Source organism: Rhizobium phaseoli, from assembly GCF_003985125.1.
In the GTDB taxonomy this organism is placed as follows: domain Bacteria; phylum Pseudomonadota; class Alphaproteobacteria; order Rhizobiales; family Rhizobiaceae; genus Rhizobium; species Rhizobium phaseoli.
In genome coordinates, this window is sequence record NZ_ML133569.1 from 334,718 (window position 1) to 389,301 (window position 54,584).

Consider the following 54,584-nt stretch of genomic DNA (forward strand, 5'->3'; position numbering starts at 1 on the left):
GTTCAGGTAATTCTCGAAGGTCTCGTAGCCGCCGATCTCGGCGATGCCGATAGAAATCGTGACGCCGAGCTCCTCGTCGTCGGCGGTGACCTTCAACCGCGAAATATCCGAGCGGATCTCGTCGCAAAGCTTGGTCGCGGCAGCCGAATCCATCTGCGGAAAGAGGATGGCGAATTCTTCGCCGCCAAGCCGGGAGAGAAGATTGTCGCTGCCCTCGAAGATCGTAAACAGCCGGTTTGCGACCGCCTTCAGCACCTTGTCACCGATCTCGTGACCGTAGGTATCGTTCAGGCGCTTGAAATGGTCGATATCGAGGATGGCGACCGAACTCGGCACCTTCAGCCGCAGACATTCATTCACCAGCTTCGGGCCATTGTCATAGAAATAGCGACGGTTATAGAGACCGGTCAGGTAGTCGCACGCCGCCGCCGCCCTCAGCTGCCGCATCTGCGCCAGCGTCTCGGCATTGTTGGCAATGCGGCATTGCAGCTCCTCGGCGACAAAGGGCCGGTAGAGGAAGTCGCTGGCGCCGGCTTTGAGGAAACTGGCGGAAAGCATGCGGTCGTTGGACGAAGACACGCCGATGACACGCAGCCTGTCCGAGCCGAAGCGATGTCGGATGCGCCGCGTCAGCTCGTAACCGCTCATATCGGGCATATGGTGATCGGTGACGACGAGCTCGATGTCGCCATAGGCTTCGAGAGCGGCTAGCGCCTCAAGTCCCGAGCTTGCCTCGACGACGAGATATTGCTGTGCCTTGAGAAGGTCGACGAGAACCTGGCGCGCCGAGATGACATCGTCGACGACGAGCACCCGCGTCTTGCGGTTGGAGATCGCCCGGCGGACGGTAGCGACCAGATTGTCGAGCGCGAACTCATTGTCCTTCAGCACGTAGTCGATGACATTGCGCTCCATGATCCTGTTGCGCGTGTTGAGATCGAATGTGGCGGTAAAGACGATTGCCGGAATATCGTGCTCGATCGTACAGTCGAGCGCCTCGCCATAGGGCGAATCCGGCAGGTTGAGATCGACGACGGCCATGGTGTAGCCGTGACCATCTTCGGCAAGCTCCCTGCGAAGCGCTTTCAGCGACGAGCAGGATTTGACGGCAAGCCCAAGTTCCGTCTGGAACCGGTGACAGAGCACGGCGGAAAACATTCGGGAATCTTCAACCAGAAGTATCTTCAGCCCGCCGGAGCGCAGCCCGATTCCATCCCGCTGAAAATCCGCTTGAAAAGCCACAGCCGCTATTCTCCCCTGCGCCCCACGGGCTCGACTCGGCCCTTCCCCCGGCGGGGCGGACGATAACCGAGCGGCCTGTGCTCGTGAAGGGGACAAATGATGCTGTTACTTGTAATTGCAAAAATTCGATGCCGGTCCCCGACCGGCATCCCCGCCTCGCTGGCAATGCTCAAGCTGGGAGAGCCGTCAGGCAACCGCCCGCTCCTTGCGCATCGACTGGATTTGCAAAAGCGTATCGAGATTCTGATTGACGCGGCAGTAGAACTCCTCGTCGATGAAGGGGCGCAGCATGAAATCGTTGCCGCCGGCTTTGAGGAACCGCGCCGAAAGCAACCGGTTCGATGAGGAGGAAACGCCGATGATGCGCAACTCATGCGAGCCGATATTGGCGCGGATGCGCCGTGTCAGCTCGAAGCCGTCAATGTCGGGCATGTTGTAGTCGGTGATCATCAGGCCGATATCCCGGTTGGCTTTCAGGATCTCCAACGCCTTGCCGCCGCTCTCGGCGACGCTGACGCGGAAATTATAGCGTTTCAGCCGGCTCGACAGCAGGGCGCGCGCCGTGGCGCTATCGTCAACGATCAGCACATGGTGGCGATGATTGGTCAGGAACCGGCAGATCGACTCCGCCAGCAGATCGACAGCGAAGATATTGTCCTTGAGGATATAGTCGACGATATCCTTGGCCATCAGCTTGTCGCGCATGCTTTCATGGAAGGTGCCGGTAAAGACGATGGTCGGAATGGAGAGATCGACCAGATATTCCAGCGCCTCGCCGTTTTCGGCGCCGGGCAGATTGATGTTCGAGATCGCCAGCGTGATCGGATCGGGAGATTTATCGTAGGAAAATTGCAAATCCTCGAAGTTGCGGCAGATCTCGACATTAATGTCGAACAACTCCTTGAGGCGTTTGCTGATCATCGAGGTGAATACGTTTGAATCTTCGGCGACAATAATACGCGCGCCGGCAAACATCTCTCCGGAATATTGCATCCCCGAAATACCCAAAAACGCCATGGTAAACCTTTAATGTAAAATCCATCCCCGGCTCAAACTGATACATCAATTGATTTGACTAATCATTAATCGGCGAGGGACGACGAAGCATCCAGATAGACCCACCGTGGAATTCTTGCAGATATGATTAAGAAATCAGGCGTGGAGCGTTCTCTGCCTCGAACGGGCTCGCCGACAATTGTCGCATTAAACCGCTGGCGCTACGATCCTATCGCCGCCCTGAACCCCGGGTCTTTACAGGCAGCAAACGCTCCCCGCGGCTGACGGACCGCAGCAGGCAGCAGCCTTTTTGGTCTCCTCGGCCAACCAGCGGTCGCGCGGCTTGCAGCTTGCCGGCCGCGGCAAAAGCTCGACATGCACGGCCCCGCCACGCAAAATCGGCCTTGCCGCGCAATAAAGCTGCATCGGCCGCACACCGTCGCTGACTTCGAAAGTAAGTTTGGCGGATCCGTCGAGCTGCACATGCTCCGTCACCTTGCGAATGATCGCATGGAATTTGCCGGCCGGCAGATGCGTGCGCTCACCCTGCTCGATATCCCAGAGCTGGATGAAGATTTCCGTCCAAGCCTCGGGATTGCCGCCGCAATCAAGGGCGGAGAATTGGCCCGCCTTGACCTCGGTGATATGATAGCCCGGCTTCATCGGCCGACCGTCATAATCGAAAACCAGCGGCGCGTTCTTGTTGCCGGAGAGCGCATCAAGCAGCAGGCCGAGGCTGATCTCCTCCGCCTGAATTTTATTGTTGTCGATGGCATTCATCTGCGCTAATCCTCGTTTCAACGATTCAAGGATTATTGAAATATGGATCAACGTCAAGCCCTCGCCGCATTCGGCGCGCTTTCACAGGAAACGCGCCTCCACATCATTCGCATGCTTGTCGTCTCTGGTCCTGACGGAATGGCGGCAGGCTCCATCGCCGAAAAGGCGGAGGTGTCGCCGTCGAACGTGTCTTTCCATCTGAAGGAGCTGGAACGGGCCGGGCTGATCACCCAGCAGCGTGAATCCCGCTCGATCATCTATACCGCCAATTACGATGCGCTTGGCGGACTGATCCGCTTCCTGACGGAGGATTGCTGCGGAGGGAACGCCGAGATCTGCGCGCCCGCCGCCGCCGTTGCCGCATGCTGCGCACCTGCAACCAAGGAGGAACTGCAATGACGACAGATCGCGTTTACAATGTGCTCTTTCTCTGCACTGCCAATTCATCGCGCTCGATCCTGGCGGAGTCGATCCTTGAGACGGAGGGCAAGGGCCGGTTCAAGGCCTATTCCGCCGGCAGCCAGCCGAGAGGCGAAGTGAACCCGCTGGCGCTGAAGGAGCTGCAGGCGCTAGGTTATCCCGCAACCGGCTTTCGCTCGAAGAGCTGGGACGAGTTTGCCGAGCCCGATGCACCGGAGATGGATTTCATCTTCACCGTCTGCGACACCGCCCACGGCGAAGCCTGCCCTGTCTGGATCGGCCACCCGATGACCGCTCATTGGGGCGTCGAGGATCCGGCCACCGTCGAGGGCAGCGACGTCGCGAAGGGCCGCGCCTTCGCGCAGGCCGCCCGTTTCCTGAAAAACAGGATCATGGCCTTCCTCAGCTTGCCCTTGGCCTCGATCGACAAGCTGGCGCTGGAATCGCATCTGCGCCAGATCGGCGCGATGGAAGGCACGACGGCAAAACCGGTAGGAACCGGCTGATGGCCTCATACGATCTATCGCGGCGACTGGTCTCGGAGGCGCTCGGCACCGTCATGCTGGTTGCAACCGTGGTCGGCTCGGGCATCATGGCGACATCGCTGACTGCGGATGTCGGCGTCGCCCTGCTCGGCAATACGCTGGCGACCGGCGCGATCCTGGTCGTGCTGATCACCGTGCTGGGGCCGATTTCAGGCGCCCATTTCAACCCGGCCGTCTCGTTGATTTTCACCATGTCGGGCTCGCTGCCGAAACGCGACCTTGGCTTCTATGTGCTGGCGCAGTTTGCCGGCGGCGTGGCCGGGACGATCTCAGCCCATCTGATGTTCAACCTGCCGCTGCTGGAATTGTCGAGCAAGATCCGCACCGGCGGCGCACAATGGTTTTCCGAGGCGATTGCGACCTTCGGCCTCGTCGCTGTCATTCTCGCCGGCATCCGCTTCGAGCAGAGGGCCGTTCCATGGCTGGTGGGACTCTACATCACTGCCGCCTACTGGTTCACTGCCTCGACCTCGTTTGCCAATCCGGCCGTGGCCTTCGCCCGCTCCCTGAGCGACACTTTCTCCGGCATCCGCCCGGTCGACCTTCCGGGCTTCTGGATTGCCGAAATATCTGGCGCGGTCGCAGCCCTCGTGCTGTTCAATTGGCTGCTGCAGCCAGCCGAGACATCGTCAATCTTACCCTCCGAGGCGAAGCTATGAACGTCACCATCTACCACAATCCCGCTTGCGGCACGTCGCGCAACACGCTGGCGATGATCCGCAATGCCGGCATCGAGCCTGATATCATCGAATACGTCAACACGCCCCCGTCACGGGCGGAGCTGATCAAAATGATCGCCGATGCCGGCCTGACCGTGCGCCAGGCCCTGCGCGAGAAGGACACACCCTACGCCGAACTCGGGCTCGGCAATCCCGGTCTGAGCGACGACCAGTTGATCGACGCCATGCTCGCCCAACCGATCCTGATCAACCGGCCCTTCGTCATCACTCCGCTCGGCACACGGCTGTCACGGCCCTCCGAACTGGTCCTGGAAATTCTGCCGGAGACGCACAAGGGCGCCTTCACCAAGGAAGATGGCGAGAAGGTGCTCGATGCCGAGGGCAAGCGCATCGGCTGATCCCCATCTATTTGACGACGGCCGAGCCCTTGATGATGTCGATCGTCTCGCCGCCATCGAGACCGATGCGGTCGCCGTCGGGCGTCGTCATGAAGCAGCCGGAGGGGCAGAGATTTTCCGAAGCCCCGGCATCGACCACGACCTCGACGCGCTGGCCGCCCTCGGTGATGACGAGCACCACGGCGGCAGGATCGGTGTTGGTGACGGATGCCGCATGGACCGCCGGCGCGGCAAGCAGCGGGACAAGCAGAACAGCGGCAAATCTTGCCATCATGTGCGGCGGCGCGGGTGCGCCCTCCCCTCGAACGATCGGTGCTGCCCTCGGCAGCGATCCCGATGCAAGGGATCATGCACATAGACCTGTGAATGATGGCTGAATGAGCCGTTCAGCTCTTCAGACTGGCCTCGGCGGTGCGGCCGCGCAGCTGTCTCACCCGATGCTCCTCCTCGCCGGCAGCCGCGTCCGCGGAACTGGGCCTGACGTCCCGAGTTTCGTTCGCAATGGCGGCGGGCGCTTCGCGGTGGATGGTAAGATCGCTCTGCGGCAGCGGAATCTCGATGCCTTCGGCCTTGAACCGCCGGAGGATCTCGATCCTGAGATTGTTGCGCACCGTCATGCCGTCGCCCATGTCGGCGAGAAAGAAGCGCAACTCGAAATCCAGCGAATACGGGCCGAAACGCAGGAACTCGACATGCGGCTCGGGATTGCGCATGACGAGCGGGATCTTGGCTGTCAGTTCGAGCAGGATATCCATGACCTGCTGCGGATCGGCGTCGTAGCTGACCGAAACGGGAATTTCGGAGCGGCCGATCTTGTTGCGATGCGTCCAGTTGCCGACGAGGCCGTTGATCAGCTCCGAATTCGGCACGATGATCGACTGTTTGCGGAAGGTCTCAATCTCGGTGGCGCGCACCGAGATGCGCTTGACGATGCCTTCGGCCGTGCCCGACACGACATGGTCGCCGACCTTGAACGGCCGCTCCACCAGCAGGATCAGGCCGGAGACGAAGTTGGAGACGATGTTCTGCAGGCCGAAACCAATACCGACCGAAAGCGCAGAAGCGACGAGTGCCAGGCTCGACAGATCGATGCCGGCCGACGAAACGCCGATGATTGCCGCCAGGCCGACGCCGAGATAGCCGATGCCCGTCTTGACCGAATTGCGCACGCCGAGATCGACATGGCTGCGTGCCATCACGTTGCTGTCGAGCCAGCGCTGCAGCCAGCGCGACAGAAGATAGACGCCGGCAAACAGCAGGATGCCGGTGCAGATGCCGAGCAGCGAGATGCTGATGCCGCCGAGCTTGACCTCGGTAAACAGCCGGTAGGCGAGCAGCTGCAGGTCCTGCACATGGAAGCCCCAGAGCAGCAGGATCAGCGGCACGCCGACGACGAGCGCCACCGCATAGATGGCAAGGCCGACGAGCAGGCCGACCTGGTCGATCGCCACCGGCCCGAGATTGAAGCGGCGCGTCAGGAAGCGTGCGAAGAAGGTATCGCCGAAGCTCTCCTGCCGCGAGATCGCCTTGCCGGAGAGTAGGCCGACATACATGGTGGCGACCACTGCGCCGGTGATGATGAGCTGCGTCGCGACGAAGCGCGCCAGCCCGACATAGCCTGAGAGGGCCGTGACGATGAGGCCGGCGCCGACGACGCGCAGGATGATCGCCATGCCGCGGGGCCAATGCCGGCCCGGCGCATCCGGATCGCCGCTTCTTGCCAGCATCGGCTTGCCGAAGGAGGCAGCGATCAGGATGATACCGATAATCAGCGCGGCGATCAGGCTGCGGACCACCGTCAGCACCAGCGGCGAACCCATCGCCTCGCTGACCGTACCGAACAGATAGTCGAGCCCGTTGACAACAGCCATCGCCAGCAGGCAGTAGCCGATCGAGCGGGCGCCGAGATTGGAAAGCTTCACCAGCCGCCAATGCGGTTCACGCGGCGCAAAGATGGCGTTGACGAACCGGCCGACAAAATAGACGAGCCCGATCGTGCCGAACAGCGCGCCGATGACGGGCGCGATATCGGGCCTGAGCACGTTGAAACTGTTGAGGAAGAAGAACGATGTGACGAGCAGCACCGCCAGCGCCAGCGTGCGGATCAATGTCGACCAGAAGGCGATCGACAACCGGCCGATATAGGATGGGTTCTCGACCGCCTCATCACGGAGCAGATAGGCGCCGAACAGCCGATAGCTGCCGGAGAGCAGGATGAGCGCCGAGGCGAGCGACAGGAAGATCGCTGCAAACAACGGGAAGCGCTTGAACTTCCAGACGAAGGCAGCCCAGCTGGACAGGGCCTGCGAGAATTCGCTAACCTCGTGCACGAAAGCGCCGGCGGCATCGTCGAGAACCGAGACGGAGATTTCGGTGCGTCTGAAGAGTGTGTCGGCGAAAAGCCGCCGCCGCATCTCGATAATCTCGTTGACAAGCTTCGTCACCGCGATCGAAAGGTTTTCGGCGTCGCCTGTCACCGCATTGATCTGCGCACGCTCGGCGGCAAGTGCATTACGTTCCTGAGTGACGATCTCAGCCTCGGGCGGCTGCCCATCCTTCGGCGGATCGCCGATCTCGCCAAGGCGGTTTTTGATCTGATCGAAACGCGGCCTGAGATTGACCGAGATAGTGATGACGGCGCGGCTGAGTTCGTCGGCCTTGGTCGCAATCCCGACCAGCGCATCGTCATTATCAGCGTTTTGCTTGACGCTGTCCTGGAGCGAACCCAGCTGGACCTTCGCCTTTTCGAGTTCCTTCGCCGCCTGAGCGGATGGCGTATCGACAAGCGGCGTCTCGGCTGTCGCCTGCGTCTGCTGTTCCTGCGCCAAGGCTGCAGCACTCTCGAAATGCACCCCGGCAGACACCAGCGTCATCAGAAGAATTGTGCGAAGCAGGATCGTTCTCAGCCGCAAAAGCGCCTCCGGGAAGGTTGTCGTCAGGATAGAATGTCAGCTTTTCATTGCAAACAAAGGCGACAGAAAGGCGGAGGACGCCTAAAGCGCTTGGCTGCGAAATCCAACCAAGACGTCGAACACTCAAAAACCGGCGTCGGGCCGGGAGAGATAGCCAAGCTCCACCGCCGTCGATTCGCGGCCAACTATGGCATTGCGATGGGGAAAGCGGCCATAGGCGGCGATCACGTCGCGGTGTCGAATCGCATAATCGAGATATTCCTCGTCGCCGAGGGCCGTGAACAAGGCCACCGAACGTTCCTGTTCTTCGAGGCTTTCGGCATGTTCGAACGTCAGGTAGAAGAAGGTCCGGCACGCAGGCTCCACCGCCTGATCGGCGCCGGCTGCAAGAGCGAGTTTCGCTTCCCGAAGCGCGAGCCCGTCGGTGGCGAAGGCAAGCGGCGTGCCGCGATAGATGTTGCGGGGGAACTGATCGAGCACGATGACGGCAGCGAGCCGGCATAGCGCATTGGCGTGCCATTCGTCACCGACGCCTGCGGCGAGCGCAAGATGGGTGTCGCGGAAGGCCTCGCGGATCTCCACGTCGAGTTCCGGCGGCGGCTGGAACCACAGCTCCCGGCCGCATCGTACGAACCAGAAATCATAGACTTCACGCGGCGTGCGGATCGTCGTCATGTCTGCCCTCCCCTTGCGTTATGTTCGATGATGCGGTGTCAGTAAGCTATTGCGGAAAAGGTAATGATGTGCCGTGTACCACACGTCCTACTTCCCTTCGCCCAGCGAAAACACCAGCGTCGCCCTCGTCCCATTATGATCGGGATCATAGGCGAAATCCGACTTCAGGCTCGCGGCCATCCCCGTCAAAATACGCGTACCGAGCCCCGTTCCCCTTGCCGGGCCTTCAGGATCAAACCCCGCGCCGTCATCCTCGACGATGACCTTCAGCATCTCTTCGGTCTGGTCGACGCTGACGCGGATCTCGCCCGTCACGCTGTCCGGATAAGCATATTTGAATGCATTGGTGACGAGCTCGCTAACGATCAGCCCGAGCGTGATTACCTTGTCGGTTGCCAGATTGACCGGTGCGGCAGTCAACATGATACGGTGCGGCCGCTTGTCGTCGCGCATCGACGCTTCGAGTTCGGTCAGCAGGCTGTTCAGATATTCATCGAGTTGCACCGATCCGACCTGCCGGTTTGTGTAGAGCCGTCGGTGCACGCTGGCGATGGCATTGATGCGCATCTGCGTTTCGTGCAGCGCGTCGATCGCCACCTGGTCCTTTGTCATCGCGGATTGCATGCGGATCAGCGCGCCGACCAGCCCAAGGCTGTTGGCAATGCGGTGATTGACCTCGGAAAGCAGCATCTCGGCAAGATCGCGCTGCTGGCGGATCACCTCCTGCGCTTGCGCCGTCTCGCGGCGAAAACGCGCCCGTTCCAGCGCCTGTTCCAGAGCAGCGGCGAGCAGATCGAAATAATCGGCCGAAATCCCTTTTAGCATGTAGTCGTCGGCGCCCGCCTTCAGCGCCGCGACTGCGATGCTGGTGTCGTCCGAACCTGTCGCATAGACGACCGGCGGATGATCCGGCATCGCCGTGATGCAGGGCAGAATGTCGAAGCCGGTCTCGTTACCCAGAACGTGATCGAGCACGACGGCATCGATTCCACCTTCCTTAAGCCTTGCAAGTCCGGCAGCACCATTCTTCGCCCACTCGACCGAAAAGCCGCGCCGAAGCAGATTCTCCTGCATCAGCGATGCCAGCCCTTCATCATCGTCGATATAGAGGATGTGAATTAGGACATCCGCATCGCCGCTAGAATTGCTCATTCCGTCTCCCGGCGTTCTCCCACAGCGACGACCGACAGCAAGCGTCCGAGTCGTCCGCATGGCAATGTCGTATTGCATTGACCGCCCGAGGTAAACAGCCGTTGTCCCCCGCTCTTGTCGCAGGCGGCGCGCAAGGACGATATCGGAAAAACCGGCATCGCAGAGCGGCTTGGTTGGCTTCGTCGGCCGGCTAACTTTTCTGAAATCTCCGATGACCCGAAACTTCCGCTCCGGCCTCCGCCGGCAATTGCAGGAAGCGCAGCGACGAGATCACCCCGATCGCCCCGACCAAGACGAACGCCCAGCGAAAATCAGCCAGAATGGGGGTCTCGGCCCCTCTGAGCGCCGAGGCAATGTTGAGCACGGCCGCCGCCACGGCGACGCCGAGCAGCATCGACACCTGCTGCAGCATGCTCGACAACGTCGAGGCTGAGCTTCGTTGCGACGGGTTGATATCGGCGAAAGCCAGCGTATTCAGTGCGGTAAATTCCATCGACCGCGACAGGCCCGCGAGAAAGAGCAGCGCGTGGATGAGGAACGGCGGCGTCTCGGGCGAGAGGAACCCGCAAGCGACGATCGAAAGGGCCGCGATCAATCCGTTGAGACCAAGCACGGTGCGAAAGCCGAAAAAGCGCAGAAGCGGCGTCGTCACCGCCTTCATGCTGAAATTGCCAAGGAAATAGACGAGCAGATAGGTGCCGGCCGCAATCGAACTCAGCCCGAAGCCGAGCTGGAACAAGAGCGGCAGCAGGAACGGCGTCGCATTGATCGCCATCCGGCAGGCCGTGCCCGCCGACAGCGTCGACATCGAGAAGGTCTGGACACGGAAGGCCGAAAGATCGAGCAACGGATTGTCGACGGCGAGGAAATGCCGCGTCGCCATGACGGAGAGGACGAGACCGGCTGCGAGCATTGCCAAAACAGGCAAGAGCCCGCCGTCCCCTTTGACCGAGAGCTCCAGGGCCGCAAGCAGGAAGGTAAGCCCTGCCGCACTAAGGATGAAACCCATGAGATCGAGCGGGCTGGGATCGGCATCGCGCTGCTCCGGTACGAAGCGCAGCACCAGCGCCATGCCGAGAACGCCGATCGGGATGTTGATCAGGAAGTTCCAGTGCCAGCTGGCATAGGTGGTGATGAAACCGCCGAGAACCGGGCCGATCACCGGCGCGGTCAGCGCCGGCCAGGTGATTAGCGCGATCGCCTGGACCAATTCGGACTTCCGAGCGTTCTTCAGCACGATGATGCGCCCGACCGGCGTCATCAGCGCGCTGCCCGCCCCTTGGACGGCGCGCCACAGCACGAATTCCGCCAGGCCGCCGGAGAGCCCGCAGAAGAGCGATGCGCCCGTGAAGACACCGATCGACATGAGGAAAACGCGGCGTGCGCCGAAGCGGTCGCCGAGCCAGCCAGACAGCGGAATGAAGGCCGCCATCGTCAGCATATAGACCGTTATGCCGATGCTCATCGATACCGGCTGCACACCGAAGCTCGCCGCCATCTGCGGCAGCGAGGTGGTGACGATCGTGCCGTCGAGGATCTGCATGAAGAAGGAAACGGCGACGACCAGCGCCACGATCTTCGCCTGGCGGCCGCCTGCCGCCTCCTGCCCTTGCTCGCTCGTCTCTGCCGCGGTCATCGATCTCACAATGCGAATGGTCGGCGCGGCAGGGAAACGGGAAGAAGCCGATCGGAGGGCCTGCCGCGGGAAGCGCGCGAACGACGCCGCGCATTGGCTGAATACGCCCGTTGCATCAGGCCGGAAAGGCCAAATCTTGCGGTCGGACGGAATATTCCCGATACGACCGGCTGTCGGCGCACAAGAAAAAGCCCCGCCGAAGCGAGGCCAAGTTTGAACCCTCCCGGGAAAACAGGAGCGGCGTCGAGGTCCATATCCTGCGGCCCAGATCGCAGCGAGGCCAGATTTCGTCCGATTGGTACGCCTGCGGCAGATATTTCCCGGATTTTCCGAAAAAGATTGGGCCGGACCCGCTGCCACCGATCGACGCGGCGCGTGCGCTGCAGCAACGATTGCCGCTTGTAATGTTTATAAAAAGGTCTATCACTAAACATATTGCTAAACATGATGATTGAGGAGTTCATGTGAGCATTCTCTAAAATGGGTGAACATGCGACGCCGGCAGGGAGCCGGCATTGGTTCTGGGAGGAACTTATGCAGAAAACATCGAAAGCCCTTTTGGGGCTGGCCGCGGCATTCGTCATGTCGTCGGCATTGCCCAATCTCGCCAAAGCCGATGAACTGACGCTGTGCTGGGCCGCCTGGGACCCCGCCAATGCGCTGGTCGAGTTGTCGAAGGACTTCACCGCCAAGACTGGCACTCAGATGAAGTTCGAATTCGTTCCCTGGACGAGTTATGCCGACCGCTTCCTCAACGAGCTGAATTCCCACGGCAAGCTCTGCGATCTCATCATCGGCGACAGCCAGTGGATCGGCGGCTCGGCCGAGAACGGCCACTATGTCAAGCTCAATGACTTCTTCGACAAAGAAGGCATCAAGATGGATGACTTCGTGCCGGCGACGGTCGTCGGCTACTCGGAATGGCCGAAGAACACGCCGAACTATTGGGCGCTGCCTGCCATGGGCGATGTCGTCGGCTGGACCTACCGCAAGGACTGGTTCGAGAAGCCGGAACTGCAGAAGGAATTCAAAGCGAAATACGGCCACGATCTCGCAGCCCCGAAGACCTACGACGAACTGAAGCAGATCGCAGAATTCTTCCAGAAGCGAGAGATTGACGGCAAGACCGTCTACGGCGCCTCGATCTATACAGAGCGCGGTTCCGAAGGCATTACCATGGGCGTGACCAACGTCCTCTACGACTGGGGCTTCCAGTACGAGAACCCGAAGAAGCCCTACGACATGGAAGGCTTCGTCAACTCGGCCGACGCGGTCAAGGGGCTGGAATTCTACAAGTCCCTTTATGACTGCTGCACACCGCCCGGCAGCTCGAACGTCTACATGGTCGAATCCGCCGATGCCTTCAAATCCGGCCAGGTCGCCATGCAGATGAACTTCGCCTTCACCTGGCCCGGCCTCTACAAGGACGAGAAGGTCGGCGGCGACAAGATCGGCTTCTTCCCCAATCCTGCTGAAAAGGCGCATTTCGCCCAACTCGGCGGCCAGGGCATCTCAGTGGTTTCCTACTCCGACAAGCGCGACGCCGCCCTGCAATACATCAAGTGGTTCGCACAGCCCGATGTGCAGGCCAAATGGTGGGAGCTCGGCGGGTTCTCCTGCCTGAACTCCGTCGTCAACGCGCCGGATTTTGCCAAGAGCCAGCCCTATGCCCAGGCCTTCCTGGACTCGATGGCGATCGTCAAGGACTTCTGGGCAGAGCCGAGCTACGCCTCGCTGCTGCAGGCCATGCAGAAGCGGGTCCATAATTACGTGGTCGCCGGCAACGGCACCGCCAAGGAAGCGCTCGACGGCCTGGTGAAGGACTGGAGCGACGTCTTCAAGGACGACGGCAAGATCTAGTGCCGGACGACGGGACAGGCGGCATCCCTCTGCGCGCCATCCTCACCAGGATGGCGGCCCGGATCGGCAGACGAGCCGGGCCGCCAGATCTTCCATATCGCAATAGACTGGATGAAAAATTGACCATTTCCCATTCCTCCATTGTCGAGAAGGCGGCCAACGCGACAGCAAGGGCAACGCCGGTCTCGGTCGCCCGGCGCGTCCGCGGCCTCTCCGACAGGGCGATCGCCTGGCTGTTCATTGCGCCGGCCATCACCTTGCTGCTGGCGATCAACATCTTCCCGCTGCTTTGGGCGGTCTATCTCTCCTTTACCAATTACCGCGCCAACCGGCCGAATGCGCCGGTCCAGGGCGTCGGCCTTGGAAACTACGAACGCGTCCTCAATGATCCCGATATCTGGCAGGCGATGCAGACCACCGCGCATTTCGTCTTCTGGACGATCGTGCTGCAGACGGTGATCGGCTTCACTCTCGCATATCTCATCGACCGCAAGTTCCGCGGCCATGCCTTCTGGACGACGATCATTCTGATCCCGATGATGCTGTCGCCCGCCGTGGTCGGCAATTTCTGGCGCTTTCTCTACGAGCCGCAGATCGGCCTCTTCGCCTACGCCGTCTCGCTGGTATCAGGCATTCCGACCTCGGATATCCAGATGCTCGGCAACGTCACATTGGCGCCCTGGGCGATCATCATCGTCGATACCTGGATGTGGACGCCCTATGTGATGCTGATCTGCCTCGCCGGCCTGCGCTCGATCCCCGACTATATCTACGAGGCGGCAGAGGTCGACCGTGCCTCGCCATGGCGCCAATTCTGGTCGATCACCGTGCCGATGGCCCTGCCCTTCATCATGCTCGCCGTGCTCTTCCGCGGCATCGAAAATTTCAAGATGTTCGACATGGTGACGCTGCTCACCGGCGGCGGGCCGGGTTCGGTCACCGAAGTCGCCTCGATCACGCTGAAGCGCGCCGCCTTCGAAAGCTGGGCGACCGGCCGGGCCTCGGCCTTCGCCATCGTCCTCTTCGTCGCGGTGTTCGGCCTCGCCAACATCTATGTCAAGGCTCTGAACAAGGTGAAGCAACGATGAGCGCCGCCAATTCAGCCCATTCGGTCGTCGTACCGAGCCCGTCCAGCAAGCGCATCGCCGGGACGATCGTCGTGCTCTACGCGCTGATCACCCTCATCCCGCTCGTCTGGATCTTCCTGACCAGTATCAAGTCGCCGCCGGATTCGATCAGCTATCCCCCGAAGATCGTCTTCACGCCGTCTCTCGAAGGCTATTGCAACCTGTTCACGACCCGCACCCGGCAGACCCCTGACTATATCGCTTCGCTGCCGGCGCCGGTCGGCGCCTGCGATGAGGTGACGCGCAAGCGCAACATGGTGATCGCCGGTCCGTCGAATTTCGTGCCCCGCTTCGTCAATTCGCTGGTGATCGCCTTCGGCTCCACCTTCCTCGCAGTCTTCCTCGGCACGCTGGCCGCCTATGGCTTCTCGCGCTTCAAGGTGCCGCTTGCCGACGACCTGCTGTTCTTCATCCTGTCGACGCGCATGATGCCGCCGATCGCCGTCGCCATCCCGATCTACCTGATGTATCGCGAACTCGGCCTGTCGGACACGGCGCTCGGCATGATCCTGCTCTACACTGCCGTCAACGTCTCGCTCGCCGTCTGGCTGCTCAAAGGCTTCATCGACGAGATCCCGCGCGAATACGAGGAAGCGGCGATGATCGACGGCTATACGAGGCTGCAGGCCTTCCGCAAGGTCGTGCTGCCGCAGGCAACCACCGGCATCGCCGCAACGGCGATCTTCTGCCTGATCTTTGCCTGGAACGAATATGCCTTCGCCGCCCTGCTGACCTCGGGCGAGGCCCAGACCGCACCGCCATTCATCCCGACGATCATTGGCGAAGGCGGGCAGGACTGGCCGGCTGTTGCCGCCGGCACGACGATCTTCCTGATCCCGATCCTCGTCTTCACCATCCTATTGCGCAAGCAGCTGCTGCGCGGCATCACCTTCGGAGCCGTCCGCAAATGACCCACTTGATCGAAACACGCACCCCTGCCCGCCCGAAACGGCCGTTCTTCCTACGCCGCGGCCCGATGGAGGCCATCGCCACCGCGCTGATCGGGCTCGGCTTCCTGATGCTGTTCCAGCCCTTCCTGCTGGTGCTCTACACCTATTCGCTGGCCACCCTGCTTGCAGGCACCGTCATGTTCATCATCGTCTCGAAATTCCCGGAGTGAACCATGGCGGACATCCGGATCGAAAATCTCCGCAAGGAGTTCGGCAGCTTCGTCGCCGTCCAGGATTCAAACTTCACTGTTCATGACGGCGAGTTCCTGGCGCTGCTCGGGCCTTCGGGCTGCGGCAAGACCACCACGCTTCGCATGATCGCCGGCCTGGAGCTGCCCAGCAGCGGCAAGATCTATCTCGACGGCGAGGATGTCACCTTCAACCGCGCCAGCGCCCGCGACATCGCCTTCGTCTTCCAGCTCTTCGCGCTCTATCCGCATATGAATGTGCGCCGGAATATCGGCTTCCCGCTGCTGTCGCAGGGCATGCCCAAAGCCGAAATCCGCGCTTGTGTCGAGGAGACGGCCAGGCTCTTGCAGATCGACCATATTCTCGACCGCTCGGTCTCCGGCCTTGCCGGCGGCGACCGCCAGCGCGTGGCGCTCGGCCGCGCCATCGTCCGGCGCCCGAAATGTTTCCTGATGGACGAGCCGCTCGGCACGCTGGACGCCGAGTTCCGCGAGATCATGGTCCATGAGCTGCGCGAATTGCACAACCGCATCCATGCCACGACCGTCTACGTCACCCACGACCAGCACGAGGCGATGGCGATGGCCGACAAGATCGCCGTCATGAACCATGGCATCATCGAGCAGTTCGGCACGCCGCAGGAAATCTACGCCAAGCCGGCGACCATGTATGTCGCCGATTTCATCGGTTCGCCGCCGATGAACTTCATGCGCTTCACCTCGGGCCTGAAAAGCGGTGACCGCTCCATCCTGCTCGACGGCGTCGATGTCGCCGTTCCCGAGATCCATCAGGACATGGCCGAAAGCGCGCTGGCGCTCGGCGTGCGGCCGGAGCATATCCGCTTCAGCAACGTCTCGCGGCTGCGCGGCGCCATCTATGGCAGCGAATATCTCGGCACCAACCAGGTCGTGGCCGTGGAAACCCGGGGCGGCCTGATCAAGGCCCGCGTTCCCGCCAATCGCAGCTTCCGGATCGGCGAGACCGTCGGCCTCGAATTCAATCCGGAAAAACTCGCGCTCTTCGACTGTACGTCGGGCCGCGCGGTCCCATCCCAGCTTTATCAGGAGACCCGGCATGGCTGATGTCGTCCTCAGAAACCTCAACAAGCGCTTCGGCGATACCCAGGCTCTCTCCGATCTCGATCTGTCGATCCGCGACGGCGAATTCGTCGTGCTGCTCGGTCCCACAGGCGCGGGCAAGACCACGACGCTGCGGCTGATCGCCGGCCTCGAAAAGCCGGATGGCGGCCGCATCGAGATCGGCGGCCACAATGTCGCGGCCGAAGCGCCCGCCGAGCGCGACGTCGCCTTCGTCTTCCAGCAATATTCGCTCTATCCGCACATGACGGTTTACGAGAACCTCGCCTTCCCGCTGAAGGCGCCGGTCCGCAAGCTGGGCGCGGAGGAGATCGACCGGCGCGTGCGCGAAGTCGCGCGCATGGTCCGGATCGACCACAAGCTGGAGAACCGCTCGACCAGGCTTTCCGGCGGCGAGATGCAGCGTGTCGCCATCGGCCGGGCGCTGGTGCGCCGGCCGGCGATTTACCTGATGGACGAGCCGCTCTCCTCGCTCGACGCCAAACTGCGCGCCGAACTGCGCCTGGAGCTGAAACGCATCCAGAAGGAGCTGGGCTCCACGCTGCTCTATGTCACCCACGACCAGGTGGAAGCCATGACCATGGCCGACCGCATCGGCATCGTCGCCGAGGGCCGGCTGATGCAAGTGGGAACGCCGCGTGAAATCTACGGCAATCCTGCCAACCTGCATGTCGCCGCCCGCCTCGGCCAACCGCATATCAACCTTCTGCCGGCCGACCTGCTGCCCGGCGGCCAGCCGCCGGCCGGCACGAAGACGGTCGGCGCCCGCACCGAACATCTCGACATCACGGTCGGCAAGGAAGCCAATGCCGAGATCGACTGGATCGAGCATCTCGGCGACCAGAACCATCTGCACATCAGGGCGGGCGATCACAAACTCGTCACACTCGCGGATCCATATCTGGCGATCGCGCCGGGCGACCGGATCAGCCTGACGCTGCGCGATCCGCTCTATTTCGATGCGGCTGGACAGCGCCTGTCGTGACCGGCAAACAAAATGATGATGGCATGAAAAACAAACGGACGGGTCTCAATCGATGAAACACTTCTTCAACCGCAGGGAAACCATCGTCACCGAAGCTCTGGACGGCCTGCTCCTGACGACGAGCAGCGGCCGTCTCGCCCGTCTCGACAGCTTTCCCGACATCAAGGTGACCCTGCGCGCGGACTGGGACAAGTCTGGGGTGGCGATCATCTCGGGCGGCGGCGCGGGCCATGAGCCCTCCCATGCCGGCTTCGTCGGCAAGGGCATGCTGACGGCCGCCGTATCCGGCGAAATCTTCGCCTCGCCGAGCGTCGATGCGGTGCTGACGGCGATCCGCGCCGTGACCGGCCCGAAGGGCGCCCTGCTGATCGTCAAGAACTATACCGGCGACCGCCTCAATTTCGGCCTCGCCGCCGAAAAGGCGCGCGCCGAGGGCTTCGACGTCGAAATGGTCATCGTCGCCGACGACATCGCCATTCCCGGCATTAACCAGCCACGCGGCGTCGCCGGCACGCTGTTCGTCCACAAGATCGCGGGCTATCAAGCCGAAAAGGGCGAAGACCTGAAAACGGTCGCGGCCCACGCCGCGGCTGCTGCCGGCGAGATCGTCTCGCTCGGCATGTCGCTCTCCACCTGCAGCGTGCCCGGACAGGCGCATGAGGATCGACTCGGCGCCGATGAAGGCGAACTCGGCCTCGGCATCCATGGCGAACCCGGCGCCGAGCGTATCGCGCTGCAGCCGGTCGCCGATATCGTCGCCACCATGGCGGCGCGCCTGACCCCGGCCTTGCGCGAAGGAGCGGACCACGCCCTCCTCATCAACAATCTCGGCGCCGTGCCGCCGCTCGAAATGACCGTCATCGCCAAAACAGTGCTGTCCTCGCCGCTTGGCCGCCACATCAGGCTGATCGTCGGCCCGGCGCCGATGATGACCGCGCTCAACATGAACGGCTTCTCGCTGTCGCTGATCCGGCTGGATGGCGCGCGCGAAGCGGCGCTGACGGCAGCGGTCGAGCCGCATGCCTGGATGCCGGCCGTCGAACGCCACGAGATCAGGGTTATCCCTGCGCCGAGGACGGCGGCCAGCCTGAACGGCGCGGCCACACCAGGCGAGAACAGCCGCAACCGACACCTGATCACCGCGCTCTGCGAGCACTTGATCTCTCGGGAAAGCGAACTCAACCGGCTGGACGGCCGCGTCGGCGATGGCGATACCGGCTCGACGGTGGCCGCAGGCGCCCGCAGCGTGCTTGCCCGCCTCGACACGCTGCCGCTCGACCGGCCGGCGGCAACGCTTGCCTCGCTCGGCGATATCCTCGGCACCAGCATGGGCGGATCGAGCGGCGTGCTGCTGTCGATCTTCTTCACCGCTGCGGCAAAGGCAATGGCCGATAAAGCCGATATATCAGCAGCTCTTCTTGCCGGGCTCGACAGGATGACGTTCTATGGAGGAGCAGGAGTCGGCGACCGGACGATGGTCGATGCGCTGTCGCCTGCCCTGCAGGCGCTCGCGTCGGGCGATATCGCTGCCGCGGCAAGGGCAGCGGCAACAGGTGCGGAGTCGACGAAGACGATGACGAAGGCGCGAGCCGGACGCGCCTCCTATGTCGGCGAAAGGGATCTGGCGGGTGTCGCCGATCCCGGCGCGGTTGCGGTTGCCGGCGCGTTCGGCGTGGCGGCAAGCCTCGCCTGACCGAGTAGAGTTCGAAAGCCCGCGGGAGACGGGCGACAGGGAGGAAGGCAGTGCAGGCGGAACCGGTGCTTGTGGCGGGATTGATCGAAGTGTGCCGCGCGACGATCGCGGAAAACGCCGATCACCTCTGCGCACTCGATCGCGCCATCGGCGATGGCGATCACGGAACCAATATGCGGCGCGGCTGCGAGGCGGTGAGCGCCGACGGCGAGAGCCTGTCCAGCCTGCCCTTCCCCGACGCCGTGGAAAAGATCGGCCTGACGCTGGTGATGAATGTCGGCGGCGCGGCCGGCCCGCTCTACGGCACGCTGCTGATCGAGATCGGTCGCGAGCTTCGCAAAAGCGAGGAGAAAGCCGATTTTTCCCTGGTGCTGAAACAGGCGATCGACGCCGTGGCAAAGCGCGGACGGTCGCACGCGGGCGACAAGACGCTGCTCGACGTTCTCTATCCCGTCCATGCGGCGCTGGCGAGGCGGTCACCGCTCGGTGATGTCGCCCGCAAGGCCGAACGTTCCGCCGACAGGACCGCCGCGATGAAGGCGATGCGCGGACGCGCGGCCTATCTCGGCGACCGCTCGATCGGCCATGTCGATCCCGGCGCGTCGAGTTGCGCGCTCTTGACCACGGCGATCTGCCGCTATCTCGGGGAGCGCCGCCCCCAATGAATGAAAGGACCGGCATGAATGGAAAGACCGCAAACGTGGGCATTGTGATCGTCTCCCACTCGCCACTGGTGGCAAGGGGCATCGCCGACATGGTGCGGCAGATGGTCGGCGACTGCGTGCCGCTCGCCTGGTCGGGCGGCAACGTCCATGGCGAACTCGGCACCGATGCCGGCGGTATCCTGAAGGCGATCGAGGCCGCCTGGTCCGATGCCGGCGTCGCCGTCTTCGTCGATCTCGGCGGCGCCGAGACCAACAGCGAGATGGCGATCGAAATGCTGGGCCTTCCCCGGTCGGCCCTCGTGTCCATCTGCAACGCCCCGCTCGTCGAAGGCGCCGTCATCGCCGCCGCCGAAGCGTCGGGGGGCGCGTCGCTCGCCAAGGTCGTCGCCACGGCAGAGGAACTGTCGCCCTGATGACGAACCGATTGCGTAGTGAAAAACAGGAGCCCGATCCATTGCACCTGAATTGCCAGACGGAGGTGGAAGTCAAGCACGGCGTCGGGCTGCATGCCCGCCCCTCCGTCACCTTCACGCGCCTTGCCAAGTCCTTCCCCTGCTCGATCGAGGTCGCCGTGAACGGCAGCGACGTCTGGTTGAACGGCAAGAGCATCATCAAGATCATGGGGGCGAGAATCCGCAAAGGTTCGATCCTCAGGATCCGCGCCGACGGCATCCTCGCCGAAGAGGCGATCCGCGCACTGAAGGAACTCATCGAGCGCAACTTCGATGAGGAAAGGAAACATGGCCGAACCGCTTAGGCTGAAAGCAAAGAGCGCATCCCCGGGCATCGCATCCGGCCCGGCCTTTCTCGCGGAGGAGCTGAAGGCTCCTTCCGCTGCCGAGCGGCCGGGCGCTGATCCTCAGCCGCAAGCCGCCGGCGGATACGGCGCGCTGGAGAAGGCGATCGATATCTCGATCGGCGAACTCGAGCGCCTTGCCGAGGGCGCCGACGCCGAAAGCCGCGATATCATCGATTTCCAGATCGAGGTCCTGCGCGATCCGTCGATCGCCGAAGCGACCGGCGCGCGGATGGAAGCCGACGAGAACGTCGTCTTCGCCTGGGTCTCCACCCTCGACGCCTATATCGGGGAGCTCGAAACGGCCGACGAAGAGCAGATGCGGGCGCGCGCCGTCGATATTCTCGACATCAAGAACCGTGTGCTCGGTGCGCTCGCCGGCACCCCGATTGCCGATTTCCCGCCCGGCTCCGTCTTTGTCGGCAAGGACATGGAGCCGAGCCGCTTTCTCGCCCATGACTGGTCGAAAGGCGGCGGCATCGCGCTGTTCTCCGGCAGCACCGCCGGTCATGTCGCTCTGCTCGCGCGGGCGAAGTCGGTGCCGATGGTGGTCGGCGCGGGCCGCTTTTCGGCCGAAGACGGAGATCCCGTCCGCGTCGACGGCGATGCCGGCGCGGTCGTCCTTCAGGCCGGCAGAATGCCGATCCCGCCGCTGGCGCCCGCGCACGCGACCGCCGGCGACGTGCAACGCGAAAGCGGCGAGCTGCGCACGGCGGATGGCGTGCCGATCCTTATCTCCGTCAACATCAACGATCCCGCCGAGATCGGCGCGCTCGATCCGGCAACGGCAGGCGTCGGCCTGATGCGCTCGGAATTTTCGGTCACCTCGATCGCCGATGCCGCCAACGAGGAACGGCAGCTGGCGATCTATCGTCGCGTGCTGGGACAGGCGGACGACAGGCCGGTGAGCATTAGAATGCTCGATATCGGCGGCGACAAGCCGCTCGCCGGCCTCGAAGACCTGCCGGTCGGCGCCTCGGGTCTGCGCGGCGTCCGGCTGCTGCTTGCCCGGCCTGAGATCGCCCGCGTCCAGGCCCGAGCCCTGCTGCGCGCCGCCGTCTTCGGCAGGCTTTCGGTGATGCTGCCGATGGTGACCTTTCCCGACGAGATCGACAGGATGCGCGAGCTGTTCCGCGAGGAAGCCGAAAAGCTCGGCCGCCGTGCCCTGCCCCACAGAATGCCGCCGATCGGGATGATGGTGGAGGTGCCGGCAGCCGCATTGATGCTCGACACCTTTGGGTCGGCGGCATTCTTTTCGTTCGGCACCAATGATCTCACGCAATATCTTGCCGCCTCTGGCCGCGACGATATCGACGCCGATGCCGGCAAGGTAGCGCCCGCCGTGCTCCGGCTGATCGCCCAAGCGGTGAAGCTTGCGGCCGGCAAGCCCGTCAGCATTTGCGGCGACATGGCCGGCGACCCCAGCTGTCTGCCGGGGCTGCTCGCCGCCGGCCTCAGGCATTTTTCCGTGGCGCCGGCCCGGCGTCCCGCGATAAGATCGGCGATCGTCGGACTCAACGCCGATGGCACAAGGGCAGCCGGAGAGTAGGATGGCGCGCGAAGACACCGAAGACGCCATTATTGCCTATAAGTCCATTCTGGCGCAGATCATCGACAACAGGCCGTCGGGCACGCGCCAGCGCCTGGCGACGGCGCTTGGAAAACACCGAAGCTTCGTCACCCAGATCACCAGCCCGACCTATGCGACGCCGCTGCCGGCGCGCCATCTCGCGACGATCGTCCGCGTCTGCCATTTCAGCGCCACGGAGGAGGAACGCTTCCTCGAAGCCTATCAGGCCGCCCATCCTGGCAAGCTGCCGGATCTCGGCCACTCCGAGAAATTGCGGCACCTGTCGCTGATGGTGCCGGATTTCGGCGACGACAGGAAAAACCGCCTGCTGGAAGAGGCGATCTCGGATCTGGTGCAGAAGATCGTCGCGATATCGGGTGCGGAATGACGAGTGAGCCACTTGACGTAACGTAATGCCTTTGGCCTTGGGAGGGGCTTGATGAAGAAGTTCATGAACACCGCGGAAACCATGGTCGCCGAAAGCGTCGAAGGCTTCGTGCGCGCCCATGAGGCTTTCGTGATGTTCGGGCCGGAGCGCAGATTCATCCGCCGCCGCCATCTTACATCGGGCAAGGTGGCGCTCATATCAGGCGGCGGCGCCGGCCATGAACCGATGCATATCGGCTTCGTCGGCCGCGGCATGCTGGACGCCGCCTGTGTCGGCCATATCTTCACCTCGCCGACCCCGAGCCAGATCATTGCCGCCATCGAAGAAGCCGATACCGGCGCCGGCTGCCTGCTCGTGGTCAAGAATTACGATGGCGATCTGATGAATTTCGAGATGGCGATCGAGATGGCTGGCGAGCGCCACAGCCTCGACATGGTAATCGTCAGCGATGATATCGAAACGTCGAGAACAGGCGAAAGCAGAGGCCGGCGCGGTGTCGCCGGAACGTTGATCGTCGAAAAGATCCTGGGTGCTGCGGCCGAACGCGGCATGCCGCTTGACGAGCTGAAGCAGCTCGGCGAAGGGCTGAACACCCGCATCCGCTCGATGGGGGTGGCGCTGAATGGCGTGACAGTGCCGCAGACCGAGCGCACGACCTTTGTGCTCGGACCCGACGAGATGGAAATGGGCGTCGGCATCCATGGCGAGCCCGGCCATGCCAGGCAGCCCTTCGCCACCGCCGACGCCATCATCGGCGAGTTCTGCGAGACCATCGTCAGTGACATCGCCGTGATGCCGGGCGCCCGGGCGCTGCTCTTCGTCAACGGCCTCGGCGGCACGCCGCCGGCCGAACTTTACCTCGCCTATAACGTCGCCCGCCGCTTCATCGAGGAAAGCGGTATCCCTATCGAGCGCTCGCTTGTTGGAACCTACGTCACGTCCCTCGACATGCAGGGATTGTCCGTTACCCTCGCTTTGCTCACCGACGAGGAGATCTCGCTTTGGGACGCGCCAGTGGCGACGGCAGCCTTATATTGGCCGTGACCGACAGGCGTCAGATGTAAAGCGGCGCCATCTTACGCCAGGCGCCGGCGCGGTGGGCGCGGCCGTCCCAGACATGCAGCTGATGGCGAATATTCTTTTCGCCGAGCAGCCGGCTGAGATAGCGGTTGTTGTCGAGGAAGGGATCGGCATCGCCGATGGTGAGAACGATCTCGCGCTCGCGCAGCCTGTCGAGCCGCCAGTCGGCGCCGAGGCCGGGCAGGAAATGCGTCGGCGTGTGGAAATAGACGCTGTCGTCGTAATAGCCGTCGAACAGGTCGCCGAAGGATTCCACCCTCATCGTCAGGTCGTAGCGTCCGGAAAAGGCGACGAGCTTGCGGAAGAGATGCGGATGGCGAAAGAAGAGGCTCGCCGCCTGGAAGGCCCCAAGGCTGCATCCATGCACCATGGTGCAATCATGTGGGTTCTTCGCCGCCATCAGCGGCAGCACCTCGTTGAGGATATAATCCTCGAGCGCCGCGTGCCGGCGGATGCGTTCGGCTGGATGATGGTGGAAACCATAGAAACTATCGGCGGCCAGGCCCTCGATGCAATAGAGCTGGATCTGGCCGGCCTGCAGCTTATCGGCGAGGCTGGCGACGATGCCGAGCTGCTCATATTCGAAGAAGCGCCCTTCCCGCGTCGGAAAGACCAGCACCTTGGCGCCGGCATGGCCGAACACTACAGCGCCGCGCGTCTTCAGACGCGCAAAGGACGCTGTAGCACTTTGAACGGCTGCATCCTTCAATCGATTCCGATTGAAGGATGCAGCGGCATCTCCATGTCCCGATGCAGACGCTGACTGTACCAGCGCAGATATTCGCGGTTCATGACACCCTGAAAAGCTGTCCGATCTTGTCGCGCAGAGCCGCCTCTTGCGCAGCACTTCCAGGGTAGTCGAAATGGCCGGCGTCCAGGATGAAGATTTCATTAAATTTCGGTATCGCATTTGCGACAGCGAACTGGCAGGGCGGCGCGACGGCGGGATCGAAACGCGCCACCGCCGTCAGCATCGGCACCTTGATCCGCCGCGCCGCTGTCGCCGCATCGTAGAAGCTGAGCGTCGAGAGCACGTCTCGGTGTTTCGCCCGATATTCCTGCACGCCCTCAGCACTGCCGACGCTCGGCAGCTTGAGCCGCAGCGGCTGATGCCCGAAACTTGGCAGCGCCAGATGGCCGCAATCGATGCGGGGGTCGTAGGGGATCGCCATTGCCCCCACGCCGCCGCCGAAGCTGATGCCGCTGTAGCCGATATGGCCCGAAAGCCAGGGATAGAGTGCCACGAGCGTCGAGACGGCAAGCCAGATATCCTCGACGCAGCCGCCGATGATGTATTTATCGCGACTGTCGATATCGTGCAGCACATGCCATGACGGGTTCTCGGAGATCGGCGGGTGGGCGCTGAGCGACAGTCCGCGGCAGCAGGGAAAGATCAGCGCGGTTTCCGTGACCGGCAGGTCGAAATCGGGACGATCGCGCCCGCCGTAACCATGCCCGACGATGAGGCCGCGCCGCACCTGCCCCTCGCGCGGCAGCAGCAGCCAGCCGCCGATCTTGAACGCATCGGTCGAGAGGTAGACAAGGTCGAACACATGCCAGTCGGGATGGCTGAGCTCGCTGCGGGAAAGCGCCGGCTGCGGATCGACCGTCAGCGTCTTGCGATACCGCTCCTGCCAGAACGTGTCGAAACCATCCGGCTCTTCCGGCGGCTTGACTGCAAGAAGCTCTTCGAGCGTCATGCCGCAGGTGGGATCGAAGGCGAAGGGATGTGTCGTGGGAATGCTCATCCGGACCTTGTCCCGCGAAAAGCCCGGCGGCGCAAGGCTTGGCCGGCCCCGTCTGTGCTATCCTGACGGCGACCGTCCAGGTGGCCGGCTTCAAAGGGAGACAATGCCATGACCATGATCGTCAAAATGCGCATGAACCCGGAAGTCGTCGACTGGGCCCGGCGCAGGTTCCTCGCCGCCGCCGCAATCGGGATCGCAGCCGCCGGCGCGATCCGTCTGTTTCCCTTCCCTCACGCTTCGGCGGCCGATGCCGATGAAATTCGCCCGTTCCGCGCCGATATTCCGGAGGCCGACCTCACCGATCTTCGCCGGCGCCTGGCCGCCACGCGCTGGCCCGAACGTGAGACGGTCGACGACCAGTCGCAGGGCATCCAGCTCGAAAAGATCCGGCCGCTGGTCGAATATTGGGGCGGCGGCTACGACTGGCGCAAGGCCGAGACGAAACTGAACGCCCTGCCGCAATTCACGACGGAGATCGATGGTCTCGTCATCCACTTCATCCACGTCCGCTCGAAACATCAAAATGCCCTGCCCGTCATCATCACCCATGGCTGGCCGGGATCGGTATTCGAAAACCTCAAGGTCATCGGCCCGCTGACCGATCCGACCGCCCATGGTGGCGGCGCCGAAGATGCGTTCGACGTGGTCATCCCGTCGATGCCGGGCTTCGCTTTCTCGGGTAAACCAACGGGCATCGGCTGGGGAACGGACCGCATCGCACGGGCCTGGGCCGAACTGATGAGACGCCTCGGCTATACCGGCTACGTCGCCCAGGGCGGCGACTGGGGCTCTCCGGTCTCCAGCGCGATGGCGCGGCTGGCGCCGGAGGGCCTGCTCGGCATCCACATCAACCTGCCGGCCGTGGTGCCGCCGGAGATCGCCGCTGTGCTTGCCGTCAACGGCCCGGCGCCGGACGGGCTCTCGCAGAAAGAGCGCGCGACCTTCGAGACGCTCGCGGCCGGCGCCAAAATGGGAAGCCGGTCCTATGCCACGATGATGGGCACCAAGCCGCAGACAATCGGCTATGCCATATCGGATTCCCCGGCCGGCCTTGCCGCCTGGATGCTGGGCCATCCCGGTTTCACGCGCTGGACATATGACGACAGCGATCCCGAAAAATCGCGCGACGAGGTGCTTGACGACATCACGCTCTACTGGCTGACCAACAGCGCCGCCTCCTCGGCGCGGCTCTACTGGGAATATGGCGGCGGCCGCAGCCCTGTCTTTGCGGCAGGCGAGATGACATCCGAGATCGCGCTCCCCGTCGGCATATCAGTCTTTCCCGGCGAGAACTACCAGGCGCCCGAGACATGGGCGCGGCGCGCCTATCGCAACCTCAGCTACTTCCACGAGGTCGACAGGGGCGGCCATTTCGCCGCCTGGGAAGAACCGGAACTTTTCGCCGCCGAGCTTCGGGCCGCCTTCAAGCCGCTGCGGCACCCGATCTGAGGCCAACCAGGCCGCTGTGACCATCTCTTAAGGAATCGGGCAGCGATATTTATAATGAGCCATGGTGGTCATCAGCTCGTCGCCGGTCGCCTCCCGTATGCCGGGATTCTCTTCCAGGAACGTGCACAGCGTATTGCCGACTGTTTCCGCCGTGGTTCCCTCGGGAATACAAACATTGACGCCAACGGCGATTGCAAAATGCGCCGAGTTCACCATCCGGCTGGGGCTCGGAGGGGCCTCGGTAAAAATGCGCCGGGCGAGATACTCGTCACTATTCCATTTGTCCAACCAACCCGCGGCGTAACCGACGACAAACTGACGGGACCCGCGGCAGTCGGAATAGAGAACCTCACCGCCGGACAATCCAGCGGGAATCTTTGCTGAAGCCGTTGCCAACAAGGTGGCGATAAGAATGCCCGACATCACGTCTCCCCAAGTCTCAATGGCGCGGAGCTTCGATCGGGAAAGTGTCGGAAATTAGCTTCAAACGTGTCATCTTTGGCGCCGCGTGCAAAAGTAGAAATGAGCGGCGATTGGTGCGTTTGCGAGCGGGGTATCCACGGCACGCCCTCGCCTCCTCATTGCTGTGCTCGTCACAGGAATCCACCCACCGCGTGTCCACGCGGTGAATGACCGACAGCACCGAAGAAAGCCTCCCGCCGTCCCGATCATTTCGTGATAGATGTCGAGCACCTGCCCGATCCGGCTGTCCATATGCCTATCCTGTCTTTGCGGTCGATGGGCCGACTTTGCCCGACGGTCGGCGGCCGAAAGTTAAACTTCGGCAATGATCGGCTTTGATAGCTGTCAAACCGTTGCGCCTCCCGCCGCGGTCGGCTACATCAAGCCCGTCAATGGCCGGGCAATCCCGGCCACGTAAGCGTTAACGTCACTCAACGCGTATGATCGAACGGCTTTGCGGCTTCGATCTGCGCGACTGTGTCCTGCGGATCGAGCCTTGAAAGCTCCTGAGGACACATGGACAACAAACACTTCAACGAACAGGCTTCGTCGGCTCCCGGCATCGAGCGGGTCCGCCACGACACGCGCCGGCGCTCGCTGACCGTCGAAAGCATCACCGACATCACCCCCGGCATGCGCCGCATCATCTTCACCGGCGACGAACTCGCCGATTTCATCAGCCTGGCGCCCGACGACCACATCAAGATCTTCATTCCCACAGCCGAGGGCGAAGAGCGCCGGGATTATACGCCGCGCCGATACGACAATGCCGAACGCAGGCTCACCATCGATTTTGCCCTGCACGAGGCAGGTCCGGTGACGCAATGGGCGCTCGGCGCCCGCCCCGGCGACAGGCTCGAGAACGGCGGACCGCGCGGCTCGGCCGTCGTTTCCGCAAGCGTCAAATGTTGGCTGCTGATCGGCGACGAAACAGCACTGCCGGCGATCGGCCGCCGGATCGAGGAGAGCGGCGCCGGAACCATCATCACGACGATCGCCGCCGTCGCCAGCCCGGTCGAAGAGCAGGCCTTCGAGACCCGCGCCGAATTGCATCTGCACTGGGCGCACCGGCCGCTCTCGCAGGCAACCGATGCCGCAGCGCTGCTGCGGCTCCTGGCCACGGCAGATATCCCGCCGGAAACCTTCGTCTGGATCGCGGCGGAAGCAACGGTGACGCGCGAAATCCGCACCTATCTGCTCACAGAGCGAGCCTATCCCCTGAGCTGGATCAAGGCATCCGGCTACTGGGTGTTCGGTAAGGCCGATGCGACGGAGAAATTCGCTTAAGCCTGGGGCCGACGGCACCGGTCGCCGCTCCCGACGATGGAGCGACGGCCGGCCGGTGTTTGAAATGCCATCGGCACTATTGCGATTTAATCGGATGCGATATATAGGTCCTATTCAAACGCCGGACAGGATTGAGCCATGGCCACGTCTAAAACCGCAGAAAAGCCGGATACGGCTGCCCCCGCCTCCAAGAAGGCCGGCAGCAGGAAGCTTTCGAACTTCCTCTGCTTTGCGGTCTATTCTGCCAATCTCGCCTTTGGCCGCGCCTATAAGCCGATCCTCGACGCGCTCGGCCTGACCTATACCCAGTATATCGCCATGGTGGCCCTCTCCGAGGAGGACGACCAGACGGTCAGCATGCTAGGAGAAAAACTGTTCCTGGAATCCAACACCCTGACGCCCATTCTCAAGAAGCTGGAGTCGGTCGGCTTTATCACCCGCCATCGCGATCCCGCCGACGAGCGGCAGGTGCGTGTCAGCCTGACGCCAGCGGGGCGCGATCTTCTCGAAACCGATCCCGGCTCCGCCCTGATCGACGCCATCGGCCTCGGCGACGATTTCCCCGTCGTGCAGAAATCGGTGACGCGGCTGCGCGACAATCTGCTACGGGCGCAGGCGGAGCCGCAAAAATCATGATCGCGGCACATGTCTGCATCTGGTGACATGCCCGAGATTTCAATCGGCGGATTGATTGAGAATGGAGCCGTTCTTCTCGCCAGGCGAAGTTCGAAGCGCAGGACGCACCCGGATCGGTGGAGCCTGCCAGGTGGTCACGTCGAAGACGGCGAAGATGCCGAGACGGCAATGCGCCGGGAATTGCTAGAAGAAATCGGCGTGACGCCACAGCACTGGCTGTTTGCCGGAGAGTTCGTTTCGGAAAGCCCGCCCGGGGCATCCGCCACGTTCCATGTCTATCGCGTCGAGCAATGGCAGGACTCTCCGCGCCTTGTTGGCGATGACGGAAAAGAAGTGGCGCACCCCCTACAGAGCGCGCTTCCGAACCTCCACAAGTGCGCCCTCCTCCATCATCTCGGCCGCCTTGGCATAACCGCCACCCATTCCGTCGAGGAAATGCAGGTGCGAATCCGGCTGGCCCGACGGCACGAGGCAGGTCATCAGCGCATGCGACTGGCGGTGCAGACCGAAATCGATCTCGCCGCGCGCCCGTGCCGCAATGAGGATGGCTTCGACGCGGTCGATCTGGTCCGGCGCACAGTCGAGCGTCAGGCGCAGGCCATCGTCGAACTTGCGGAAATCCGAATTGGAGGCGACCTCCGACCAGCGTTTTGCGCTGACCTGCTTCATCTGACCTCTCGCCATAGCCGTTCCTCCGGAAAGCGGATGGGACCGGCGCGGGGCGGCATCGAAAACCGCAAGCACGCGCTTCGCCAGTGCTGCAAAGACCTCCGGGCGCGTCTGGTCGCGCGGCTCGACCAACAAAGACAGGATCTCGCCGCGCTGGCTCGGAAACGGCGCCCAGTCGCAGCTCAAGCCTGTCAGGTCAGGCCGCATCGCATAACGGCCGGGCTTCACCAGAAAGCGGCCGTTCTTGATCTGCTGCTCCGCCCATTTGAGCCCGCCCCCGGCAAACATCGCGTAAGTCGCACTCTCGGAAGCGGCATAGCGCGCAATCTTGACATCACGCCCGTTGGCGCGGATTTCGCCGACGGTGACGAGCCCGACACGCAGGTCGAGATGAAGCTCGGCTTTGGCGAAGCCCGCGACGTCACGCAAGGCCGATGTCGCGACCATGATGCCGTTCGCCGGCAAGGCGAAGGCTGCGCCGTCGCCACGAAACACGAAGGGAAAATCGAACGAACCCCAGGCATTGCCGAGGGCGGCGATGATCGATGCGCCGGCATAATTGACGTCTTCATAGCGCCCCGATCGGATCGCCGCGGTCGAGCTGACGACGTCGGTGATGCCGATCAGCCAATCGTCAGGCAGCGGCTCGTAGGCATCGGGATCAAGCACCAGCGAAAATTCGTCATAGGCCCGGTGCGGCCAGGCGTGACTATTGATCATGGCAGGTCCTCCGGATCGGCAGGTTTGGCTGTCGGCTCAGAAACGGGTCTGCCGCCAATCGGCAGACCCCCGCTTGAAGATGACGGCGCGAGGCCGGCTTCTCCCGTTCAGATAAGCTTGGTTTCGACGTCGATATTGCCGTGGACCGCCTTGGAATAGGGGCAGATGCCGTGGGCCGCCTCGATCAACTCTTCCGCGACGTCGCGCTCGATGCCGGCCAGGCTGACGTTCAGGCGGGCGCGCAGGAAGAAGGAGCCGTTATCGACATTGAGGGAGATTTCGGCATCGACCTCGGGGCTGGCGGGCAGCGCGACCTTGCGTTGTTGGGCGGCAAGCTCGATGGCGCCGATATAACAGGCCGACCAGGCCGCGCCGAAGAGGTTTTCGGCGGCCGGATGCGGCTGCGGCAGCTTGATGTCGAGCGTGCCGTCGCTGCTGCGTGCATAGCCGTTGCTGCCGCCGGCGATATGCGTCTTGCCGGTGAAAAGAAGCTTCTCGGTCATTGTGGTATCCTTTCGCGTTGGTAATTTATAGCGTATCCGATTAGATCGGATGCGCTTTAATATGCCCTGCGAAAGCCAATGTCAACACTGTTCCGATTTAATCGGATGCGATTCATTTAAACCATAGTCGTAAGAGCCGGTCGCCGGCAGGTGGGCGGTCTGTTAGGAGCGCGGCCGGCCGCCGTCGAACAGGGTGGCGAGCCACTGGTAATATCGCGGCTGGTTCTTCCGGAGTTCGTTGCGCGAATGTGGCGGGCGTTCGATATCGCCAAAGAGATAGACGCTCGCCGTGACCGCGAAGAATTCGTGACTATTGCTCATCATGTAGGAATCGGTCGGCCAGAGTTCTCGGCCATTGTCGAAGAACTCTCTGATGTCGGGGTTGTCGAAGCCGCCGGGGAGCATGCGGTCGTTATAGGCATGCAGAAGCTCGTGCAGGATGATCGGCTTGTCTGGATCGAGGCTTTTGACGCGCAGGTCGATACCGGTCTTGTGGCTGTAATGGCCGGGCCCGAAACCAGCAGCGGCGGGATTGGCCCAGATCCGGATCGTCCGCATGAAGGCAAGGATATCTGGATTCAGATCGACATGCTCGACGATGTCGAGCTGCCGCTTGACCGCCGCCACCATCTCCTTGTCGGATTCCGCGCCTCTGGCATTGGTGAGATCGACCTGCCATCCGTGATAGCTGAAAATCAGCGGATCGGCCGCCCTTGCTGCCGGAAGACCGATGACGATGGCGGCGCACAGCGCCAGAAATGTCGAAATCGTCCGCACCGGCCCCTCCTCGGCGTGTCATGGCGCCGACTGTCGCACAGGCCGGACGGCGGCACAATCGCGTGTCAGCCGTCGCTGATCGGCACCGCCGGCTCCGGCCGCATGCCGAGGAAGAACTCGACGACCGGGCCCGGCGTGCGATCGTTGAAGCACATCTCCAGACCCGCGGCCGATTCCGCCGCAGCGCTTTCGCTGCGGGGAAACATGGCGGCTTCATACGAGGCGAGCGCCACCTCGATATCGTCGTGAGCGAGGATCGCCTGCGCCAGGTCCGCGCCGTCGCGCATGGCGAGATTGGCGCCCTCGCCGGCGAAGGGCGACATCAGATGCGCGGCATCGCCGATCAGGGTGACACCGGCCCTGCGACCCCAGCGATGGCCGACGGGCAAGGCAAAGAGCGGCCTCGCAATCAAGGGCGCCTCACTCCCGGCGATGAGATCGACGAGCGATCGATCCCAGTCGCCGAACCGCGCCAGCACGTCTTCGAGCACGCCCCCGGCCTTCGACATGACTTCGGCCGACCACTCGGCCGGCGCCTCGAAGGCAGCGTAGCTGCAGATTTTATCGTCCGGCTCGCGGTGGGCCAGAATGCCCTTGCGTTCGGAAAGCGCCATCATCGTCCCTGCCCCGACGATCTCGGCCTGTTCCGGAGACCGGGCAGAGACCGCCGTCAAACGCACTTCCGCAAAGGACAGGCCGGTATAGACGGGCTCGCTATCGGTCAACAGCGGCCGCACTTTCGACCAAGCGCCGTCGGCGCCGATCAGCACGTCCGTGCGGACCGAGAGCCCATTCGCAAAGCTGACGATATAGGCGCCGTCCGCCGCGGCAGCGACCGCGGTGGCGCGATGCCCCCACCGGATGATCCCTTCGGGCAGCGATGCGATCAGCATCGTCCGCAATTGGCCGCGCTCGACTTCGGGACGCAGATCGTTGCCGGCCTCCGCGAGATGCACCCTGCCCGCCTTGTCGAGCACGCGAAACGCGTCGCCTTCCTCCAGGACGATCTTGCGAAACTGTTCGTAGAGGCCGGCCGCCTCGAGCGCCATCTGGCCGGTCTCCACATGCATATCGAGCATGCCGCCCTGATGCCGCGCGGAGGGGGAAGCGTCGCTTTCGAAGATACGCACATCCATTCCGTGGATATGCAGGATGCGGGCGAGCACAAGGCCGCCGAGACCGGCGCCGAGAATGGTGATCATGCTTTCGTCTCCGCACGCCGTGTCGCCAGAATGCCGTTGATCAGCACATCGAATCCCCAATCCAGCCGGTCGCCGCCGCCTGAAAGCAGATCGCCGCTGAGCCGCGTGATATTCGGCAGCGCCTCGGCCTCGGCCGCTTCGATCGCCGCCGTCAGCGAGGAGAACTCCGATGGCGAGCGCGACGATGCCTTCCAGGCTGCCTTTTCGGCGGCTTGCGCCGTGGCGTAGAGCAGCAGCAGATCGACCGCCCATGCCGCCTTGGCATCCGGCACGCCACCTTCGTTCAGGAGCGCCAAAATCGTCTCGACAAGTGCGAGGTAGTTCGCTCCGCTCGGCATGGTCGACATTGCCATCCGCGCCAGTTCCGGATGCTCGAAAAGCACCGACATATAGCTGCGAAGCGTGCCCTTCAGCCGGCCGCGCCAGTCTGCTGACGAAGAAGGCACGGCAACGCCCGCGAGCAGCGCATCGAGGATCTCGGCGTGAAGATCCCAGGTGTCGCTGATGTAAACGTAAAGCGACGCAGGCCCGGTATCGAGCACGGCGGCCACACGCCGCATCGTAACCTTCGCCAGTCCTTCCTGATGGAACAGGCGCAACGCTGCTTCAACGATCCCCTCGCGGCTCAAAGCCGGCTTGCTCGGCCTCTCGCGCCGGCTCGTGGGCTGTCGCGCCATAGACTTCAACTCCATTAACGAACATGTTCGTAACAAACATGTTCGCTAAAGGATGTCAACCCGCAGGGCCGGAGATCGTCGTTCGAAACCTGACGGATTTCGGCTGTGGGCCGCTGTCGGCCGCTGCAGCGCCGGAGCGTCGCTCAGACCTTCTCTTTTTTCTTGGTCTTTTCTTTTGGCTCGACCGGCGCATCGGGCGTCGGGGCCAAAAGCTTGCGCAGCGATGCGATCTTGTCCTTCACCAGCGGCCGGAAGCGCGTCGCACGATAGGGCATGTCGGCGGCGCCGTAGCCTTCCGGCCCGTCGTCATTGCCGCGATGGATTTCCGCGAGCTTCACCCCGATGAACGTGCCGTCGACATAATGGGTATATTCGCCCACCCAACGGATCGTATAGATCTCGCCCTTGCGGATCAGCTGGTCGATGCTGACATGCTTGAAGGTGTCGTTGATGCAGACCACCTTCTGGCCGACATGAAATTCATAGCTCATGGATCAAACTCTCAAACGGCAATCCGCCTCGCCGATCTATAGCGCGCCCGGCGACGAGGATGAACCCTTTTCTGCCGGCGGACCTCATGCGGCGTGACTGCGCTTCTACTGCACCGTGCGACACGCTCAGTCGCAATAGACCTTGCCGCTCTTGCGCGAGCGCAGATCGAAGTGGAAGTGGTTCCAATGTTCCGGGTTGCTGCCCGGCCCGAGCACCGTGTTGAAATAGCGGCAGCTATCGGTGCGCACCGCCTTCAGGAGCCGGCCCTCGCGCAGCGAGAACAGACCCTTCTTGCGCACGTCGATCTCGTGGCCGTTCTTCAGCACGAATTTGCCAACGTCGATGGCGTTGCCGCGGGCATGCTCCGACATCGGATTATATCGCTGCCGGCTGTTGTTCATGCGCCGGCAGGAATAGCCGCCGAGCGGCTGGATCGTCCTGATGCCGCTCCAGTAGCGGTAGCGGGCCGACGGCGCCAGCTCGTTTTTCACCCATTTGGCGAAGGCGAGCGTCACCTGGCAGTTCAGCGTCACGGCCGGCTGCACGCCGATATTGCCGGAAAGTCCCTTCAGGGATACCGGATAAGGCACCTGGCAGGCCGGCCCTTGCGAGATCGGCGGCTTCTCGTCGAAGATCACGCCCATGCGCTTCAGTTCGCGCCGGCAGGCGAGCTCGGAAGCCGGCATGACGCTCGGGTCGACGGGTGCGGCCGGCTCGCTCATCATCGGGTTATTCGGCCGCAGCATCGCCACTTCTTCGCTCTCGTCCTCTTCGGGAACGCGGGATGGTGCCGTGACCGGGCTGCCGTCGCTCCAAGTGGGCGCACGGCTCATCTGTGACTGCGCTGCCGGCTGCGGCATTGCCTGCGGTGCGGGCTGGCGCATCGGTTGGTTGAGCTGCAGCGGATTGTCTGTGCCGATGCCGTCGACGACTGGCTCGGTGGCATTGCCCTCAGCGATTTGCTGTTGTTGCTCCTGCGCCAGCCCGACGACCGGCTCTGCTCCGAGCTCATCATCCATGTTGACGCCGCCGGAAGGGATCGCAAGGTTTTGCGTGCCACCCCAGTTGCCGTTCGGCTGACCGGCCGCCATCGCCTCGTCGCTGTCGATCATCGGCAGTTTTCGCCCCTGCGCCCCCGGCCCTCGCGCCGGATGGCCGGCACCGGCAAGGTTCGGCGTGTTGAGATAATCGACCGAACCTTGCGTGTTGCCGACCGGGGCGCTGGAAACCGGATAGGACGCCTGGCTTTCCACCGGCGCCATGCGCACAGCCGGCGCCATGCGCGCAGCACCCCGGGACGGCGATATCGAACTGACCCTGGTGCCGTTGTCGACATTGGCCGGCGGCACCAGCCCGTCGCTGATCGAGCATGTCGTCAGGGCCGCTGAGAGCAGCACGGGCAGGAAGGCTCGCCGAGGAAAGGAAACAAACGCCATACTCTTATCGCTTCCGTGGGCCGGCCGCAGAGTGACCGAAAAAACTCGGTCCAATTTTAATTAAAAACGGTGAATGAAAACTTACCGACGCAATCTGGACGCGACGGAAATGAAGAAGGCGGCTTTCGCCGCCTTCATTTTGCTGCGCAACTCACGCTGCCCGTGTGTACCGGGCTTCGCCCCGCTGCTCGCCTCCACGCAAGCGGAAATTCGCAAGCAGCGTCTTCAACTGAGTGCTTTCGTCGGCGAGCGTGCGGCTTGCCGCCGTCGTCTCTTCGACCATCGCCGCGTTCTGCTGTGTCATCTGGTCCATGTGGTTGACGGAGCTGTTGATCTCGTTGAGCCCGGTCGACTGCTCGCGCGCCGCCGTCGCGATCGAGGCGACATGATCGTTGACCTGATTAACCAAGGCTTCGATTTCCAGGAGCGCATCGCCCGTCGAGCGCACCAGCGCCACCCCGCCCTCGACCTCGGTCGCCGACCGGCTGATCAGTTCCTTGATCTCCTTGGCGGCGTTGGCCGAGCGCTGCGCAAGCTCGCGCACTTCCTGGGCAACGACAGCAAAGCCGCGGCCGGCCTCGCCCGCCCGCGCCGCCTCGACGCCGGCGTTGAGCGCCAGAAGGTTCGTCTGGAAGGCGATCTCGTCGATGACCGAGATGATCTGGTTGATGCGGCTCGAGGATTCCTCGATCCGGCCCATCGCCGTCACCGCATTGCGGACGATCTCGCCGGAGCGTCCGGCACTCGCCTTGGTCTCGGCCACCATCTCGCGTGCCTCGTTCGCCCGCTCCGATGCCGTCTTGACCGTCGCAGTGATCTCGTCGAGGGCTGCGGCCGTCTCTTCGAGTGCCGCCGCCTGCTGCTCCGTCCGTTTCGACAGGTTGCCGGTCGCTTCACTGATGTCGGAGGCGCTGTCGTTGACCACGCGGCTCGATTCGGCAATCGCCTGGATGACGCCGTTCAGCGCATCGACCGCCGCGTTGAAATCATTCCTGAGCTTGGCGTAATCCTCGCCGATATCGCCGATCGCCACCGTGAGGTCGCCGCCCGCAAGCTTCTCAAGGCCGGCGCCGAGCGCCTGCATGGCGCGGGTCTGCCGCTCCGAAGCCGAACGCAGGCTCGCCTCGTTGCCGCGGCGTTCGTCCTCGATCTGCCGCTGCCTTTCGTCTTCACGCCCGCGCAACGCGCTGCGCTCGTCGACGGAATCGCGCAGCACCAGCAGCGCCTTGGCCATCTGGCCGATCTCGTCGCGGCGATCGCTGCCGGCGATCTCCACCGATGCCTCTTCGGCGGCGATCGCGTTCATTGCCGTCTTCAGCCGGGCGATCGGCGCCGTAACGCTGCGGACGATGGCATAGGCAATGGCAACTGTGGCGGCCGCGCCGAGCAGGCAGAGCACTGCCGCCCAGATAGCATTCTGGCGATAGAGCGCGGCGAGGTCATCAGCGTAAACGCCCGTGCCGACGATCCAGCCCCAGGGCTCGAAACCGGCGACATAGGAATATTTCAGAACCGGCTCATCAGCGCCCGGCTTCGGCCAGTAATAATCGACGAAACCCTTGCCGTCCTTCTTCACCTTGTTGACGAATTCGACGAACAGGAACTTGCCGGTCGGATCCTTCATCTGCGAGATGTCGGTACCGTTCAGCGCCGGCTTGATCGGATGCATCACCATGACAGGATGCATGTCGTTGATCCAGAAATAGCCGTCGGCGCCGTAGCGCATCGCGCCGATCACGTCCTTGGCAGCCGCCTGCGCCTGCTCGCGGGTCAGAGTGCCCGCCTGCTCCATCTTGTAATATTTGTCGAAAATACCGATCGCCGTCGCCTCCATCTTCTCCAGTCCCGCCTTCCGCTCCGCTTGCAGCTCGGAATAGGAATAGTTCAGAAAAAAGACCATCGTCGCGGCCAGCACGGCAAGCGTGAAGCCGACGAGACAATAAAGGCGGGTGGAAATCTTGACGTTGCGCATGAGGTTCCCGGCGATTCTTGGATATGAGATTGATCCATTGTGAAGCACCGGAATTACTGGAGCGTAAAGCTTAATTAGAAAAAGATTAAATAACGTAAGGGGATGCATTGGTTGCATAATTCAACCGCCTGAAATTGATAAAGATTTATATCCGCGCCGACCGCAACATGTGCCGCACCGGGGTGCCGGCGCCGGAAAGGGATTGGTCTGTACACGGAGTTCGCCTAACCTCGGCTGCAGAATCGAAACACACAGCCTGAAGGAACCCTCGATGACCGAAGCCAAGCCGAGAGGCGAACTGACGCTGCGCACGCTCGCCATGCCGGGTGATGCCAATCCGGCCGGCGATATTTTCGGTGGCTGGGTCATGGCGCAGATGGACCTTGCATCGGGCATCCGCGCCGCCGAGCGCGCCAGAGGCCGCGTCGTCACCGCCGCCGTCAAGGAGATGGCCTTCGAACTGCCGGTCAAGATCGGCGACACGCTATCGGTCTATACCGATATCGAGCGCGTCGGGCGCACCTCGATCACGCTCATCGTCGAAGCCTGGGCGCATCGCGCCCGTTATGCCAAGATGGAAAAGGTCACCGCCGCCACCTTCATCATGGTGGCGCTCGACGAAGAGGGCAAACCGAAGGCGGTCCCCGAGGAGTGACAAGCTTCGGGGCGGGGGAGCAACAATGGAAACGGTCAGCTCGCCGGAAGTCTTCCTTCACATCAAGGTGGTGATGGGCATGGTCATCAGCCTTTCCCTTGCGCGGCTGCTCACCGGTGTTGCCGGCATTGTCCAGCATCCCGCCAAGGCGAAGGTCTATGGCGTGCATCTCGGTTGGGCGCTGTCGCTATTCCTGTTCATCATCCATATCTGGTGGTGGGAGTATCGCCTGCAGGCCGTGCCCGCCATCGGCTTCGGCATCTATCTCTTTCTCGTCTGTTTCTGCAGCCTGTTCTTCCTGCTCTGCGCACTGCTCTTCCCGGCAAGCCTCGACGAATACGGCGGCTACGAGGAATATTTCATCTCGAGACGCAAATGGTTCTTCGCCGTCCTCGGCCTGATCTATGCCGTCGACATCCTCGACACGGCGATCAAGGGACCGGAACGCATCCTCGCCCTCGGCTGGGAATATCCCGCCCGCAACATCGTCTACATCCTGCTGTGCGCCCTCGCCGCCTGGACCCCCAGCCGCCGCTTCCACGCCATCTTCGTCCTCGCCAACCTGGCCTACCAGGTGAGCTTCATCTTCCGGCTTTATGATGTGCTGGGGTGAGAGCGATCCGGCGCAGCCCGAGCAATCGATCCAGTGAATCGATTGCAGCGACGAACGCCCTGAGCCTAAGCGAAGGGCCGGGCAGCGGCCTGCTCCACAAACCTGCGTCTCAAGCCCGCGACCTCTCTCCAGCCTCATCCTGAGGCGCCCCGCAGGGGCCTCGAAGGACGGGGCTGGCCACCCGTTTCGCCAAATGCCAAGGCTGGCATGGCGCCAAGCCACCCGCCCCCGTGGTTCGAGACGGCCCTTCGGGCCTCCTCACCATGAGGGCTGGTCGGTGTGCCGTGCCGCCCCGCCTCTCCTCACAGTGCCTGTCACTCAGAAGAGGAGGAAAATCGCCGCCCACTCACACCTTCAAAAACTGCGACCCCTTATCGAACCCCAGCCCCGGAAAGATCTTCCCCGTCAGATCACCCACGCCGACATCGAACTGCCGGTAGAGCATTGCCGCCGCCACCTCGCGCACGTCGGCCGTCGGCATCAGGTCGCGGTCGTCGAGCAGCTGGCCGTCACTCAGCCCGGGCCACTTGCCGAGGATGCGGCCGCCGTTGATGGCGCCGCCGGCAAGCAGGGCGCAGCCGCCGGTGCCGTGGTCGGTGCCGGCCGATCCGTTCTGGCGGACGGTGCGGCCAAATTCGGTCATCGCCAGCACCACCGTCTTTGCCCAGATCTCCGGCCCGAGCGTCGCCTTCAGCGTATTGATCGCCTGCGCCAGATCCTGAGCCGGCCGCTTGAACTGGCCGGCCTGGCCGATATGCGTGTCCCAGCCGGTGATTGAGAAGCTGGCAATGCGGTAATCGCCCTTCAGCATGTTGGCGGCGAGTGCTGCCACATCGGCGGTCTTTTCGCCGCGCTGGCCGTCCGGTTCGGCCATCATCGAGGCGGTATCGGCCCGCGTCGCCTCGGCAAGTGCAGCGGCAAACGGCGGATCGCCGGCATAAAGCCGCGCCAGGAACTGCATCTCGTCACGCGCCGGCGCCAGATTGGAATCCGAGGCCCAGACATCGACCTCGTTCGGCCCGGAGAGGATCAGTTCCGTCGAGGTGTTGACGTCGATCGCCTTGCGCGCATCCGAGCGCGGGATGACGGCCAGCGCCCGGTTCAGCCAGCCGGTCCTTTCCTCGGCGACATGTTCGCCGCCGGATTCCAGCATGTCCTGCCCGTCGAAATGGCTGCGCTGGTCACGATAGGGCGTGGAGACGGCGTGCACGAAGGCAAGCTCCCGGCTCTTCCACAGCGGCATCAGATCCGCCGCGGCGGGGTGAAGCCCGAAATGCCCATCAAGATCGAGAAGCCCGGTCTCGGGCGTCAAAGCCAGCGTCGTCCGGAGCGCGGCAAAGCCGGCATCGCCATAGGGCTGCACCAGATCCAGCCCGTCCATCGCGCCGCGCAGCACGATGGTGACGAAGCGGTTATCACCCGGCATCGCCGCGAAGGTAACGGGTGTGAAGACGGGCGCGGCGGCAAGACAGCAGGCCGATGTCAGAAAGCCGCGGCGGGAAAGCGAAATCCTGTTCATCGACAGCGTCATGGGCAGGGCCTCCTGAGCAGGTTCCGGAACAGTGTCCAGAGCTTTCCGGTCAGAACCTGCGATAAAACAAATGAGCTAAGCAGACGAAGCGTAGGCTTGCCAACGAAAGTCTGCTTAGCGGCGGTTGAATTCGGGCGAAGCCAGCACCAGGGTCAGCCCGCTGATCTTGTTCGGCGCCTGCGACACCACGCGGATCGTCTCATCGCGGGCCGCATCGGCAAGTGTCGATTTCAGGAATTCGCGCGGGTCTTCGTCGCGGCCGAACTGCGCTGCGGCCCGCCTTGCCCAGGCCAGCCGCTCGGCGAGCTGGCTGCCGGTGATCCAGGCGGAAAAGCCTTCCTCGAAGCCGGTCGGGCTCGGCGGCAGCCAGATCGGCTGGCCCATGCGCTTCAGCGCCCCCTGCCCCAGCGCCTGCGCCGTCCGGAAGGCCTTGAGACGCTTGTCCCTGGCCTCGCCGGCGGGATCCGACGGCACCGGCGATCCGGCCATCCCAGGCGTATTCGCCGCCATGTCGCCGTTATCGGTGCCCTGCTGATTGGCGGTCAGGAAGCTGCCGACGATGCCATTGACCGGCCCGGCATTCAGCGCCCTGAGACCGGCAACGACATAATCGAAGGGCTGGCGCGCCTTGGCGCCTTCATTGTGCCAGGCGGCGGGATGGTCGAGCATGGCGGTATAGACGGCGGTGAGATCGCCATCCGTCTTCTTCCAGGCTGCGACCATGTCGGAAACCATGCCCTCGTCGGGCTGATCGGAAACGAAGTGAATGGCGAGCTTGCGGCTGACATGCGCGGCCGTCTTCGGATGGAGGGCGAGGTCATCGAGCATGTCGAGATAATCGTCACGCGAGCGTTTGCGCCCGCCATAGCTGACGCCGAGCACCTCATGCGCGCCGGGCTCGGAAATATTCGGCCGGAAAGCGATGTCCATCTCCTTGCGGTCGATGGTGAGCCCCGTCAGCACCTTGGCGGCAGCGGTGACGTCCGCCTGGGTATAGCCGCTGCCGGCGCCGAGCGTGTGCAGTTCCAGAAGTTCGCGGCCGAGATTTTCGTTCAGTCCCTTGTTGCGCTTCATGCCGCCGGGCGAATCCGGCCCGAGCGAATCCGCCTGGTCGAGATAGATCAGCATGGCCGGATGCGCTGTGGCGCTGCGCAGCAGGTCGCCGAACCTGCCGGATATGAACGGCCGGATCGCCTCGGCCTCGTAGAGCGGCACGATGAGACGCATCGGCAGGCTTTTGTTGGCGCTGGTGGAGAAATGATCGGTCCAGAAGGTCGAAAGCCGCTCGTAGAAGCCGTAGGGCGACAGCACCGCCTGCATCAGCCGCAGGTTCGCGTCGTGCTGGAATTGCTGCTGCGCCTGGCGCTGCACGCCCTTGCGCATCTCGCGCCGCGCCGGATCGTCTTCCGTCTGCTTCGCCTCCTCGCGGATCTGCTTCAACTGCTCCTGCAGGCTGAGGATTGCGCGGTGACGCATGTCGGGGCCGCCAAGCGGAAAATCCGGCGTGGCCGCGGCCCCTAGGGATAGCTGGCCGATCAGCTCATCCTTGCTTTGCGGCGGCGCCTCGCCCGGCCGGAATCCATAACCGAACCGGATCGCCGCCATCGTCGGAAAAGAGAGGCTCATGGCCGGTCAGCTCCTGATCAATGAAGAGTGATAGGCTGCCAGCCGATTGCGACGGCAATCTGTAGGAAATGCGGCGATATCGAGACATGGACAATTTGTAATCTATTGAAAAAAACTACAATTTAGGCCCGGAAGATGAAGGATGCTCCGATTGCGATGAGCGCGAAGCCGATGGCGTGGTTCCAGGTCAGGTTCTCGCCGAGCCAGAAGATCGAAAAGCCGGAAAACACGATCAGCGTGATCACCTCCTGCATCGTCTTCAGCTGCGCCGTCGTATAGACCGCTGAGCCGATACGGTTGGCCGGCACCGCGAGACAATATTCGAAGAAAGCGATGCCCCAACTGACGACGATGGCCAGGAAAATGGCGCTGCTCTTGTGCTTGAGATGCCCGTACCAGGCGAAGGTCATGAAGAAGTTGGAGGCAAACAACATGACGACGGGCCAGACGGCGGCAGGAGAAAATAGCATGGAGAAACTCGGAAGCTGTGAGGGAAAACCGATCCGGCGGGGAGACGCCGGCGGCCCCTAACTACCACGCCGCCGCTTGACGGCAAGCCCCGCAAGCCATGACCGATCGTCTCACGCAGCTTGCGATGCGGATCGTCGCAAATCGCAGGACGGCTCGCCACCCGGCCACGCGAGCTGGATTAGATTGCATAGACAACGTAAGGACGGCGACATGGACACTAGACAGCAAATGCCGCGAATCGACATTTTGCCTGCCCGTCATTTCTGGCGGCGCTTCGCCGCCTTTGCTGTCGACCACATCGTCTTTCAGTTAATCATCCTCGCAACAGTCCATTACGTGTCGAAGGTCTATCCTCTGGACTTCCGTTTGCCCGGCTGGACCACCACAGAATGTAGCGGCTTGTTGCCCGATCAGCTTGCGAAGCAAATTGAAGCAGGCTGGCCGGAATCCACCAGCGACATCTGCGAGGTTCGGCAATTCGGCGGGGCAAAGCAGAGATACCTGCGAACCGGCACGCTCAGCGAAGACGAGCTGTGGCTTTCGGGGAAGGAGTTGTCCATTCCCGTGGACGCAGACAACAATCCCGTGACCAAGCCAATGCCAGCATATTCCAGCCTGGTAGGAGGCGTAGCCAACACAGTCCTGATCGCTCTGGCGTTCGCTGTCTTTTCCACCAATGGCCGCCGCACCTTCGGAAAGGCGCTCGTATTTTTGAGGGTTCAAACCGCCGAGCAAGAAAATCTCGATTTCGGCACGGCGTTCAAGCGCGAGATTCTGAAATTCAGCCCCAATCTTCTCTCCAGCGTTGTGCTTTTCGCACTCTCGCTGCTTCCCGCCTACCCGACCGAAGATTTCAACACGCTACTTGGAATGCTCCGCGGCGAATACGCACCCTCTGACGATAGCATCAGCAAATCTTACCTCGTCTGGGCACTGGCAGTGACGGCATGGTGGATTTGGCCGTTCATCGTCTGGGAAGGACAGACCTTTTACGATCGAATCTGCGCCTGCAAAGTCGTGACGACCCTAAAGGCCGACCGTCCCAATGAGGCACGGATCAAGCAAAACAGGCCGCGGATTTACCGCAGGCTGGCGCCTATTCGCCGTCGCAGGCGCCGGAATTGACGGTTGTCGGTGCTCGTGATTTGGTTCAGGGCACAGAGGCTCCTCATACTGAGATGCGCAGCCCGGCAGCGGCCAAACCTCGAAGCGCGTGCCACAACATCGCTTCTCGCGTCCCTTCGCCGCCATTGCACCCGCCTCGTCCTTCGAGGCCCCCGCGGGGCACCTCAGGATGAGGCTCCGAGGCGCTCGGCGCGGCATCCTCCAACGCCCCCTCATGCTGAGGTGCGTAGCCCATAGGCGGAGCGTCGAAGCACGCCACAACGCTGCTTCTTGCATCCACCCGACACCGTTTCGGCTTTGAGGCTCTTACGGAGCACCTCAGGATAAGGCCTTGGGCCGCCATCTCGCATGCTCGCGATCTCACAGTCGTTAAACGGCTACACCTAGTCAGTCGCCACCCTGCCCCGACATGCCCACGCCACCGATGCGAACGATCGTGGCCCATCCGGCTCCCCGGCCTCATAAGCCGCCCTCAATGCTACATCGACCGCCTCCCGCTTGCCGGCCTCCAGCCCGGCCACATACTTGCCGAGCGGTCCCTCGCCGGCAGCGATCGGCTGCCAATAGTCGTCGAAGGAAAGATAATCCATCCGGATCACAAGAGACGTCTCCTCCACCTCGGCAAGACCCTGGGCTATGAAGCTTTCTCTCATTTCGCCCGGCCGCATCATCGGCTGGAAGCAATATTTGCGGCGTAGTGGCAGCGCGTTCTCGTCGAGCATGACCACCGTGTCCCACATCATCCGCATGCCCGACATGCCGCCATAATGATCCCAGACGGCGGCCGCGACCACGCCGCCGGGGCGCACCACGCGGGCCATCTCGGATACCGCCTTGCCCGCCTCGGGCACGAAATGCAGCACCAGCAGGGACATCGCCCTGTCGAAGCGGTTATCCTCGAACGGCAGCGCGCAGGCATCGGCTTGGCGAATGGTAATGCGCGGATCGGTATTGCGCCGCATTGCCGCCTCGACGAAAACCGGCGAATAATCAATGGCGGTGATTTCCTGCAGGCCTGGCTTTTCCGCCAGCGTAAAGGTCAGGCTGCCGGTGCCGCAGCCGACATCGAGCACACGTTCGCCATCCGCGACACCCGCAAAATCGATCAGCATCGGCGCCAGCCTTTTGCTCCAGCGCCCCATCAGCCTTTCATAACCATCCGCACTTTCGACATTGAAACTCGACGGCATCGAAGCCTCCCCGTTCAAGGACGATGATCTGTCGCCGCAGAGCCGAGCGATCCGTCGCCTTGCGCGAGGCGGGTCCGGCTCTCCGTCGTCCCCGGTTCAGGCCGGGGACGACGGAGAGTGTATCAGGCGGATGCCCTGCCGAGAACGCTCCAGTCGAAGCCGCGCGCCCAATCGGCATAGCTGTGCCAGCCGACATCAGGGAAATCGTGGCGCAGGGCAGCGATGTCGACGTCGTAACCGGTGCGGTCGAACCATTCGAACATCAGCGCTGCGTCCTCGCTTTGCTGCCGCATCGCGGCGATCGGCAGTTCCTGGTAGCGTATTGGGCGGTCGAGCGCCTCGGACAGGATTTTCACCTGCTGCTCGCCAGACAATTCGTCGCCGGCAATATCGAAACGCTTGCCGAACACCTGTTCGCGCCGCTCGGCCAGGGCTGCGACGAAAGCGCCGATGTCCTCGATGGTGATCTGCTGCAGCGGGCGGGTCGGCGGCAGGGCCGCCGCATAGACGCCCTGGCGCAGCCCGTCGATCGCCCAGGGCGCCACCGTGTTTTCCATGAAGGCGACGGGCGCACTGATCGTATAGGGGATGCCGAGGCCTGCGATGTGCTTCTCGACGAGATACTTGCTGTCGAAATGCGGAATGCCGGTCTTCTTGTCGGCATTGCCGACGGAGGAATAGATCAGGTGACCGACGCCTGCGGCCTTCGCCGCATCGGCAACGAGGATGCCTTGGCGCGTTTCCGCTTCCGTTCCCGCCTCATAGCTGTTGCCCATCAGGAACATCGTATCGACGCCCGCAGCCGCCCTCGCCACGGAAGCGCCATCGTTTAGATCGCCGGCGACGACCTCGACCCCAGCCGCGGCCAGCCGCTTTGCGCTATCGCTATCCGGCTTGCGCGAGATCGCCTTGACGCGGTGTCCCCGCGCGGTCAGGGCGCGAATGACCGCGCCGCCCTGCTGGCCGGTGGCGCCGGTGACCAGAACGCTTCTAATGTTGCTCATCTGTCTGCTCCTTGTTTGTGACTGATGGAGCAAAGTTACGGCCTGTTGCATTGAACCATAATGGCCTATAATTGGAAAACATCGTACCACGACAGGCTACAATGCTCGACCTCAACGATATCATGATCTTTGCCCGCGTCATCGAGGCCGGCAGCTTCACCGCCGCGGCGCGCCTGCTCGGCATGCCGAAGACAACAGTCAGCCGACGCATTGCCGCTCTCGAGCGCGAACTCGGCGTGCGCCTGCTGCAGCGCACGACCCGCAGCCTCAGCCCGACCGATGCCGGCCGCCTCTATTACGAGGAAAGCAGCCAAGCGCTCCGCACGATCGAAGGCGCCAACCTGCGTCTTGCGGAGGTAAGGGCGGAGCCCGCCGGCACGATCCGCATATCGGCGCCGGTCGGCTTCGGCGGCCACTTCCTGCAGGACGCGATCTTCGACCTTCTGGCGACCTACCCGAAGTCGAGGGTGGAGTTGCGGCTGACCGACGACAGGCTGAATCTCGTCGAAAACGGCATAGACCTCGCCTTCCGCACCGGCATTCTGGAGGATTCGACGCTGATCGCCCGCAAGCTCGGCTCTACCCATCGCTTGCTCTGCGCGAGCCCCGACTATCTTGCCCGCCGCGGCGCGCCCGACCGCCCGGCAGATCTCGTCCGCCACGACTGCGTTGTCGCCGGCCAATCCACCCATGCGCAATGGCTGCTTGAAGGCCCGCACGGGCAGGAAACGGTCTCGGTCTCGGGGCGCTTCGCCGCCAACGAAATGCAGGCAGTCATGGCCGCAGCGATCGCCGGTTACGGCATCGCCCGACTGCCCCATGGGGTCGCCAATGCCTACATCAGGGATGGGCGGCTGTGCCGCGTTCTCGACGGCTACACGACCCCGGTCGGCGGCCTGCACGTCGTCTATCCGAGCAGCCGGCACCTGCCGCCTCTGGTCAAGACCTTTATCGAACTCGCCGCCAGACGGTTGAACGCGGGAGCCGACGGCAGCGACGACTTCGCCATCATATAGCGGTAGCCCCGTTACGCTTCCTTCAGCACCACCTTGCCTCAAGGTGGCGCTGGCTTCATTGAGGCCCGCGACTTTCACGGCGATGCCCGCGCGACCTTCGGAATATGCGTAGGGACGCCGCAAATTACTGCCAAAGAAAATCCGGTCCCGTGCTCTGGGACGTCAGCTTGAGCGTGCCATCCGGCTGGACGACATAGGTCTCGAACACGCGGTAGTCGAACTGGCCAAGAAAAGTGTTCTTGACCACCGTTCCAGGCCGATAGGGGGAATGGACGACCTTGCCGCCATAGGTAAGGCTGCCGGGAAGAGGCTCGGGACCGCCAGTCGCGCTGGCGCAAGCCGTCAGCGCGAAGAAAATGGCAATGACCGCATGTTTCATCCGGCAATCTCCCGCATGCATTGGCAGCCGGACACCTCGCTCGACGCCTGCGCGTCACATTATAGCATTGCTGCCATCGAAGTCCCTGCGCAAAGCCTGCGCCCGCGACAGCGCGCCGGCAATCCTGTCATCGGTGAAAGGCTTGGGAATGACGTCGAGCGCGCCTTCGATGCCGTTCCCGACACTCTCCGGACTGCCGGTGACGAAGATGACGTCGACGCCGTAGCGGTCGATCAGCCGGCGGGCGAGCTGGGCGCCGCTGAGGCCGTCCGCGAGATTGAGATCGACGAGGGCGACGTCGCTTCTCGGGGCGTGGGCGAGAGCCTGTTCTATCGTCGAAACCGGCCCTAAGGTCTGGTGCCCGGCATCCTGCGCGATGCGCTCGAGTTCCAGGGCGATGAAACCCTCATCTTCAACGATCATCACTTTCATGGATCATCTCCTCCCGTGGCAAGCGCGCCGGCGGACACAGCCCCGGCCATTTGCCTAACGCAACTCCCGCTCGAAAGTTTCCGTCCGGAGAGACATGTCTATCGAAGATGGTAACCAATTCCGCAACACCATCGCCGGCTGCCGCTCGATGCTCCGCGGCATGCCATCCAGCGACCGTCACGGATCCTTGTCGAGGAACCATCCGAGGGCGGGATCGCTGCGGCATCGGGAAAGCGGCAATTGCCGCACGGAACGAATGCGGCTGATGCCCCCCTCGCCATCCGTGTCGACATCCATGCAGGCACAGGCATAGCCATGGACGGCGTGGGTATAGACATATTCGCCGGTCGTCAGATCGGGAATACGATCCACTCCCTCAGCCTTGTAGCCGCTGCCGCTTTCCATGATGATCCAGCCGCCGCTGGCGTCATGGAGAGACCAGGTCGCCGTCGCCGGATTATCCAGCCAGCCGCAGCGTTTTTCCGCCTGCGCCGCGGCGGGTACGAGAAGCATCATCAAAACAAGCGCATGCAACCTGGCCATCGGCTCCTCCGCGTCGCCGCCACTATGCATGGCCTGCGGCCGGCAAGGCAACCGCCTTGTCGGCTCGTTTTTCACGACGAAGATTTACGGCGATTGTCGTGGCAGATTGCTCTCAGGGCTTCTCATTGGCGCTCTCGGCCCGGAACGCCGCCTCGCCGGCGTCGGACACCTCGACCCATTTCTTGTCGGGCGCCGCATCCGGAACATAGCTGTCGTGCCAGTTCCACCATTTGTAAGTCGGCGTCTGCGGATAGCCGTCGGGCGATTCCTCCCAGACCTCCTGCCGGCCGAGCGGCGTGATGTCGAGATAGTTCCAGGTGCCGCCCATTTGCTCGTCGCCGCGGTTGTTGATGAAATAGGTGCGGAAGATGCGCTCGCCGTCGCGGTAGAACACGTTAGTGCCGTGCCACTCGTCGACCCCGAAATCCTTGTCGAAACTGTCGGTGATCGTCACCCACGGCATCGTCCAGCCCATTCGCGCTTTCAGCCGCGCAATATCGGCTTGCGGTGCGCGCGAGGCGAAGACCAGCGTCGTGTCGCGGGCGTTCAGATGGGCGACATGGGCGACCTGATCGGCGACCATCGAGCAGCCGCGACAGGCGTGGTCGGGCCAGCCGAATACGCCCGGCTCGTAGAAGGCGCGGTAGACGATGAGCTGGTGCCGTCCCTCGAACAGGTCGAACAGGCTCACCTTGGCGTCAGGCCCTTCAAAAACATAATGCTTCTCGACGGCCATCCACGGCATGCGCCGACGTTCGGCGGCCAGCGCATCACGGGCACGGGTTTGCGCCTTTTCTTTCACCAGCAGCTGCTTGCGGGCCGCCTCCCACGCATCCGCCGACACCACCGCAGGTTTCTGCATGGGCTGTCCGCCTGTTCCATTCTCGGCTGTTGCAGTCATCGCTCAATCTCCTCATTGGGGCGAATTTCCGCGACTCTTCGTCGAACCGCGGTTTTTCGCGCATTGGCCGGACATAGTTTCGCAGCCGAATTCGAACAGTGGGAGTAACAAGTGTGACCGCATTTCCACCGCCACCCGCTGTAGCAACACCCCGGCGGGAATTCGGGCAGAGATTCGGGCACGACGAAGCAGACTCCGCGCCAAATGGATGAGTTGCCAAAAGCCGCGGACTGACGGAAGCTTGATGCCGGCCATTGTGGACGGATTGCGTGAGATGACGACAGAATCCACTTCCAGGGAGCCGGCCAGCCACGGCAGCGCAAGGATCTGCCGCGGCTGCTGGGACCAGATGCACATGCCGATCCCCATCGGCGGTCCGCTCGCCCTGCCCTTCCGCGCCTTCGGCATCACCCGCAGCAAGATGAACCCCGATATCTGCACGATCTGCGAGCGCTCTTTTCAGTACGTCAAGAAGCAGCGCCAGATCACCGTCGACGCCACCATCCTGTTTGCCGATATCAGGGGATTCACGGACCTGTCGGAGCGCATCGAGGCGGTGCAACTGAGCGAGATCGTCAGCCTGTTCCAGGATCGCTGCGCCCAGGCGATCTGGGCGCATGACGGCATCGTCAACAAGCAGATGGGCGATGGCCTGATGGCGATCTTCAATTTCCCGATCGTGAGAAAAGATCACGCCGCCGCCGCGATCCGGGCCGCACAGGAGATCCAGCGAAACTGCGCCGCGGCGCTGAACGGCCTGGCGCTCGAGGCCCTGCCCGGCCGCACCCTCGGCGTCGGCGTCGGCATCCATTCCGGCGAGGTGCAGATCGGCGAATTCTCAAGCTTCCGCAGCGATTTCACCGCAATCGGCGGCGTCGTCAATCAGGCTGCCAGGCTGGAGTCCCGGGCCGCCGCCGGCGAGATCCTGGTCTCGGCGGAAACGGCGGCGAAGGCTCCCGACCTGGCGGCAGGTGCCGAATCCCGCGTGCTTGCGCTGAAGGGCATCGAACAGCCGGTGCGGGCGAGCGTGCTGATCAAGCGGTGATCGACTGCCAGTTCCTTGGCCTTTTCGAAGCATCATCCACCCTCAATGAGGGCCGCAATTTCTCACGCTGCGATTGCCGAACGCAACGGGCTGCAAGCCGATTAATCCTCCCGAAACGAACGTTGCTTATCGTTAGGCCGTTTAAATCATCGGGGTATCTTATGGGTAGTTTTTCTCTGTTTCACTGGTTGATCATCATGGTCCCGCTAAGTGTGGGGTTGATCCTCGCCTTCAGGAAACCGGCGGCCGGGCCGAACCGTTTCGGGGAGCTGCCGCAGACAATGGGTTTCGGCCAGGCGATCAGCAGCTTTTTCAGGAAATATGTGGACTTCACCGGCAGAGCGAGCCGATCGGAATTCTGGTTTTCGACGCTCTTCGTCGTTCTCGTCAGCTTCGCTTTGTACCTTATCGAGCCAACCGGAGCATTGGGCGGAATTTGGTCGCTGGCGGTGTTCCTCCCGTCAATCGCCATGGCCACCCGCCGACTTCACGATATCAACCGCAGCGGCTGGTTCCAGTTGGTTGCGCTGTTGGTTCCCATCGGAACGATTTTCGTCATCGCCTGGTATTGCAGAGCGCCGGCTGCGGCGGATTCGAGAGCGTCCGCTTTCTGAGACGTGATCATGAGCATATGTTTCCGCATGGTGGCGACCGTGGTGACCTTCCGCGGTTCTCAGGCTGCGCGGCACCTGATCGTCTGCTCGAGGCGATGACGCTGTGGGAGCGAGGATGGTCCGCCCGGGTTGAGTGCTTTGCCTTTGCTGTGCGGGCACTGCTCGGCATCATTGCAGCTATGGCGGATGCAGCCGTGCCGCATGGCTGCATCCGCGGTCGTTTCTAAAATCCAGGCATAGCCTCGCCCTAAAACAGCCCTTGTTCCGATTGAACCGATGGGCGGCGCTTCCGAAGTCCCTCGTCTCTTTCGTCAGGTCTTCATGCCGTTCATCTCAGGAAACGGGTAGTAACGCAGCCGCTTGTCGTGGCAGCGATCGTCATTCACCGTTGCGCCCAGCACTTTGCCCTCTGTGAATGAGACGCCGAGATAGGCCCAGTCTCCCCAACCGCGCTTCGGCACGATCCGTACACAATACGCATAAATCTGTTTTTCGGGGTCGAGCAGAACCACGCTGGAAATGCGCGCCCAGACGACTTCTCCTGCCTCGTGTCTATAAGTTCTCTTGAACACAATATTGATGAAGTTCTGCCGAACTTCATTCGAGGGCGGGCGCTGCGAATCTGCAACGGATTGCGAGACCGGAGCGTTGCAGCCGGCAAGCGCCAGCAGGGCAGCACCAATAAAAATTTTCAATTTCATTCAGTAATATCTCCCAGGAATCAAAAGCGTCTACACGCTGCAATTCCCACAAACACAGCGCGAACAATATTTGCAATACATCAAAGAAACTTTGTCGAGTGGCGGAATGCCGCCAGGCATAACCTTCGCATGCAGACGGCACATCGGCTCGCTTCACAGCAAAGACGAGATGCCGCCGCCGTCTTCTTCATCATTGATCGGAACGCCGGCTTCCAGCGCCGCGAGGATGAAAGCCTGCCGCACGGTCTCGGCCGGCATGCGGCCCGCAAGCCAGGCCCGGCAGAAATCGATCGCCCTCTGCTGATGGACGCCGCCGTTGACCGGCCAGTCGGAGACCAGCGCATAAAGCGCATCCTGCGGTGAGCGGAGAACCAGCCGTTCGCCGGTATCAAGATCGATCGAAATCGGTTTCTTCCAGAAGGCGGAATGGTCGTTAATGGCAGTGGCACCTGCAGCTGAATTGACAGGAAACTAACGGCGAAGGGCCGTTTCCAGTTCCGGTCCGACACGGGACCGTGAACGGCAGGTCTCTCGGCGGGCGTTCTTTGGCAAGAGCGACTTACGAATGCCTGACCGGCTAGCTTTCATGCGATGGATGCAGGAGCGCGCCAGCAGCGCCCAAGAGAGCCTCATCCCGAGGCGCGGAAGCCAAGGGCTGGAGCCGCGAAGGACGAGGCGGGTGCACCGGCGTTCGATAATGCAAGGAGCAGCGCTGCGGAGGATCCTTCGAGGCTTCGCCCTGCGGGCCGCGCGCCTCAGGATGAGGAGCGTTGGTGGAGGCTTCGCCGGCGGATCGACGGGCTGTGACGGCCGCGCCTGCCTCTGTTGAGAAGCTCCAAGCTCGGCTTGCAAAATTCTATTGCAAGTAGATAGTCTCGCCTGGGGAATCTTCTTGTGACACGGGAATCAGTCGCCTGCGATCTCCAGCAAGCGTGGTGCCATTATTGCTTTTCAGTGAGAATTTCGAATGAAGCCGGAAGAATTGCGCAGCACTGAATATTTTTACGATAAGGGCAAATTGCTGCGGTTCGTCCTGATCATGCTTGCCGTCGGGGCGGCCTGTATCTGGATAGGTTATAACCCACCGGAGCACAGGGACCCCCGCGTGGTCTGGCTCTTCGGATTGCTGGGCGCTGGACTCTTCGGTCTGCTCGCATTGCTGCTCTTGAGCAAGCTCCTCTCCAGAGGCCCCGGCCTGGTGATATCGACGGCTGGTATCCGGCTTCCTGCCTTTCCCGACCAGATCGTGCCATGGTCGGCCATCCGCCGCTTCGAGAGGATCTGGAGTAAGCGATCGGATTTTATTGTCCTTCACCTTCATCCTGCTGCCGGCAAGACTTTGATCAGGCGGGGGGTTGCGCCGATTCTGCCGGAATGGCTCGTCGGCTCACCCCTCAAGGTCAGTATTCCCTTGCACATCCTGCATGGCCAGCCGAGCTCCATCTTCGACCAGTTCTCGCGGCTGGCAGCCGACGCGAAGGAAGTGGAGCGGCTGGAAGGTCAGGACGACAGCCAGCCTGCACCTGGAGACGAAGACGAGCTCCAGGCGCCGGCGCCGGTTCTCAATCAAGCCCGTTATCCCATCTTCACTTACGCTCTTCTTGCCGTTCTCATCGCCGTCTATGCCGGCGAACTCGCCTTTGGCGTCGAGCCGGCAGAAGCCGGCTCCCCTACCATTCGTACTCTGTGGCTGCTCGGCGGCACGCTTCGCCAAAACATCGTCGGCAACGGCGAATGGTGGCGGCTGTTCACCGCGCCGTTCATGCACGGTGGCATCATCCACCTCGCGCTCAATTGCGTTGCTCTCTGGGTCGCGGGGCGTCTGTTCGAGCGGCTGATCGGCTGGCGCTGGTTTGCAGCAATCTTCTTCGTCAGCGCCCTTGGCGGGTCGATCGCCTCCGTCTGGCTCAATGATGCCGGCACGGTGGGCGTCGGCGCCTCCGGCGGTATCGTCGGGCTTTTCGCGGCCGTAATCGCCGCGAGCTTCCGCTTCCGGTCGACGCCGATCGCATCTATGCTGCAGGCTGGCGCGGCCCAGATACTGGTCCCCTCGCTGCTGCCGATCTTCTCTTCGGCAAGAGACGGTCAGACCATCGACTATGCAGGCCATTTCGGCGGCGCCCTGACGGGCGCGGCGCTGTCGCTTCTGCTGTTGACCTTCTGGCCGCGGGAGCGACCAACGCCGCGTTACGACAGGGTGGCGATCGCCTTCAGCGCCGTGTTCGTGATCATTGCAACGGGAGCGCTCTGGCCGATCATCAATGCGCGTCAACTCTATCTCAACGATCCGATGGCCAGCTATTTCGGCGGCAGGTACCAGCAGTTGATCGCAGCACTTGACACAGAGGCAAATCAGAACGGACCCACGGCGCCCTATGCCCGCATCTGGCGCTATTTCGCGCAAATGAGAGTCGGTGATCCGAAGGCCCTAGACGAACTCAGGGCAGCGGCGGACAAAACCGATCAGGCGGCATGGCCCTACCCCGTCTATCGACTTTTTCTCGGCGAATTGAAGCCGGAGGATCTGGCGCTGAAGGCGGCCGACAGCAACCAGATCTGCGAGGCGATCTTCTACAGCGGCGAATGGTACCTGTTTTCAGGCGCCACCGAGGAGGCGCGCCGGCGGTTCCAGGCCGCCTTGCTGTCCTGCCCGGCAACCTTCATCGAGCACGAGGCCGCGGGATACGAACTGGCCAAGCTCGACGCGAAATGATCACACGCCGCCGGCGCCCCACCTCAAGAGAGCCTCATCCTTGTACGTTGCCGCTGCTGTATAATGCGGCTGTGCGACGGAGATGCGTGTCATCCCGGGGTTTTGAACTCGTGCCTCAGCAAGCATCTCCGTCGCCATGTCTTCGCTCGAACGGTTGAT

56 protein-coding genes and 3 pseudogenes (1 of these 59 cut by a window edge) are annotated in these 54,584 nt (G+C 62.6%); 28 read left to right on the forward strand and 31 right to left on the reverse strand.

From position 1 onward, the window contains the following. The 3 genes from EFD56_RS11585 to EFD56_RS11595 form a co-directional block, all read right to left on the reverse strand. A protein-coding gene (locus tag EFD56_RS11585; RefSeq protein ID WP_085742699.1) for a diguanylate cyclase crosses the window boundary here: on the reverse strand, positions 1 to 1,242 show its 5' portion. It extends 90 nt beyond the left edge of the window; 1,242 of the gene's 1,332 nt are visible here — the first part of the coding sequence; it begins with the start codon at positions 1,240 to 1,242; its stop codon lies off the left edge, out of view. A gap of 186 nt (positions 1,243 to 1,428) precedes the next feature. Next, positions 1,429 to 2,259 carry a response regulator gene (locus tag EFD56_RS11590; protein ID WP_064827781.1) on the reverse strand — a complete coding sequence of 277 codons (831 nt, stop codon included), beginning with the start codon at positions 2,257 to 2,259 and terminating at the stop codon, positions 1,429 to 1,431. A 234-nt stretch (positions 2,260 to 2,493) separates the two neighbouring features. Beyond that, on the reverse strand, positions 2,494 to 3,018 hold the full coding sequence (locus EFD56_RS11595; protein WP_126905295.1) for a DUF6428 family protein: 525 nt from the start codon (positions 3,016 to 3,018) through the stop codon (positions 2,494 to 2,496). A 42-nt stretch (positions 3,019 to 3,060) separates the two neighbouring features. Between EFD56_RS11595 and EFD56_RS11600 the strand changes: the two genes are divergently transcribed. Genes EFD56_RS11600 through arsC form a run of 4 tightly spaced genes read left to right on the forward strand, consistent with a single transcriptional unit; the run spans position 3,061 to position 5,061 of the window. Continuing rightward, positions 3,061 to 3,417 carry an ArsR/SmtB family transcription factor gene (locus EFD56_RS11600; RefSeq protein ID WP_126905296.1) on the forward strand — a complete coding sequence of 119 codons (357 nt, stop codon included), beginning with the start codon at positions 3,061 to 3,063 and terminating at the stop codon, positions 3,415 to 3,417. After that, a complete protein-coding gene (locus EFD56_RS11605; RefSeq protein ID WP_126905297.1) occupies positions 3,414 to 3,944 on the forward strand; it encodes an arsenate reductase ArsC in 531 nt (176 codons plus the stop codon). The genes EFD56_RS11600 and EFD56_RS11605 overlap by 4 nt, the downstream gene beginning before the upstream one ends. Continuing rightward, positions 3,944 to 4,642 carry an MIP/aquaporin family protein gene (locus EFD56_RS11610; protein WP_126905298.1) on the forward strand — a complete coding sequence of 233 codons (699 nt, stop codon included), beginning with the start codon at positions 3,944 to 3,946 and terminating at the stop codon, positions 4,640 to 4,642. The genes EFD56_RS11605 and EFD56_RS11610 overlap by 1 nt, the downstream gene beginning before the upstream one ends. Beyond that, positions 4,639 to 5,061, forward strand: coding sequence for an arsenate reductase (glutaredoxin) (gene arsC, locus EFD56_RS11615; RefSeq protein WP_085742703.1), 423 nt, complete (start codon positions 4,639 to 4,641; stop codon positions 5,059 to 5,061). The genes EFD56_RS11610 and arsC overlap by 4 nt, the downstream gene beginning before the upstream one ends. Before the next feature lie 7 nt (positions 5,062 to 5,068). On the opposite strand, the gene EFD56_RS11620 is transcribed toward arsC, so the two are convergent. The 6 genes from EFD56_RS11620 to EFD56_RS11645 form a co-directional block, all read right to left on the reverse strand. Further along, positions 5,069 to 5,335 (reverse strand): hypothetical protein, encoded by a 267-nt coding sequence (locus tag EFD56_RS11620; RefSeq protein WP_085742704.1) that lies wholly within the window; start codon positions 5,333 to 5,335, stop codon positions 5,069 to 5,071. Positions 5,336 to 5,447: 112 nt separating this feature from the next. Next, positions 5,448 to 7,973: a mechanosensitive ion channel family protein gene (locus EFD56_RS11625; protein WP_126905299.1), complete on the reverse strand. Its 2,526-nt coding sequence runs from the start codon at positions 7,971 to 7,973 to the stop codon at positions 5,448 to 5,450. Positions 7,974 to 8,096: 123 nt separating this feature from the next. After that, positions 8,097 to 8,648 carry a DUF924 family protein gene (locus EFD56_RS11630; protein ID WP_126905300.1) on the reverse strand — a complete coding sequence of 184 codons (552 nt, stop codon included), beginning with the start codon at positions 8,646 to 8,648 and terminating at the stop codon, positions 8,097 to 8,099. 87 nt (positions 8,649 to 8,735) lie between these two features. Further along, a complete protein-coding gene (locus tag EFD56_RS11635; RefSeq protein ID WP_126905301.1) occupies positions 8,736 to 9,800 on the reverse strand; it encodes a sensor histidine kinase in 1,065 nt (354 codons plus the stop codon). 190 nt (positions 9,801 to 9,990) lie between these two features. Further along, the gene (locus EFD56_RS11640; protein ID WP_126905302.1) at positions 9,991 to 11,436 is read right to left on the reverse strand and encodes an MFS transporter; all 1,446 of its coding nucleotides are present in this window, start codon (positions 11,434 to 11,436) and stop codon (positions 9,991 to 9,993) included. 5 nt (positions 11,437 to 11,441) lie between these two features. Then, positions 11,442 to 11,900 carry a hypothetical protein gene (locus EFD56_RS11645; RefSeq protein WP_126905303.1) on the reverse strand — a complete coding sequence of 153 codons (459 nt, stop codon included), beginning with the start codon at positions 11,898 to 11,900 and terminating at the stop codon, positions 11,442 to 11,444. 70 nt (positions 11,901 to 11,970) lie between these two features. On the opposite strand from EFD56_RS11645, the gene EFD56_RS11650 reads away from it, so the two are divergent. The 13 genes from EFD56_RS11650 (at position 11,971) to dhaK (ending at position 23,800) form a co-directional block, all read left to right on the forward strand. Then, complete coding sequence (locus tag EFD56_RS11650; RefSeq protein ID WP_012484181.1) at positions 11,971 to 13,296, forward strand: ABC transporter substrate-binding protein; 1,326 nt, start codon at positions 11,971 to 11,973, stop codon at positions 13,294 to 13,296. A gap of 119 nt (positions 13,297 to 13,415) precedes the next feature. Continuing rightward, positions 13,416 to 14,384, forward strand: a complete 969-nt coding sequence (locus EFD56_RS11655; RefSeq protein WP_126905304.1) for a carbohydrate ABC transporter permease — start codon at positions 13,416 to 13,418, stop codon at positions 14,382 to 14,384. Continuing rightward, complete coding sequence (locus EFD56_RS11660; protein WP_085742708.1) at positions 14,381 to 15,334, forward strand: carbohydrate ABC transporter permease; 954 nt, start codon at positions 14,381 to 14,383, stop codon at positions 15,332 to 15,334. Before EFD56_RS11655 ends, EFD56_RS11660 begins: the two co-directional genes overlap by 4 nt. Next, a complete protein-coding gene (locus tag EFD56_RS11665; RefSeq protein ID WP_064827793.1) occupies positions 15,331 to 15,543 on the forward strand; it encodes a hypothetical protein in 213 nt (70 codons plus the stop codon). Before EFD56_RS11660 ends, EFD56_RS11665 begins: the two co-directional genes overlap by 4 nt. 3 nt (positions 15,544 to 15,546) lie before the next feature. Continuing rightward, positions 15,547 to 16,644 (forward strand): ABC transporter ATP-binding protein, encoded by a 1,098-nt coding sequence (locus EFD56_RS11670; protein ID WP_126905305.1) that lies wholly within the window; start codon positions 15,547 to 15,549, stop codon positions 16,642 to 16,644. Further along, positions 16,637 to 17,644 (forward strand): ABC transporter ATP-binding protein, encoded by a 1,008-nt coding sequence (locus EFD56_RS11675; RefSeq protein ID WP_126905306.1) that lies wholly within the window; start codon positions 16,637 to 16,639, stop codon positions 17,642 to 17,644. Before EFD56_RS11670 ends, EFD56_RS11675 begins: the two co-directional genes overlap by 8 nt. A gap of 52 nt (positions 17,645 to 17,696) precedes the next feature. Next, positions 17,697 to 19,337, forward strand: a complete 1,641-nt coding sequence (locus EFD56_RS11680) for a dihydroxyacetone kinase subunit DhaK (RefSeq protein ID WP_126905307.1) — start codon at positions 17,697 to 17,699, stop codon at positions 19,335 to 19,337. Between the two features lie 50 nt (positions 19,338 to 19,387). After that, positions 19,388 to 20,002, forward strand: a complete 615-nt coding sequence (dhaL, locus tag EFD56_RS11685) for a dihydroxyacetone kinase subunit DhaL (protein WP_126905308.1) — start codon at positions 19,388 to 19,390, stop codon at positions 20,000 to 20,002. Between the two features lie 14 nt (positions 20,003 to 20,016). Further along, entirely contained in the window at positions 20,017 to 20,415 is a 399-nt protein-coding gene (dhaM, locus tag EFD56_RS11690; RefSeq protein ID WP_037175071.1) for a dihydroxyacetone kinase phosphoryl donor subunit DhaM, read from the forward strand. Further along, positions 20,415 to 20,759, forward strand: coding sequence for an HPr family phosphocarrier protein (locus EFD56_RS11695; RefSeq protein ID WP_097602799.1), 345 nt, complete (start codon positions 20,415 to 20,417; stop codon positions 20,757 to 20,759). The genes dhaM and EFD56_RS11695 overlap by 1 nt, the downstream gene beginning before the upstream one ends. Then, positions 20,743 to 22,347: a putative PEP-binding protein gene (locus EFD56_RS11700; RefSeq protein ID WP_126905309.1), complete on the forward strand. Its 1,605-nt coding sequence runs from the start codon at positions 20,743 to 20,745 to the stop codon at positions 22,345 to 22,347. Before EFD56_RS11695 ends, EFD56_RS11700 begins: the two co-directional genes overlap by 17 nt. Position 22,348: 1 nt before the next feature. Next, positions 22,349 to 22,756: a hypothetical protein gene (locus EFD56_RS11705; RefSeq protein WP_010001912.1), complete on the forward strand. Its 408-nt coding sequence runs from the start codon at positions 22,349 to 22,351 to the stop codon at positions 22,754 to 22,756. Between the two features lie 51 nt (positions 22,757 to 22,807). Beyond that, entirely contained in the window at positions 22,808 to 23,800 is a 993-nt protein-coding gene (dhaK, locus tag EFD56_RS11710) for a dihydroxyacetone kinase subunit DhaK (protein WP_126905310.1), read from the forward strand. 10 nt (positions 23,801 to 23,810) lie between these two features. Here dhaK and EFD56_RS11715 read toward each other — a convergent pair. Continuing rightward, positions 23,811 to 24,628 (reverse strand): annotated as a pseudogene (locus EFD56_RS11715) (esterase family protein). Continuing rightward, positions 24,625 to 25,584, reverse strand: coding sequence for an acetylxylan esterase (locus tag EFD56_RS11720; RefSeq protein ID WP_126905311.1), 960 nt, complete (start codon positions 25,582 to 25,584; stop codon positions 24,625 to 24,627). The pseudogene EFD56_RS11715 and the gene EFD56_RS11720 overlap by 4 nt, the downstream one beginning before the upstream one ends. A 108-nt stretch (positions 25,585 to 25,692) precedes the next feature. Here EFD56_RS11720 and EFD56_RS11725 point away from each other — a divergent pair, with 108 nt between their 5' ends. Next, entirely contained in the window at positions 25,693 to 27,033 is a 1,341-nt protein-coding gene (locus EFD56_RS11725; protein ID WP_126905312.1) for an epoxide hydrolase family protein, read from the forward strand. Positions 27,034 to 27,060: 27 nt separating this feature from the next. Here the strand turns inward: EFD56_RS11725 and EFD56_RS11730 are convergent, their stop codons facing one another. After that, a complete protein-coding gene (locus EFD56_RS11730; protein ID WP_012484197.1) occupies positions 27,061 to 27,456 on the reverse strand; it encodes a hypothetical protein in 396 nt (131 codons plus the stop codon). 555 nt (positions 27,457 to 28,011) lie between these two features. Here EFD56_RS11730 and EFD56_RS11735 point away from each other — a divergent pair. The 3 genes and pseudogenes from EFD56_RS11735 to EFD56_RS11745 all read left to right on the forward strand — a co-directional run. Then, on the forward strand, positions 28,012 to 28,782 hold the full coding sequence (locus EFD56_RS11735) for a siderophore-interacting protein (protein WP_126905313.1): 771 nt from the start codon (positions 28,012 to 28,014) through the stop codon (positions 28,780 to 28,782). Positions 28,783 to 28,920: 138 nt separating this feature from the next. Then, complete coding sequence (locus EFD56_RS11740) at positions 28,921 to 29,418, forward strand: MarR family winged helix-turn-helix transcriptional regulator (protein ID WP_126905314.1); 498 nt, start codon at positions 28,921 to 28,923, stop codon at positions 29,416 to 29,418. A gap of 27 nt (positions 29,419 to 29,445) precedes the next feature. Next, positions 29,446 to 29,742: pseudogene (locus EFD56_RS11745) on the forward strand (NUDIX hydrolase); the annotation flags it as partial. 21 nt (positions 29,743 to 29,763) lie between these two features. Here EFD56_RS11745 and EFD56_RS11750 read toward each other — a convergent pair. From EFD56_RS11750 to EFD56_RS11785, 8 genes are all read right to left on the reverse strand, one after another. Continuing rightward, a complete protein-coding gene (locus EFD56_RS11750; protein ID WP_126905315.1) occupies positions 29,764 to 30,807 on the reverse strand; it encodes a DUF3095 family protein in 1,044 nt (347 codons plus the stop codon). A gap of 107 nt (positions 30,808 to 30,914) precedes the next feature. Continuing rightward, the gene (locus EFD56_RS11755; protein ID WP_126905316.1) at positions 30,915 to 31,310 is read right to left on the reverse strand and encodes an Ohr family peroxiredoxin; all 396 of its coding nucleotides are present in this window, start codon (positions 31,308 to 31,310) and stop codon (positions 30,915 to 30,917) included. A 162-nt stretch (positions 31,311 to 31,472) separates the two neighbouring features. Then, positions 31,473 to 32,087 (reverse strand): hypothetical protein, encoded by a 615-nt coding sequence (locus EFD56_RS11760; protein WP_126905317.1) that lies wholly within the window; start codon positions 32,085 to 32,087, stop codon positions 31,473 to 31,475. A gap of 65 nt (positions 32,088 to 32,152) precedes the next feature. Further along, on the reverse strand, positions 32,153 to 33,289 hold the full coding sequence (locus tag EFD56_RS11765; RefSeq protein ID WP_126905318.1) for an FAD-dependent oxidoreductase: 1,137 nt from the start codon (positions 33,287 to 33,289) through the stop codon (positions 32,153 to 32,155). Beyond that, positions 33,286 to 33,966, reverse strand: coding sequence for a TetR/AcrR family transcriptional regulator (locus tag EFD56_RS11770; protein ID WP_225881596.1), 681 nt, complete (start codon positions 33,964 to 33,966; stop codon positions 33,286 to 33,288). The genes EFD56_RS11765 and EFD56_RS11770 overlap by 4 nt, the downstream gene beginning before the upstream one ends. 143 nt (positions 33,967 to 34,109) lie before the next feature. Then, positions 34,110 to 34,457: a CAP-Gly domain-containing protein gene (locus EFD56_RS11775; RefSeq protein ID WP_088685166.1), complete on the reverse strand. Its 348-nt coding sequence runs from the start codon at positions 34,455 to 34,457 to the stop codon at positions 34,110 to 34,112. A gap of 126 nt (positions 34,458 to 34,583) precedes the next feature. After that, complete coding sequence (locus EFD56_RS11780; RefSeq protein ID WP_126905319.1) at positions 34,584 to 35,894, reverse strand: extensin-like domain-containing protein; 1,311 nt, start codon at positions 35,892 to 35,894, stop codon at positions 34,584 to 34,586. 151 nt (positions 35,895 to 36,045) lie between these two features. Then, positions 36,046 to 37,866, reverse strand: coding sequence for a methyl-accepting chemotaxis protein (locus EFD56_RS11785; protein ID WP_126905320.1), 1,821 nt, complete (start codon positions 37,864 to 37,866; stop codon positions 36,046 to 36,048). A gap of 271 nt (positions 37,867 to 38,137) precedes the next feature. Between EFD56_RS11785 and EFD56_RS11790 the strand changes: the two genes are divergently transcribed. Then, positions 38,138 to 38,521: an acyl-CoA thioesterase gene (locus EFD56_RS11790; RefSeq protein ID WP_004672829.1), complete on the forward strand. Its 384-nt coding sequence runs from the start codon at positions 38,138 to 38,140 to the stop codon at positions 38,519 to 38,521. Between the two features lie 25 nt (positions 38,522 to 38,546). Then, positions 38,547 to 39,134, forward strand: a complete 588-nt coding sequence (locus EFD56_RS11795; RefSeq protein WP_126905321.1) for a hypothetical protein — start codon at positions 38,547 to 38,549, stop codon at positions 39,132 to 39,134. A gap of 346 nt (positions 39,135 to 39,480) precedes the next feature. Here the strand turns inward: EFD56_RS11795 and EFD56_RS11800 are convergent, their stop codons facing one another. The 3 genes from EFD56_RS11800 to EFD56_RS11810 form a co-directional block, all read right to left on the reverse strand. After that, positions 39,481 to 40,665: a DUF1501 domain-containing protein gene (locus tag EFD56_RS11800; protein ID WP_126905322.1), complete on the reverse strand. Its 1,185-nt coding sequence runs from the start codon at positions 40,663 to 40,665 to the stop codon at positions 39,481 to 39,483. A gap of 114 nt (positions 40,666 to 40,779) precedes the next feature. After that, a complete protein-coding gene (locus tag EFD56_RS11805; protein WP_126905323.1) occupies positions 40,780 to 42,291 on the reverse strand; it encodes a DUF1800 domain-containing protein in 1,512 nt (503 codons plus the stop codon). A 122-nt stretch (positions 42,292 to 42,413) separates the two neighbouring features. Beyond that, on the reverse strand, positions 42,414 to 42,761 hold the full coding sequence (locus EFD56_RS11810) for a DMT family protein (RefSeq protein WP_004672825.1): 348 nt from the start codon (positions 42,759 to 42,761) through the stop codon (positions 42,414 to 42,416). Positions 42,762 to 42,972: 211 nt separating this feature from the next. Here EFD56_RS11810 and EFD56_RS11815 point away from each other — a divergent pair, with 211 nt between their 5' ends. Continuing rightward, entirely contained in the window at positions 42,973 to 43,887 is a 915-nt protein-coding gene (locus tag EFD56_RS11815) for an RDD family protein (protein ID WP_126905324.1), read from the forward strand. Between the two features lie 383 nt (positions 43,888 to 44,270). Here the strand turns inward: EFD56_RS11815 and EFD56_RS11820 are convergent, their stop codons facing one another. Together EFD56_RS11820 and EFD56_RS11825 are read right to left on the reverse strand one after the other, a co-directional pair. Next, positions 44,271 to 45,077 (reverse strand): class I SAM-dependent methyltransferase, encoded by an 807-nt coding sequence (locus EFD56_RS11820; RefSeq protein ID WP_126905325.1) that lies wholly within the window; start codon positions 45,075 to 45,077, stop codon positions 44,271 to 44,273. Positions 45,078 to 45,199: 122 nt separating this feature from the next. Beyond that, a complete protein-coding gene (locus EFD56_RS11825) occupies positions 45,200 to 46,081 on the reverse strand; it encodes an NmrA/HSCARG family protein (protein ID WP_126905326.1) in 882 nt (293 codons plus the stop codon). 101 nt (positions 46,082 to 46,182) lie between these two features. On the opposite strand from EFD56_RS11825, the gene EFD56_RS11830 reads away from it, so the two are divergent. Then, on the forward strand, positions 46,183 to 47,097 hold the full coding sequence (locus EFD56_RS11830) for a LysR family transcriptional regulator (protein ID WP_126905327.1): 915 nt from the start codon (positions 46,183 to 46,185) through the stop codon (positions 47,095 to 47,097). Positions 47,098 to 47,221: 124 nt separating this feature from the next. Here the strand turns inward: EFD56_RS11830 and EFD56_RS11835 are convergent, their stop codons facing one another. The 4 genes from EFD56_RS11835 to EFD56_RS11850 all read right to left on the reverse strand — a co-directional run bounded on the left by EFD56_RS11835 (position 47,222) and on the right by EFD56_RS11850 (position 49,352). Beyond that, the gene (locus tag EFD56_RS11835) at positions 47,222 to 47,476 is read right to left on the reverse strand and encodes a hypothetical protein (RefSeq protein WP_004672820.1); all 255 of its coding nucleotides are present in this window, start codon (positions 47,474 to 47,476) and stop codon (positions 47,222 to 47,224) included. A gap of 54 nt (positions 47,477 to 47,530) precedes the next feature. Then, positions 47,531 to 47,908, reverse strand: a complete 378-nt coding sequence (locus EFD56_RS11840) for a response regulator (RefSeq protein ID WP_064827821.1) — start codon at positions 47,906 to 47,908, stop codon at positions 47,531 to 47,533. A 177-nt stretch (positions 47,909 to 48,085) separates the two neighbouring features. After that, positions 48,086 to 48,451 (reverse strand): DUF4087 domain-containing protein, encoded by a 366-nt coding sequence (locus EFD56_RS11845; RefSeq protein ID WP_012484214.1) that lies wholly within the window; start codon positions 48,449 to 48,451, stop codon positions 48,086 to 48,088. A gap of 112 nt (positions 48,452 to 48,563) precedes the next feature. Further along, positions 48,564 to 49,352, reverse strand: a complete 789-nt coding sequence (locus tag EFD56_RS11850) for a DUF899 domain-containing protein (protein WP_126905328.1) — start codon at positions 49,350 to 49,352, stop codon at positions 48,564 to 48,566. 274 nt (positions 49,353 to 49,626) lie between these two features. On the opposite strand from EFD56_RS11850, the gene EFD56_RS11855 reads away from it, so the two are divergent. Both EFD56_RS11855 and EFD56_RS11860 read left to right on the forward strand, forming a co-directional pair. Continuing rightward, positions 49,627 to 50,397, forward strand: coding sequence for an adenylate/guanylate cyclase domain-containing protein (locus tag EFD56_RS11855; protein ID WP_126905329.1), 771 nt, complete (start codon positions 49,627 to 49,629; stop codon positions 50,395 to 50,397). A gap of 161 nt (positions 50,398 to 50,558) precedes the next feature. After that, positions 50,559 to 51,011 (forward strand): DUF805 domain-containing protein, encoded by a 453-nt coding sequence (locus EFD56_RS11860; protein ID WP_081279398.1) that lies wholly within the window; start codon positions 50,559 to 50,561, stop codon positions 51,009 to 51,011. A gap of 311 nt (positions 51,012 to 51,322) precedes the next feature. On the opposite strand, the gene EFD56_RS11865 is transcribed toward EFD56_RS11860, so the two are convergent. Both EFD56_RS11865 and EFD56_RS33135 read right to left on the reverse strand, forming a co-directional pair. Continuing rightward, complete coding sequence (locus EFD56_RS11865; RefSeq protein WP_126905330.1) at positions 51,323 to 51,712, reverse strand: hypothetical protein; 390 nt, start codon at positions 51,710 to 51,712, stop codon at positions 51,323 to 51,325. Positions 51,713 to 51,973: 261 nt separating this feature from the next. Continuing rightward, positions 51,974 to 52,150, reverse strand: a pseudogene (locus tag EFD56_RS33135) (DUF982 domain-containing protein); the annotation flags it as partial. A 529-nt stretch (positions 52,151 to 52,679) separates the two neighbouring features. Here EFD56_RS33135 and EFD56_RS11875 point away from each other — a divergent pair. Beyond that, positions 52,680 to 54,425, forward strand: coding sequence for a rhomboid family intramembrane serine protease (locus EFD56_RS11875; protein WP_126905332.1), 1,746 nt, complete (start codon positions 52,680 to 52,682; stop codon positions 54,423 to 54,425). The last annotated feature ends 159 nt before the right edge of the window (positions 54,426 to 54,584 follow it).

What these genes read in the sequence shown, in the direction of transcription:
- EFD56_RS11590 (WP_064827781.1), bottom strand. Translation starts at nt 2,259, where the DNA reads ATGGCGTTTTTGGGTATTTCGGGGATGCAATATTCCGGAGAGATGTTT.
- EFD56_RS11595 (WP_126905295.1), bottom strand. Translation starts at nt 3,018, where the DNA reads ATGAATGCCATCGACAACAATAAAATTCAGGCGGAGGAGATCAGCCTC.
- EFD56_RS11600 (WP_126905296.1), top strand. Translation starts at nt 3,061, where the DNA reads ATGGATCAACGTCAAGCCCTCGCCGCATTCGGCGCGCTTTCACAGGAA.
- EFD56_RS11605 (WP_126905297.1), top strand. Translation starts at nt 3,414, where the DNA reads ATGACGACAGATCGCGTTTACAATGTGCTCTTTCTCTGCACTGCCAAT.
- EFD56_RS11610 (WP_126905298.1), top strand. Translation starts at nt 3,944, where the DNA reads ATGGCCTCATACGATCTATCGCGGCGACTGGTCTCGGAGGCGCTCGGC.
- arsC (WP_085742703.1), top strand. Translation starts at nt 4,639, where the DNA reads ATGAACGTCACCATCTACCACAATCCCGCTTGCGGCACGTCGCGCAAC.
- EFD56_RS11620 (WP_085742704.1), bottom strand. Translation starts at nt 5,335, where the DNA reads ATGATGGCAAGATTTGCCGCTGTTCTGCTTGTCCCGCTGCTTGCCGCG.
- EFD56_RS11630 (WP_126905300.1), bottom strand. Translation starts at nt 8,648, where the DNA reads ATGACGACGATCCGCACGCCGCGTGAAGTCTATGATTTCTGGTTCGTA.
- EFD56_RS11635 (WP_126905301.1), bottom strand. Translation starts at nt 9,800, where the DNA reads ATGAGCAATTCTAGCGGCGATGCGGATGTCCTAATTCACATCCTCTAT.
- EFD56_RS11640 (WP_126905302.1), bottom strand. Translation starts at nt 11,436, where the DNA reads ATGACCGCGGCAGAGACGAGCGAGCAAGGGCAGGAGGCGGCAGGCGGC.
- EFD56_RS11645 (WP_126905303.1), bottom strand. Translation starts at nt 11,900, where the DNA reads ATGAACTCCTCAATCATCATGTTTAGCAATATGTTTAGTGATAGACCT.
- EFD56_RS11650 (WP_012484181.1), top strand. Translation starts at nt 11,971, where the DNA reads ATGCAGAAAACATCGAAAGCCCTTTTGGGGCTGGCCGCGGCATTCGTC.
- EFD56_RS11660 (WP_085742708.1), top strand. Translation starts at nt 14,381, where the DNA reads ATGAGCGCCGCCAATTCAGCCCATTCGGTCGTCGTACCGAGCCCGTCC.
- EFD56_RS11665 (WP_064827793.1), top strand. Translation starts at nt 15,331, where the DNA reads ATGACCCACTTGATCGAAACACGCACCCCTGCCCGCCCGAAACGGCCG.
- EFD56_RS11670 (WP_126905305.1), top strand. Translation starts at nt 15,547, where the DNA reads ATGGCGGACATCCGGATCGAAAATCTCCGCAAGGAGTTCGGCAGCTTC.
- EFD56_RS11675 (WP_126905306.1), top strand. Translation starts at nt 16,637, where the DNA reads ATGGCTGATGTCGTCCTCAGAAACCTCAACAAGCGCTTCGGCGATACC.
- EFD56_RS11680 (WP_126905307.1), top strand. Translation starts at nt 17,697, where the DNA reads ATGAAACACTTCTTCAACCGCAGGGAAACCATCGTCACCGAAGCTCTG.
- dhaM (WP_037175071.1), top strand. Translation starts at nt 20,017, where the DNA reads ATGAATGGAAAGACCGCAAACGTGGGCATTGTGATCGTCTCCCACTCG.
- EFD56_RS11695 (WP_097602799.1), top strand. Translation starts at nt 20,415, where the DNA reads ATGACGAACCGATTGCGTAGTGAAAAACAGGAGCCCGATCCATTGCAC.
- EFD56_RS11700 (WP_126905309.1), top strand. Translation starts at nt 20,743, where the DNA reads ATGGCCGAACCGCTTAGGCTGAAAGCAAAGAGCGCATCCCCGGGCATC.
- EFD56_RS11705 (WP_010001912.1), top strand. Translation starts at nt 22,349, where the DNA reads ATGGCGCGCGAAGACACCGAAGACGCCATTATTGCCTATAAGTCCATT.
- dhaK (WP_126905310.1), top strand. Translation starts at nt 22,808, where the DNA reads ATGAAGAAGTTCATGAACACCGCGGAAACCATGGTCGCCGAAAGCGTC.
- EFD56_RS11720 (WP_126905311.1), bottom strand. Translation starts at nt 25,584, where the DNA reads ATGAGCATTCCCACGACACATCCCTTCGCCTTCGATCCCACCTGCGGC.
- EFD56_RS11725 (WP_126905312.1), top strand. Translation starts at nt 25,693, where the DNA reads ATGACCATGATCGTCAAAATGCGCATGAACCCGGAAGTCGTCGACTGG.
- EFD56_RS11730 (WP_012484197.1), bottom strand. Translation starts at nt 27,456, where the DNA reads ATGTCGGGCATTCTTATCGCCACCTTGTTGGCAACGGCTTCAGCAAAG.
- EFD56_RS11735 (WP_126905313.1), top strand. Translation starts at nt 28,012, where the DNA reads ATGGACAACAAACACTTCAACGAACAGGCTTCGTCGGCTCCCGGCATC.
- EFD56_RS11740 (WP_126905314.1), top strand. Translation starts at nt 28,921, where the DNA reads ATGGCCACGTCTAAAACCGCAGAAAAGCCGGATACGGCTGCCCCCGCC.
- EFD56_RS11750 (WP_126905315.1), bottom strand. Translation starts at nt 30,807, where the DNA reads ATGATCAATAGTCACGCCTGGCCGCACCGGGCCTATGACGAATTTTCG.
- EFD56_RS11755 (WP_126905316.1), bottom strand. Translation starts at nt 31,310, where the DNA reads ATGACCGAGAAGCTTCTTTTCACCGGCAAGACGCATATCGCCGGCGGC.
- EFD56_RS11765 (WP_126905318.1), bottom strand. Translation starts at nt 33,289, where the DNA reads ATGATCACCATTCTCGGCGCCGGTCTCGGCGGCCTTGTGCTCGCCCGC.
- EFD56_RS11770 (WP_225881596.1), bottom strand. Translation starts at nt 33,966, where the DNA reads ATGGCGCGACAGCCCACGAGCCGGCGCGAGAGGCCGAGCAAGCCGGCT.
- EFD56_RS11775 (WP_088685166.1), bottom strand. Translation starts at nt 34,457, where the DNA reads ATGAGCTATGAATTTCATGTCGGCCAGAAGGTGGTCTGCATCAACGAC.
- EFD56_RS11780 (WP_126905319.1), bottom strand. Translation starts at nt 35,894, where the DNA reads ATGGCGTTTGTTTCCTTTCCTCGGCGAGCCTTCCTGCCCGTGCTGCTC.
- EFD56_RS11785 (WP_126905320.1), bottom strand. Translation starts at nt 37,866, where the DNA reads ATGCGCAACGTCAAGATTTCCACCCGCCTTTATTGTCTCGTCGGCTTC.
- EFD56_RS11790 (WP_004672829.1), top strand. Translation starts at nt 38,138, where the DNA reads ATGACCGAAGCCAAGCCGAGAGGCGAACTGACGCTGCGCACGCTCGCC.
- EFD56_RS11795 (WP_126905321.1), top strand. Translation starts at nt 38,547, where the DNA reads ATGGAAACGGTCAGCTCGCCGGAAGTCTTCCTTCACATCAAGGTGGTG.
- EFD56_RS11800 (WP_126905322.1), bottom strand. Translation starts at nt 40,665, where the DNA reads ATGACGCTGTCGATGAACAGGATTTCGCTTTCCCGCCGCGGCTTTCTG.
- EFD56_RS11805 (WP_126905323.1), bottom strand. Translation starts at nt 42,291, where the DNA reads ATGAGCCTCTCTTTTCCGACGATGGCGGCGATCCGGTTCGGTTATGGA.
- EFD56_RS11810 (WP_004672825.1), bottom strand. Translation starts at nt 42,761, where the DNA reads ATGCTATTTTCTCCTGCCGCCGTCTGGCCCGTCGTCATGTTGTTTGCC.
- EFD56_RS11815 (WP_126905324.1), top strand. Translation starts at nt 42,973, where the DNA reads ATGGACACTAGACAGCAAATGCCGCGAATCGACATTTTGCCTGCCCGT.
- EFD56_RS11820 (WP_126905325.1), bottom strand. Translation starts at nt 45,077, where the DNA reads ATGCCGTCGAGTTTCAATGTCGAAAGTGCGGATGGTTATGAAAGGCTG.
- EFD56_RS11825 (WP_126905326.1), bottom strand. Translation starts at nt 46,081, where the DNA reads ATGAGCAACATTAGAAGCGTTCTGGTCACCGGCGCCACCGGCCAGCAG.
- EFD56_RS11830 (WP_126905327.1), top strand. Translation starts at nt 46,183, where the DNA reads ATGCTCGACCTCAACGATATCATGATCTTTGCCCGCGTCATCGAGGCC.
- EFD56_RS11835 (WP_004672820.1), bottom strand. Translation starts at nt 47,476, where the DNA reads ATGAAACATGCGGTCATTGCCATTTTCTTCGCGCTGACGGCTTGCGCC.
- EFD56_RS11840 (WP_064827821.1), bottom strand. Translation starts at nt 47,908, where the DNA reads ATGAAAGTGATGATCGTTGAAGATGAGGGTTTCATCGCCCTGGAACTC.
- EFD56_RS11845 (WP_012484214.1), bottom strand. Translation starts at nt 48,451, where the DNA reads ATGGCCAGGTTGCATGCGCTTGTTTTGATGATGCTTCTCGTACCCGCC.
- EFD56_RS11850 (WP_126905328.1), bottom strand. Translation starts at nt 49,352, where the DNA reads ATGACTGCAACAGCCGAGAATGGAACAGGCGGACAGCCCATGCAGAAA.
- EFD56_RS11855 (WP_126905329.1), top strand. Translation starts at nt 49,627, where the DNA reads ATGACGACAGAATCCACTTCCAGGGAGCCGGCCAGCCACGGCAGCGCA.
- EFD56_RS11860 (WP_081279398.1), top strand. Translation starts at nt 50,559, where the DNA reads ATGGGTAGTTTTTCTCTGTTTCACTGGTTGATCATCATGGTCCCGCTA.
- EFD56_RS11865 (WP_126905330.1), bottom strand. Translation starts at nt 51,712, where the DNA reads ATGAAATTGAAAATTTTTATTGGTGCTGCCCTGCTGGCGCTTGCCGGC.
- EFD56_RS11875 (WP_126905332.1), top strand. Translation starts at nt 52,680, where the DNA reads ATGAAGCCGGAAGAATTGCGCAGCACTGAATATTTTTACGATAAGGGC.